The organism is Stenotrophomonas sp. C3(2023), assembly GCF_032911385.1.
Lineage (GTDB): Bacteria > Pseudomonadota > Gammaproteobacteria > Xanthomonadales > Xanthomonadaceae > Stenotrophomonas.
Window position 1 is genome coordinate 3,276,570 of sequence record NZ_JAWJLO010000001.1, and the last position, 55,739, is coordinate 3,332,308.

Sequence of the window (55,739 nt, forward strand, 5' to 3'; positions counted from 1 at the left end):
CTACCATTTGACGGGCATGGCCCGTCACTACCATTTGACGGGCATGGCCCGTCACTACCGTTTGACGGGCATGGCCCGTCACTACCGTTTGACGGGCATGGCCCGTCACTACCATTTGACGGGCATGGCCCGTCACTACCATTTGACGGGCATGGCCCGTCACTACCGTTTGACGGGCATGGCCCGTCACTACTGGCGCTGCTCGCGGTAGGTGACTGCCGGGGCGGCGATGCCATGGCTGGCACGCCACGGGTTGATGTCCAGACCGCCACGCCGGGTGTAGCGCGCTTCGACCTCGAGCCACTGCGGCGCGCAGCGCTCGCTGACCTCGCTGAAGATGCGCTCCACGCATTGCTCATGAAACTCTGCATGCTCGCGGTAGCTGATCAGATACCGCAGCAGGCCGGCGCGGTCGATCCGCGGCCCGCGGTAACGCACACTTACCGTCGCCCAGTCCGGCTGGCCGGTCACCGGGCAGTTGGACTTCAGCAGCGCCGAGACCAGCGTCTCCTCCACAACCGTTGCCGTGTCCGCAGACAGGAATGAAGCCTGCGGAGGCCCGTAGCAGTCGATCTCCACGTCCAGTCCATCGATGCAGTCGCCGACCGGCGTTTCGTGCAAGGGCGGCAGGCCGAACTGCACGCTGACCACTGCACCGGCGCAGGCGGACAGGTCCGCTTCAACGCAAGCACGCAGCGCTTGCGCATCATCAAAACGCGCACTGTTGAGCGAGTTCAGATAGAGCTTGAACGACTTGGACTCGATCAGATGCGGCGACGTGCAGGGTACCTGCACGGTAGCGACCGCTACCTGCGGCTTGCCGCGGCGGTCAAGCCAGCTCAACTCGAACGCATGCCAGCGGTCATGTCCAACAAAAGGCAATGCCGCGTCGTCCACGCCGATTTCGCGACGGGCCCCGACGCGCGGGATGGGAAACAGCAGGCCGGGATCGTACTGCGACGGGTAGCTGACCTCGCGACCGAGGCTGGAATCCTGGGGGGTATTGTTCATGCCCCCATTGTAGCGGCAGACGGGCAGTCACCCTGCGCCGTGCAGATAGTCCAGACTGACCTGCAGCAGCGCCCGCAATCCCACGTCCAGCGCCTTTTCGTCGAGCAGGAACTGCGGCGAGTGGTTGCTGGGCGCCTTCGCCGGGTCGATACCCTCGCTGGTCGAGCCGACAAAGAAGAACATTCCCGGCACTTCCCTGGCGAACATCGAGAAGTCTTCCGCGCCCATCTGCAGGGGCGGCTCATACACGTTGTCCGCGCCCACCACCGCCTGCAGGCTGGGCAGCATCCGCGCGGTCAACGCCGGGTCGTTCACGGTGGCGGGGTAGCCTTCCTGGATCGCGGTCACTGCGCTCGCGCCGTGCGCGGCAGCCGTGTGTTCGGCCACGTTGCTCAGGTCCTTGAATATCTGCTGGCGCATGCCTTCGTCGAACGTGCGGATGGTGCCGACCATGTTCACCTGGTCGGGAATGATGTTGTTGCGGATGCCGCCCTTGATGGCCCCGAAGGTCACCACCGCCGGTTGCTGGGCCAGGTTGGCGCGCCGGCTGACGATGGTCTGTGCGCTGCCGATCAGGTCGGCGCTGGCCACGATGGGGTCCACCCCCAGCCACGGCGTGGACCCGTGCGCCTGGCGGCCCTTGACGGTGATCTCGAACATGTCCGCGGCGGCCATCAGCGGGCCACCGCGCACCGCAATCCTGCCGGCCTGCACGCTGGCAAACACATGCAGGCCGAACACCGCCTCGGGCTTGAAGTCGGCGAACACGCCTTCCTTCAGCATCAGCGCTGCGCCGCCCTCCTCGCCGGGCGGCAGCCCTTCCTCGGCCGGCTGGAACACCAGCATCACCTGCCCCGGCAGGTCCTTCTTCATGGCCACCAGCGCCTCGGCCACGCCAAGCAGGGTGGCGATGTGCGCGTCGTGGCCACAGGCATGCATCACCCCGACCGGCTCGCCGCGGTACTCGGCGCGCACCCTGGAAGCGAACGGCAGGCCGGTCGCCTCGGTGACCGGCAACGCGTCCATGTCGGCACGCAGGGCGATGCGCGGACCCGGCTGCCCGCCTTCGATGACCGCGACCACGCCATGCACGGCCACCCCGGTCTGCGGTTTCAGGCCCAGCGCGCGCAGGCGCTCGGCCACCTTGGCTGCGGTCTGCACCTCCTGGTTGGACAGCTCCGGGTGCTCATGGAACCAGCGCCGCATCTCCACCACCTTGCCCTGCAGACGCTGCGCGGCAGCCTCCACCTCCGGGCGCTGGCCGCCATCGGCATGGGCCAGCGCCGGCAGAGCCAGCAGCAGGGCGAAGGACAGCAGCGCGCGACGGGGCATCGATGACTCCAGCAGAGGGCGGAGGATGCAATGTAGGGCAAGCCATGCCAGCGGGGAACCTTCCGCGCCACGGCCGGTCCGACCCCGGGTACCCCCGCCCCTCCCAAACGTCATGCAGGCGCAAGGCGATGCGGCGAGTATGCTTGGCAGCTTGCCGGCCGGGCACCCCACCGGCCCCGCCCCCAGGAGTGAATGGAATGTCGCGTTTGTGGAAGATCGTGCTGCTGGTGTTGGCGGCCGTGGTACTGGTGATCGTGGGCGCGCGCGTGCTCGGCGGCGGGAAGGGCGGTGCGCCTGCTGCTGCCCAGGCCGGCAAGGACGGCACGGCCGGCAGCGATGCGGCGCCGGTACCGGTGACCGTGGTCGAAGCGGCCCGCCAGGACGTGCCGGTGTACGCCAGCGCGCTGGGTACGGTCAGTGCCATGAACACCGTCACGGTCAGCCCGCAGGTGGGCGGCCAGCTGCTCAGCCTGGACTTCAAGGAAGGGCAGAAGGTCAACCAGGGCGATGTGCTGGCCCGCATCGACCCGCGCAGCGCGCAGGCCAGCTATGACGAAGCGGCCGCCGCCAAGCGCCAGAACCTGGCACTGCTGGCCACGGCGCGTTCCAATTACCAGCGTTCGAACTCGCCCGAGTACCGCCAGTATGTGGCCCAGACCGACCTGGTGACCCAGCGCAACCAGGTCAGCCAGTACGAAAGTGCGGTCGCTGCCAATGAGGCCAGCATGCGTGCGGCGCAGGTGCAGCTGCAGTACACCCGCATCACCGCGCCGATCACCGGCGTGGCCGGTCTGCGCGCGGTGGATGCCGGCAACGTGGTCAGCGCCGGCACCGCGCTGGTCACCCTGACCCAGATGCAGCCCATCCACGTGATCTTCAGCCTGCCCGAACGGCAGCTGGGTGATGTCCGCCAGGCCCAGGCGGCGGGCACCGTGGCGGTGGCCGCCCGCGACAGCGTCGATGCGCATGTGATCAGCGGCGACGGCACGCTTGACGTGGTGGACAACCTGATCAGCAGCGACAGCGGCACGTTCCGCGCCCGCGCGGTGTTTGGCAATGCCGACAATGCGCTGTGGCCGGGCCAGTTCGTCAATGTGCGCATGCAGCTGCGCACCATTGCCGGCGGCGTGGTGGTGCCCAGCCAGGCCGTGCTGCGTGGCCCGGAGGGCGAGTATGTCTATGTGGTACAGGGCGACCAGACGGTGAAGATGCAGACCGTGCGCAGCGGGGTCGAAGTGGGCGACAGCCACGTGCAGATCGCCGAAGGCCTCAAGGGCGGCGAGCAGGTGGTCAGTGAAGGCCAGTTCCGCCTGAAGCCGGGCAGCAAGGTCACCGCGCTCAAGCCGGGCGAGGCACCGGCCGAACCCACCGAGGCCGAACTCAAGGCCGCACAACAGGGCGGCAAGCGCCGCGGCCAGGGCGGTGGTCCGCGCTGAGGCGCGGCCCCGTCGACAGCAGTCACTGACGCCGGCACCTTGCCGGCGTTGCCAACGCAAGCGCCAGCAAGGATCCGCCCGTGGGTTTTTCGACGATCTTCATCCGCCGCCCGATCGCCACCTCGTTGTTGATGGCCGGCCTGCTGCTGCTTGGCATCCTGGGCTACCGCAAACTACCGGTCTCGGCGCTGCCTGAAATCGATGCACCCAGTCTGGTGGTGACCACCCAGTATCCGGGTGCCAATGCGACCACCATGGCCTCGCTGGTCACCACGCCGCTGGAGCGGCAGTTCGGGCAGATCTCCGGCCTGGAACTGATGACCTCCGACTCGTCGGCAGGTCTGTCCACGATCATCCTGCAGTTCTCGATGGAACGGGACATCGACATCGCCGCACAGGATGTGCAGGCGGCGATCCGGCAGGCCACGCTGCCCTCCTCGCTGCCCTACCAGCCGGTCTACAACCGGGTCAATCCGGCCGATGCGGCGATCGTGACGCTCAAGCTGACCTCGGATACGCGGCCGCTGCGCGACGTCAACAACTACGCCGATTCGATCCTGGCCCAACGCCTTTCGCAGGTGCAGGGCGTGGGCCTGGTCTCCATCGCCGGCAACGTGCGCCCGGCCGTGCGCATCCAGGTCAACCCGGCCCAGCTCTCCAACATGGGGCTGACCCTGGAAGATCTGCGCAGTGCGCTGACCCAGGCCAATGTCAGCGCCCCGAAGGGCTCGCTCAACGGCAAGACCCAGTCCTACAGCATCGGCACCAACGACCAGCTGACCAGCGCCGCCGAGTACCGCAACACCATCATCAGCTATCGCAACGGAGCGCCGGTGCGGCTGTCGGACGTGGCGCAGGTGCTGGACGGCGTGGAGAACGACCAGCTCGCCGCGTGGGCCGATGGCAAGCCAGCCGTGCTGCTGGAAGTGCGCCGCCAGCCCGGCGCCAACATCGTGCAGACCGTCGAGCGCGTGCGCTCCCTGCTGCCGCAGCTGCAGGCGGTGCTTCCAGCCGACGTGCATCTGGAGATCTTCTCCGACCGTACCGAGACCATCCGCGCCTCGGTGCATGAAGTGCAGTTCACCCTGATCCTGACCATCGGGCTGGTGGTGGCGGTGATCTTCGTGTTCCTGCGCCGGCTGTGGGCCACCATCATTCCGTCGGTGGCCGTGCCATTGTCACTGGCCGGCACCTTCGCGGTGATGGCCTTCACCGGGATGTCGTTGGACAACCTCTCGCTGATGGCCCTGGTCGTGGCCACCGGCTTCGTGGTCGACGATGCGATCGTGATGATCGAGAACATCGTGCGCTACATCGAGCAGGGCAAGAGCGGCAAGGAAGCGGCCGAGATCGGCGCGCGCCAGATCGGCTTCACCGTGCTCTCGCTGACCGTTTCACTGGTGGCGGTGTTCCTGCCGCTGCTGCTGATGCCGGGTGTGACCGGGCGGCTGTTCCACGAGTTCGCCTGGGTGCTGAGCATCGCGGTGACGCTGTCGATGCTGATCTCGCTGACGCTGACACCGATGATGTGCGCCTATCTGCTCAAGCCCGACCAGCTGCCCGAGGGCGAAGACGCGCACGAACGCGCCGCTGCCGCGGGTCGGCAGAACCTGTGGACGCGCACGGTGGGCCTGTACGAGCGCAGCCTGGACTGGGTGCTGCTGCATCAGCGCGCGACGCTGATGGTCGCCGGCGCTGCGCTGCTGCTGACCGTGCTGCTGTACATCGCCATCCCCAAGGGCCTGCTGCCCGAACAGGACACCGGCCTGATCACCGCCGTGGTCCAGGCCGACCAGAACATCGCCTTCCCGCAGATGGAGCAGCGCACGCAGGCGGTGGCCGAGGCGCTGCGCAAGGACCCGGACGTGACCGGCGTCTCCGCCTTCATCGGCGCGGGCAGCATGAACCCCACGCTCAACCAGGGCCAGCTGTCGATCGTGCTGAAGAAGCGCGGCGACCGCGATGGCCTGGGCGTGCTGCTGCCACGCCTGCAGCAGGCGGTGGCCGGGATTCCCGGCGTGGCGCTGTACCTCAAGCCGGTGCAGGACGTTACCCTGGACACGCGGGTGGCGGCGACCGAATACCAGTTCGTGCTTTCGGACGTGGACCCCGACCAGGTGGCCACCCAGGCCGCACGCATGACCCAGGCGCTGCGCCAGCGTCCGGAACTGGCCGACGTGGACAACAACCTGTCCAACCAGGGCCGGGCGCTGGAACTGAACATCGACCGTGACAAGGCCAGCGTGCTGGGCGTGCCGATGCAGACCATCGACGACACGCTCTACGATGCGTTCGGCCAGCGCCAGATCTCGACCATCTTCACCGAACTCAACCAATACCGGGTGGTGCTGGAAGTCGCACCGGAGTTCCGCAACAGCACCGCGCTGATGGAACAGCTGGCGGTAGCCTCCAACGGCACCGGGGCGTTGACCGGCACCAATGCCACCAGCTTCGGCCAGGTCACCTCGTCCAACTCGTCCACCGCTACCGGCATCGGTGCGCAGAACACCGGCATCACCGTGGGCGGCGGTGGCATCATCCCGCTCTCGGCGCTGGCCGACGCCAAGGTCACCAGCACACCACTGCTGGTCAGCCACCAGCAGCAGCTGCCGGCGGTGACGATTTCCTTCAATCTGGCACCGGGGTACTCGCTTTCGGCCGCGGTGGCGGCGATCCAGCAGGTGCAGGACGAGCTGCGGATGCCCTCGCAGGTGCACGCGCAGTTCATCGGCAAGGCCGCCGAGTTCACCGGCAGCCAGACCGATGTGGTGTGGCTGCTGCTGGCCTCGCTGGTGGTCATCTACATCGTGCTGGGCGTGCTGTATGAAAGCTACATCCATCCCATCACGATCATCTCCACCCTGCCGCCGGCGGGTGTCGGTGCGCTGCTGGCACTGATGGTCTGCGGGCTCAGCCTGTCGGTGGACGGCATCGTCGGCATCGTGCTGCTGATCGGCATCGTCAAGAAGAACGGCATCATGATGGTCGACTTCGCCATCGAGGCGCGCCGCACCGGCGCCAATGCGCATGAGGCGATCCGCCGCGCCTGCCTGCTGCGCTTCCGCCCGATCATGATGACCACTGCGGCGGCCATGCTGGGCGCGCTGCCGCTGGCGCTGGGCACCGGCATCGGCTCGGAGCTGCGCCGCCCGCTGGGCATCGCCATCGTCGGTGGCCTGCTGCTCTCCCAGCTGGTCACGCTGTACACCACCCCGGTGATCTACCTGTACATGGAACGTTTCTCCGAGTGGCTGGCGCGCCGCCGCGAGCAGCGTGCGTTGCGCAACGGCACCCTGCGGGAGCCGCAGGCGTGACTCCGGCACACCGGAAGACGCGGGGGATGCGATGAACATTTCCGGCCCCTTCATCCGCCGTCCCATCGGCACCACGCTGCTGGCCATCGGTCTGTTCATCATCGGCCTGATCTGCTATCTGAAGCTGGGGGTCTCGGCGCTGCCGAACATCCAGATTCCGGTGATCTTCGTGCATGCCAACCAGGCTGGCGCGGATGCGTCGACCATGGCCTCCACGGTCACCGCGCCGCTTGAGCGGCACCTGGGCCAGCTGCCCGGCATCGACCGCATGCGCTCGTCGAGCTCGGAAGGCAGCTCGCTGGTATTCATGATTTTCCAGAGCGACCGGGACATCGACTCGGCCGCGCTGGATGTACAGACCGCGATCAACTCCGCCCAGGCCGACCTGCCGGCCGGCCTCGGCGCGCCGATGTTCCAGAAGGCCAATCCGAACGACGACCCGGTCATCGCCATCGCGCTGACCTCGCAGACGCAGTCCGCCGCCGAGCTGTACAACGTGGCCGACTCGCTGCTTGCCCAGCGGCTGCGGCAGATCGGCGGGGTGGCCTCGGTGGACATTGCCGGTGCATCGACACCGGCAGTGCGCGTGGACGTCAACCTGCGCCGCATGAACGCCCTCGGCCTGACCGCCGACGACCTGCGCAATGCCGTACGCGCCGCCAACGTGACCTCGCCCACCGGCTTTCTCAGCGATGGCAACAGCACCACCGCGATCATCGCCAATGACGCGGTGGCACGCGCCGCGGACTTTGCCAACCTGGTCATCAAGACCGGCAGCGACGGTCGGGTGATCCGCCTGCAGGACGTGGCCAATGTCTACGACGGCCAGCAGGACGCCTACCAGGCCGCATGGTTCAACCATCAGCCAGCGGTGGTGATGTATGTGTTCACCCGCGCCGGCGCCAACATTGTCGAGACCGTGGACCGGGTCAAAGCGCAGATCCCCACGCTGCGCGATTATCTGGAGCCGGGTACCACGCTGACGCCCTACTTCGACCGTACGCCCACCATCCGCTCGTCGCTGCACGAGGTGCAGATCACCCTGCTGATCAGCCTGGCGATGGTGGTGCTGACCATGGCCTTGTTCCTGCGCCGCCTGGCGCCCACGCTGATCGCGGCGATCACCGTGCCGCTGTCGTTGGCCGGGGCAGCGCTGGTGATGTACGCACTGGGCTATACGCTCAACAACCTGAGCCTGCTGGCGCTGGTGATCGCCATCGGCTTTGTGGTCGACGATGCGATCGTGGTCATCGAGAACATCATGCGCCACCTCGACGAGGGCATGCCGCGGCTGCAGGCCGCGCTCACCGGCGCCCGCGAGATCGGCTTCACCATTGTCTCGATCACCGCTTCGCTGATCGCCGTGTTCATCCCGCTGCTGTTTGCCAGCGGCATGGTCGGCGCGTTCTTCCGTGAGTTCACGGTCACTCTGGTGGCGGCGATCGCGGTCTCGATGGTGATCTCGCTGACCTTGACCCCGGCACTGTGCAGCCGCTTCCTCAGTGCACACGACCATACCGCGGCGCCGTCGCGGTTTGGCCGCTGGCTCGACGCCGGACACGAACGCATGCTGCGCGTTTACACGGTGCTGCTGGATTTCTCGCTGCGGCATGCCCTGCTGCTGTCACTTACGCCGTTGGTCCTGATCGGGGTGACGATCTTCCTCTTCGGCGCGGTGAAGAAGGGCGCTTTCCCGCCGCAGGACACCGGCCTGATCTGGGGCCGCGCCAATTCCAGCGCCACGGTGTCCTTTGAGGACATGGTCAGCCGCCAGCGCCGCATCACCGACATGCTGATGGCCGATCCGGCAGTGAAGACGGTCGGCGTGCGCCTGGGCAGTGGTCGTCAGGGTTCCAGCGCGCAGTTCAACGTGGAGCTGAAATCGCGCAAGGACGGCCGCCGCGAAACCACCGCGCAGGCGTTGGCACGGCTCAGCGCGAAGGCCGACCGCTATCCCGACCTGCAGCTGCGCCTGCGTGCGATCCAGGACCTGCCCAGCAATGACGGCGGCGGGTCTAGCCAGGGGGCGCAGTACCGCGCCTCGCTGCGTGGCAACGATCTGGCCCAGCTGCAGGAATGGCTGCCGAAGCTGCAGGCAGCGCTGAAGAAGAATCCGAAACTGGCCGACGTGGGCACCGACGTTGACGACGCCGGCCTGCGCCAGAACATCATCATCGACCGCGCCAAGGCCGCGCGCCTGGGTGTCTCGGTGGGTGCCATCGACGGTGCCTTGTACGGCGCTTTCGGTCAGCGGCAGATTTCCACCATCTATTCGGACATCAACCAATACAGCGTTGTGGTCAACGCTCTGCCCGAGCAGACCGCCACACCGGCGGCGCTGGACCAGGTGTATGTGCGTGCCGGCAACGGCGAGATGGTGCCGATCACTGCGGTGGCCACGCAGGCGCCGGGGCTGGCGCCCTCGCAGATCACCCACGAGAACCAGTACACCACGATGGACCTAAGCTACAACCTGGCGCCGGGCACCAGCATGGGCGAGGCCAAGGCGATCATCGCGCGCACGGTCGATGGCCTGCGCATGCCGGGCGACATCCAGCTGGCCGAGGATGCCGGGTTTGGCTTCAATTCCGATCCCAGCGACATGCTGATCCTGGTGTTTGCCGCCATCCTCACCGTGTACCTGGTGCTGGGCATGCTGTATGAAAGCCTGATCCACCCGGTGACGATCCTCTCCACGCTGCCCGCCGCGGGTGTCGGTGCACTGCTGGCGCTGTACGGCACCGGTACCGAACTGTCGGTGATCTCGATGATCGCGCTGGTGCTGCTGATCGGCATCGTCAAGAAGAACGCGATCATGATGATCGACTTCGCCGTGGTCGCCCAACGCGAGCATGGCCTGGCACCACGCGAGGCGGCCCGTGAGGCCAGCATCGTGCGCTTCCGTCCGATCATGATGACCACGATGGTGGCGATTCTGGCCGCGGTGCCGCTGGCGATCGGCATCGGCGAGGGCTCGGAGCTGCGTCGCCCGCTGGGCATCGCGATGATCGGCGGGCTGCTGTTCTCGCAGAGCCTGACCCTGCTGAGTACGCCGGCGCTGTATGTGATCTTCTCGTGCCTGGCCGAACGGCGGCGCGCCTGGGCGCAGCGGCGGCGTGAGAAGAAGGCGCAGAAACGCCTGCGCCGGTCGCACGCGTAATGCGCATGTGACGGGCATGGCCCGTCACTACCAGCGGGTCGGCGGGCCAGAGGCCCGCTCTACGATGGCACAATGTCAGCCACTTCCCGCGTCGAGTCCGCATGTCCGCCCGAGAGTCCCGTCTGAGCCAGCTTTGGGCCCATGAGAAGGCCAGCTACGGCCTGCGGGTGTTCATCGCCCTGGCTGCGGCGATGGCAACCTGCTGGCACCTGCAGGCACTACCCGCGCTGCCCGGCGTCTTCCTGGGCATCATCGCCAGCGCCATTGCCGAGACCGACGACAACGCATGGGGCCGCGCCAAGGCGGTGGTGTTGTCGTTGCTGTGCTTCTGTCTGGCGGCGGCAGCGGTCATCTGGCTGTTCCCCTGGCCGCTGGCGTTCATCGCAGCACTCGCGCTGGCCACCTTCGGGCTGACCCTGCTCGGCGCTTTGGGCGAACGCTACGCCTCCATCGCGCAGGCCACGGTGACCCTGGCCATCTATACGATGATCGGCCTGGAGCAGCACGGCGCCAGCGACTGGCACACGGCAGTGAATGCCACCAGCCACCTGCTGGCGGGCGCGGCATGGTACGGCCTGTTGTCGATCCTGTGGACGGCGTTGTTCGCCAACCGGCCGGTGCGCGAGCGTGTCGCTCATCTGTATGTGGAACTGGGCCGTTATCTGCAGCTCAAGGCCACCCTGTTCGAGCCGGTGCGCGACGCCGACCTGCAGCGGCGACAACTGGCGCTGGCCGAGCAGAACCGCCGCGTGGTGGAGGCACTGAACGTCGCCAAGGCCGCCATTCTCGCCCGCTTCGGCCGCTCCGGTCGTCCGGGGGTCAATTCCGGCCTGTACCTGCGCCTGTACTACACCGCGCAGGACTACCACGAACGCGCCAGCTCCTCGCACTACCCCTACGCGTCGCTGGTGGAAGCGTTCTTCCATAGTGATCTGCTGTACCGCTGCCAGCGCCTGCTCGACCTGCAGGGGCGCGCCTGCGCGCGGCTGGGCGAGGCGATCCGTACCCGGCGCCCGTTCACCTACGGCGAGGACAGCCAGCAGGCAGGCCGCGACCTGGTCGATGCGCTTTCGTACCTGCGTGCCCAACAGCGCCCCGAGTGGCAGCGCCTGCTCGGCTCGCTGGACCTGCTGGTGGCCAACCTGCAGAGCATCGAGCGCAAGCTGCTGGACGCCGAGCGTTCCGACGCCAGCCTGGACAACGTGGACACGCGGCTGCGCGACAACAACCCACACACCCTGCGCGAGATGGGCGTGCGGCTGCGGCAGCAGCTCACCCCCGGCTCGCTGCTGTTCCGTCACGGCCTGCGCATGGCGCTGGCGCTGGTGGCCGGGTTTGCGGCGATCTCCGCGTTCGACTTCCAGAACGGCTCGTGGGTACTGCTGACCATCGTGTTCGTCTGTCGGCCCAACTTTGGTGCCACCCGCCAGCGTCTGGCGCAGCGCATTGCCGGCACCGTGGTCGGGCTGGTGGTCACCTGGGCCCTGCTGCAGCTGTTCAGCACAGTGGAAGTGCAGCTGCTGATCGCCCTGCTGTCGGCGCTGGTGTTCTTCTTCACCCGCACCGACCGCTATCTGATCGCCTCGGCGGCGATCACGGTGATGGCGCTGACCTGCTTCAACCTGATCGGTGACGGCTTCGTGCTGATCCTGCCGCGCATGGTCGACACCCTGCTGGGCTGCGCCATCGCTGCAGCGGCCGCATTCCTGATCCTGCCGGACTGGCAGGGGCGGCAGCTGCATACCGTGCTGACCCGGGTGCTGGACACGGCAGCGCGTTACCTGGAGTCGGTACTGGGCCAGTACCGCAGCGGCATGCGCGACGACCTCGCCTACCGTATCGCGCGGCGTGACATGCACAACGCCGACGCGGCCCTGTCCAAAGCGCTGTCGAACATGCTGCGCGAGCCGGGCCACGTGCGCCGCAATCTCGATGCGGGCTTCCGCTTTCTGGCGTTGTCCAACACCCTGCTGGGGCATCTCTCCGCGCTCGGCGCCCACCGTGCCCAGGTGGACAGCTACGCGCAGGACCCGCTGGCCCTGGCTGGCGGCGAACGCGTGCAGGAAGCACTGCAGGAGCTGGCCAGCGCATTGGCCCAGCGCAAGCCGTTGCCCGAAGATGACGGGGAACGTGACAAGGCACTGGCCGTCCAGCTGGAGCAGCTCGACGACGCCATGCCGCCCAAGCTGCAGCTGATCCGCACACAGACCGCACTGGTGCTGCGGCTGCTGCCCCGGCTGCGTGCCGCCGCGCAGGCTGCGGTGGGCCCAACGTAGAGCGGGGCTCTGCGCCGCTGCTCCAAGCGCCTTTTGCAACGGTTCCCGCCGTTGCCTGCATCACCCACACCGCGCACTGGATCCGCGCACGCAAACAAAAACCCCCGTGCTAGGCTGCGGCGTCCGCAAGGAGGTCCCATGTCCGGTCACAGTCAGTTCGCCCTGCTACGCCAACGTCGTTTTCTGCCATTTTTCATCGTGCAGTCGCTGGGGGCATTCAACGACAACGTGTACCGCCAGGCGATCATCGGCCTGCTGTTCTTCCTCGGCGTCAACGATGACGAACGCTCGCTGTACACCACGCTGGCACCGGCCATCTTCATCCTGCCCTACTTCCTGTTCTCCGCCCTGGCTGGGCAGATCGCCGAGAAGCTGGAGAAATCCCGCCTCATCGTCATCACCACCACCATGGAAATCGTCATCATGTCGGTGGCGGCCATCGGTTTCCTCGTCCAGAGCCTGCCGCTGCTGCTGGTGGCGCTGTTCTGCACCGGCCTGCAGTCCACACTGTTCGGTCCGGTCAAGTACTCGGTGCTGCCCTCGGTGCTCAAGCCGGAGGAGCTCACCGGTGGCAACGGGCTGGTCGAGATGGGCACCTCGATGTCGATCCTCACCGGCATGATCATCGGCGGTGGCATCTTCCTGCTCGCCGGCAGCCATGGGCCGGTGGTCGCCGCCACGGCGATCATCGCGCTGGCGGTGTGCGGCAACATCGCCGCACGCATGATCCCGCGCGTGGATGCCGGTGCGCCTGCACTGAAGATCAACTGGAACCCGTTCCCCGAATCGCTGGCCGTGCTGCGCATGGCGCGCAGGCAGAAGGCCGTGCGCAATGCCATCCTCGGCGTGTCGTGGTTCTGGTTTGTCGGCACCGTGCTCACCTCGCAGCTGCCCAGCTATGCCGTGGTCAACCTCGGTGGCCAACCCACGCTGTACATCTTTGCGCTGGCGCTGTTCTCGGTGGGCACCGGGGTGGGCTCGCTGCTGTGCGAAAAGCTTTCCGGCCGGACGGTGGAGATCGGTCTGGTGCCGCTGGGTGCCTTCGGCATGACTGCCTTCATGATCGACCTGTACTTCGCCCGCGCCGGGCAGGCCACCGCGCAGGGGTTGTCGCTGCTGCAGTTCGTACAGGCCCCCGGCAGCACGCGCATCATCATCGACCTGCTCGGCATCGGCCTGTTCACCGGCTTCTTCGTCGTGCCACTGTTCGCCCTGATCCAGAGCCGCACGCCGAAGTCGGAGATGTCGCGGGTATTTGCCGCGCTCAACATCCAGAACTCCGGTTTCATCGTCGCCGCTGCCGGCGTCGGCCTGGCCGCGCACGCGCTGGGCGTGACGATTCCGCAGCTGTTCCTGGCACTGGGCATCGCCAATGCACTGGTGGCGATCTACATCTTCAGCATCGTGCCCGAGTTCCTGATGCGCTTCCTCAGCTGGCTGATGGTGCGCGTGCTGTACCGGCTGCGGCCCCATGGCGTGGAGGCCAACGTGCCCGATGAGGGCCCGGCGCTGATCGTATGCAACCACGTCAGTTACATGGACGCGCTGATCCTCTCGGCCACCATCCCGCGGCCGGTGCGCTTTGTCATGTACTACCGCATCTTCAATATCCCGGTGATGCGCTGGATCTTCCGCACGGCCAAGGCGATCCCCATCGCTGGCGCGCGCGAAGACCCGGCGCTGATGCAGCGCGCGTTTGACCAGATCGATGCGGCACTGGCCGAGGGTGAGCTGGTCTGCATCTTCCCGGAAGGCGCGCTGACCCGCGACGGCAGCATCGCGCCGTTCAAATCCGGCGTTGAAAAGATTCTGCAGCGGCGGCCGGTGCCGGTAGTGCCGATGGCGCTGCGCGGCATGTGGAGCAGCATGTGGAGCCGGCGCGACAGCCGCCTCGGCCGGATGCGGGTGCCGCGCCGCGTGCGCGCGCAGGTCGAGGTGGTGGCCGCACCGGCGTTGCCGGCAAACACTGACGCGGCGCGCCTTGAAGCCCAGGTCAGGGCATTGCGCGGCGATCACCCCTGACGGAGGCTCCGGTTCCGGCACCACCGAGCGGGAAGTGTCGGCGACGGTCCATTGGCGTCAGATAGCGACTGAAAACGCATACATCTGGCGCGTGTTGCGGTAGATTACGCTCCCACAGGCGGGCGTCCTTGTCGCGCCCGACCGCCACTGGCCAGCCAAGAATGGAGTCCTGGACGTGAATCAGCCACCGCCGTTGGGGCATTCGACCCTCTTTGTTCCCAACCATCTGGTCTGGGCGATTCTCTCGACGCTGTTCTGCTGCCTGCCGCTGGGCGTGGTGTCCATCGTCTATGCCGCCCAGGTTGACGGCCGCCGCGCCGCCGGTGACATCGCTGGTGCGCAGGCGTCCTCACGCAAGGCCATGGGCTGGGCGATCGCCTCGGCGCTGGCACTGCCCGTGGTGCTGGTGCTGTGGTTCGGCCTGTTTGGCGGCCTGGCCGCTCTGGGCGCCCTGACCCAATGACGCAACGTTTACCACCCACCTGCAAGGAGCTTGCTCGATGAATACCACCGCCACTGAAATCCCGAACAACCTGGTCTGGGCGATCCTGTCCACCATCCTGTGCTGCATGCCGCTGGGCATCGTCTCGATCGTGTTCGCCGCCCAGGTCAACGGCAAGCTGGCTGCAGGCGACATCGCCGGCGCCCGCGATTCCTCGGAGAAGGCGAAGAAGTGGGCGATGTGGTCGGCCATCGCCGGCATCACGGTCATCGTGCTGTACATCCTGTTTGTCGTGGTGCTGGGCGTCGTCGGCGGCGCCGGCAGCTACTGATGCATTCCGCGCAGGACCCGGCTGTCGGCCGGGTCCTGCTGCCTCTACCGTGATCTCCTACGACGCCCTGCCCGCACCGCTCCGCCGCTGGTTGCCGCTGGCAACGGCGGGCACCTTGGCCGCCACCGCTACGGTGCTGCTGCGCCACGTCAATCCCTACGCGTCCGGCAGTCCCCTGCCCGGGTGCCCGATGTACGCCCTGACCGGGCTGTACTGCCCGGGCTGCGGCAGCACGCGCTGCCTGTATTCGCTGGTGCATTTCGACCTGCCCGGCGCAATGGCGATGAATCCGCTGCTGGTGCTGAGCCTGCCGCTGCTGCTGCTGATGCTGCTGCACAATGCGGGTGTCACCGTACCCGGTACGCAGCCGCTGATCCGTCTGCTGGCCAATCCCCTGTTCTGGCTGGTGCTGCTGGTCGGCTACGCCGTGCTGCGGAACCTGCCCTGGTTCCCCTTTACCCTGCTGGCCCCCGGCGGCTGATCGCAACGCGCATGTTCACGTGCCCGGCTGAGGCGCCGGCGATGTGTCCTGCCGGGCAGAGCCCGGCACTACGTTACCCAGCCGGCAATCACCAGCAGGGCCAGCACCGCCAGCCACAGCATCAGCATGCGCCAGGTCAGACTCATCGCATCGCGCAGCTCCGGCAGGCGCTGCCACACCGGCAGCAGACCGGCGTCGGTATAGTCGTGCGCCTCCTCGCGCAGTTCGGCGCCTACGCTGGCGCGCGCCACCTCACCCAGGAACGCGATGCCGGCCATCCAGCGTTCGCCATGGGCCTGCCGCCAGGCGGTCCATGCAGTATCGAAGTTGCCCACCAGGGCCATCGACAAGGCCATCAGCTGGGCCACCGGCCACTCCACCCAGCCCAGCACACGACGGGCGGCGAGCTGGCTCGGCGGCGAGACGCGCGCGCGCATCGGGCTCACCGCGGTCAGCGCAAGCAAGCGGTAGCCAAGTGCCCCGGCCGGTCCCAGCAGCAGAAACCAGAACAACACGGCAAACCAGCGCCGCAGCGCATTGAGCACCGTCGCTTCGACCAGCGAGCTCACATCATGCTCCAGACTGCCGCCCTCGGCCTGCAGCCGCCGCATGGCGGCGTGGCGGGTCGGCGCGTCGTCGGCATCGATGATCGTCTCGATGTCACGGTCAAGATCGCGCGGGCCCCAGCACACGGCCAGCACGCCCACCCCCAGCAGCAAGGACAGCAGGCCGTAGGCCACGCCGTCCAGCCACGCCGTCAGCGCCGCCAGCAGCAGCACCGGAGGAAGAACCAGCACGGCCAGCGCAGCAGCGCCGCGCAGGCCCGGCGCCTGTGCGTCCAGCCAGCCCAGCCACTGCCGGAAAGCATCAAAGCGCCGCAGCCGCGCGGTTGCCGCCGGCGCCACGTGGCCCAGCGCAAGCGCAACCAGCACAGCGACCAGGGTTGTGAACATGCTCGCTTCTCCTGGCCACGGCGCAGGGCCGTGACCGTCAATTCAACGTCGATTCGTTCGCGTGCGATCAGCCGGCCGTACGCTGGTACCAGTCTTCGATCAGGGCACGCGAGATGGAGATCGGCGGCGGCAGGCGCATGCCCTCACCGTCGTCGCGCTGATCGCGGGCGATGGCCGCGGCGACCTCCTCGACGCTGCACCAGCGCGCGTCCTCCAGCTCACCGTCGACCTGCGGCGCATCATCTTCGGCCTGCGCACTGAAGCCGACCATCAGGGCGCCAGGAAACGGCCAGGGCTGCGTACCGAGGTAACGGCACGCGGTCACCCGCACCTTGCTTTCCTCGAACACCTCGCGCACCACGGTCTGTTCCAGTGATTCGCCAGGCTCGACAAAGCCGGCCAGTACCGAGTAACGCCGCGGGGCCCAGTTCGCCTGACGCCCCAGCAGCAGGCGACCCCGGTTCTCCACCGCCACGATCACCGCCGGGTCCACCCGCGGGTAGTGTTCGACGCTGCACTGCTGGCAACGGCCGACAAAGCCGCCGCGCTCGAACTGGACCTGGCCCCCGCAGACCCCGCAGTAGCGGTTGCGCGAATGCCAGTACGACATGCCGCGCGCGAAACTGAAGGCACTCGCATCGGCCACGGACCACAGCAGCGCCGCTTCGCGCAGGTCGATGCGGCCAGGCGCGTCCAGCGCAAGCTGGCTGCCTTCCACCGAGAACCAGGCCTGATCGCCACGCAGTCCAAGGAAGATCGCGGTGCCGGGGCCGCCACCGACCTCGCCGCCGGTGAGCACCAGCGGCTGCCGGTCCTCGCCAGTGAAGGCGGTGCCGTCCTTGTCCAGTACCAGCAGCCGGGCCTGCGGCCACAGGGCGGCCAGCGCAGCGGCATCGGCGCGCAACGGGTCGGCGCGCTCCAGCGGTTCATCAACGAAGGCGTAGCCGGCCAGCGGGCTGATCAACTGCGGCGGGCGCCAGGAGGGCGGGCTTTGAAACGGCATGTTCGTGCTGGCCATGGGCGAAGCCTGACGGGATCGGGTGTCGGTGGCAAGCGCAGGCGCGGTGATCACCGCGCCGGGCATTCACATGCTGAAGCTGCTGCCGCAGCCGCAGGTGGTCTTGGCGTTGGGGTTGCGGATGACGAACTGCGCGCCGGTGAGGCTTTCGGTGTAATCCACCTCGGCGCCCATCAGGTACTGCAGGCTGAGTGGATCGACCAGCAGGGTCACCCCGTTGGTCTGCACGGCCAGGTCGTCCTCGGCGCGGTTCTCGTCGAACTCGAAACCGTACTGGAAGCCCGAGCACCCACCCCCTTCAATGTAGACCCGCAGCGCCAATGCGGCATTGCCTTCCTCATCGATCAGCTGCCTGACCTTGGCCGCGGCGGCCGCAGTGAAGTTCAGCGGACGGTCCAGTGACTGGTAATCGGGTGCCGGCGCCGGGGCGCCGGGCAGGGAAACTAGCGTGCTCATGGCTGCAGCATGGGGGTGGCGAAGAAGGCTTTCAACCCATGGCCTCGGCCAGCTTGCGGCGCGCCGCGCTGGTCTTGCCATTGTTGGCGCTTTCGCTGGCGGCATCGCTGTCTGCCTCCTGGGGTGCCGGCAACGCCGCCACCGGCGCGCTGGCATGCACCAGGCGTCCATTCAGCTGCGAACCCGCGCTCATTTCCACCACCTGGTAGTGGATGTTGCCGTTCACCCGGGCGGTCGGGCTCAGCTCGACCCGCTCGGTGGCATGGACATCGCCGTCCATGCGGCCACTGATCACCACGACCTGGGCGCGTACTTCGCCTTCGATGTGACCATGCTCGGCCAGGGTCAGGGTCGCCGGGGCGTCGCCCTGCACGGCCAGTACCTTGCCATGGATGCGACCTTCGACATACAGGCCGCCACTGAACTCGACATCGCCACGGATGACCACCTGGCTGCCGATCAGTGCATCGACAACCAGCTGGCCGTCGCGGTTGGATTTGCTGCTGCCAAACATCTCATTCCCCTTGAACCGGTGTACCGGCTATTTTCCAGTCAAACACCTGAGTGGCACCCCCCGTACCGCTCCCCAATGTCACCCTTACCCGTTGCGGGGTGAAGTCTGCCGGCAGCATCACACTGCCGTTAAGTTGTTGAAAGTAGCGGAAGGAATAGTCCTGACCGGGCACTTTCTCGCGCTGGTGCAGCTCGTCCCAGCTGACCGTGGCCAGCTTGCCGTTCTTGACGCCCTCCACCACGAATCGCATCTGGCCCTGGCTGATTGCGCCACGGTTGAGGTTCTGGGTCAGTACGGCGGTGTACTGCCAGGTGCCCGCCGCCTCCTGCCGGAACTCGATGGAATGGGTATTCAGGCCCTTGCGCTGGCTGGTGGCGCCCACCAGGCGTTCGTAGAACGCGACATCGGCGCGCAGCCCGGCGATTTCCTCGTCGCGTTCGGCCAGCGTCGCCTGGACGTCGCTGTTGGCAGCACGGCTGATGCGGTCGGAGGCTTCCAGCGTGGCCTGCTTCTGGCGCAGCTCCAGCAGTTCCTGCTGCAGGCCGGAGTCACGTTGTTCGGCGCTGTTGAGCTGCTGGCCATCGCTGCCGCTGCGCGCGCCCAGCCAGGCGCCCAACAGGCCGGCCAGCAGCACGGTGGCAACCCACACAGCTGCCAGCACCAGCAGGCGGCGGCGGTCACCCGGAGCGGGCGCCTGGCCCGGCAGGCGGATCTGTACTCGCGAAGGAGCGCGGTTGTTCATGGCGGATCTCCGTGGCATCGCAGGCGGTGCCGGTACGGCCGTGCAGCAAGCGTCGCTGTTTAGTGTAGTGCAGGTTGGCGCGCCGTCGCTGACCCGCACTGTAAAAGCCAGTGGCGTTCAGGAACGCCATCCTCGATAGTGTGCCTCTCTGTCCCCGCCCCATGTGGTACACGCCATGAGCGAAGCCCACCTGTTCGTGATCGGCATCCTGCTGGCCTGGCTGGCCGGCATCCGCGTCTATCTCACCGTGTTCGGCGTCGGCCTGGCCGGCCTGCTCGGCTGGGTCGACCTGCCGCCTGCGCTGCAGGCCACCGAGTCGTATTGGGTGCTGGGCACCTCGGCCGTACTGGCGGTAGCCGAGTTCTTCGCCGACAAGATTCCCGGCGTGGATTCGGCGTGGGACCTGCTGCAGACCCTGGCGCGCGTGCCGGCCGGCGCGTTCCTTGCGGCGGCTACGCTGTCACCCGACGGTGATCTCGGCACCGGAACGCTGCTGGCCGGTGCGGGCGTGGCCTTGGCCAGCCATGGCCTCAAGGCCGGCACGCGGGCACTGCTGAACACCTCGCCCGAGCCGGCCAGCAACTGGATCGCCTCCACCGCCGAGGATACCGTGGTGGTCGGCGGGCTGGCGCTGGCGCTGGCCCACCCGTGGCTTGCGCTGCTGGTGGTACTGGCCTGCAGCCTGGCCGGTGCGTTGGCCGTGTGGCTGGTCTGGCGTGCGCTGTGGAAGGGCGTGCGCTGGTTGACCGGTACCGGGCGCGGCCGCACTGCCGTGCCGCCCGCGGCGTGACCTCTTCCTTCCTTTGCCCGGTACTGCCTTTCCTGTGAACGACACCCCGCCCCGCCTCCACCGTGCCGAGACCCCGCCTGCCGACCTGTGGCAGCGCTGGGCCCGCAATGACGGCGTTGCCGCTGCCCCGGACCACAGCGCCGTGCAGGCCACCCTCGCCGCTGCCGCCCCGGCCGTCGACCCCGATCCCGGTGCCGACAACGCCGATGCGCTGAGCGCCGCTGACGAGCCGTATCGCATCCTCATCGTCGAAGACGACCGGCCCCAGGCGCTGTTCGCGCAGAGCGTGCTGCACGGGGCCGGCATGCTGGCCGACGTCGCCGCCGATGGCGAAGGCGTGCTGGCCGCTCTGGGCCGGCAGCGGCCCGATCTGGTCCTGATGGATCTGCACCTGCCCGGCATCGATGGCATGCGGCTGACCGCGATGATCCGTCAGCTGCCCGGCCTGCAGCTGCTGCCCATCGTCTTCCTCAGTGGCGACCCGGACCCGGAACGGCAGTTCGAGGTGCTCGACAGCGGCGCCGATGACTATCTGAGCAAGCCGATCCGCCCGCGCCACCTGGTGGCCGCCGTGTCCAACCGCATCCGTCGCGCGCGTGCGCAGGCCGCTGCGGACGGTGCGCAGGCGCCCGGCCCACTGGTGCACAACCCGGAAACCGGCCTGCCCACGCGCCAGCATGTGCTGGCCCAGCTGGGCGCGGCGCTTGCCCACCGGGAGGCCGGGGGTCTGGCCTTCATCGAGATCGCCAGCGCGCTCGGCCTGCGCGAACGCTACGGCTACGCCACCTTCGAGCGGCTGATGGTGCAGGCTGGCCAGCGCCTGGCCGAGACCGCCCAGCCGCATCTGGTTGCCCGGCTCAACGACAACAGCTTCCTGCTGCTGGTGCGTGACCGCGACGAGGAGAATCTGGACGCGCTGGCGCGCAGCCTCCGCGACGCGCTGTCAGAGCGCCCGTTCCTGATCCGTGACGACGCCTCCGTGCACCTGCGCGGGGTGGTGGGCTACGCCCCCTTGTCGCCGGGCTTCGAGGACACCCACGCCGCGCTGGAAGCGGTCGAGAACACCGCGCTGCAGGCGCGCCTGCTCAGCGCCGGGGTGGCCGGCCACGCCGCACGCTCCGACGCAGGCACACAGGCGCACCTGGCCCTGCTCGATGGCCAGCTTGAGGTGGCCTACCAGCCCATCGTCGCCGTCCGCGGGGGCGGGCAGGCGCAGTATCAGCTGCTGCTGCGCCTGCGCCAGGCCGATGGCAGCCTGCTCACCGCCGGCCAGGTCATCCCGGCCGCCGAGGCCGCCGGCCGCATCGCCGACCTGGACCAGCAGGTGGTGGAGCATGCGCTGGGCCTGCTTGATCTCTACCGGCATGCCGACCCCGCACTGCACCTGTTCGTATCGCAGTCGCCCATCACGCTGGGTCGCGAAGCATTTGCCGACTGGCTGCTGGAGTCGCTGCAGCGGCGTGGGCTGCAGGGCCACGCGCTGGTCATCGATGTGCGCCTGCAGGATGCACTGATCCACACCGTGCCGCTGCAGCAGTTCTTCGCGCGCGCAGGCGCGGCCGGCGTGCGCGCCTGTCTGAGCCAGTTCGAGCCGGGAGCCGAGGCCAATGCACTGCTGCAGCATCTGCCGCTGTCGTTCGTGCGCCTGTCGGCGCGCTTCAGCAATGGCCAGATGGATGACGCACGCGATGGGCTGCGCGCGGCCATCGCACTTGCGGCCCAGGCCGGCGCGCAGCTCATCGGCCAGCAGATCGAAGATCCGCAGGCGGCTGCGGTGATGTGGGGCGGCGGTGTGGACTTCATCCAGGGCAACATGGTGCAGTCGGTCGGCAGCGCGTTGGACTTCGATTTCGTCAACACGGTGCTGTGAACCACGCGCCGCACATGGCCGCTGCACTGGCGCCCCATGCCTGGCCCATGCTGCTGGGCACAGCCGCTGCTGCAGCGGTGCTCATCGCGCTCATCGCTGCGTGGGTGCTGCGCGGCGCCCGCCGCCGCCATCATCGCCAGGTGGCCGGACTGAACGACCAGCTGGCGGCGCTGCATACGCGATGCGAACAGCTTCAGCGCGCCAGCGAACAGCACAGCCAGCTGGAGAAGCAGCTGCTGCTGGCCAAACAGGCCGCCGAAGCGGCTGCGTTGGCCAAGGGCGAGTTCCTGGCCACGATGAGCCATGAGATACGCACCCCGCTCAACGGCATCATCCCGATGCTGGATCTGGTGGCGCGGGGGCCGCTGCGCCCGGACCAGCAGCAGCTGCTCGCAACGGCCGCCAGCAGTTCGCAGCAGCTGCTGCGCATCGTCGATGACATCCTGGATTATTCCCGGCTGGAGGCGCAGGCGCTGGAGCTTGAGATCACCACGTTCAATCTGCGCGAACTGCTAGAGGGGGTGGTCCAGCTGATGCGGCGCACCGCTGAAGCCAAAGGCCTGGAGGTGCAGCTGGAGCTGGACCCTGCCGTGCGCCTGTCAGTGCGCGGCGACCCGGTACGGCTGCGCCAGGTGCTGGGCAACCTGCTGGCCAATGCCATCAAGTTCACCGCCACGGGGCGGGTGTGCCTGCGTGTGCAGCGGCTGGGCGAAAGCCCCACCCATCATCAGCTGCGGCTGGAGGTGGTGGACACCGGCATCGGCATCGAGCCGGAACAGCAGGAGCGTCTGTTCCAGTCCTTCAGCCAGGCCGATGCATCAACCACCCGCGTCTACGGCGGTACGGGACTGGGCCTGGCCATCTGCCGCCGGATCATTGAACTGATGCGCGGGCGCATCGGCGTGCAGTCGGCGCCTGGCAGGGGCTCGACGTTCTGGTTCGAGATTCCCCTGCTGAAGATTCCCGGCGACCGGGCCGCAGCACGTGCCACCACTCACGCCACTGTCCTGCTGCTGTCGGCCGACACGACACTGCGCCAGCGGCTCGAGCGCGTCTGCGCGCAGCAGAATCTGGTGCTGCAGGTGACCGGCAACCAGGCCGCGATGCTGGACGAGCTGCGCAGCGGGCAGCGGCCCGGGCAGGCCCCACTGGCCTGGCTGGTGATCGACAGCGAACAGCTGCGCGACGGCACGTCGGCAGTGCAGCGCGCCCTTGCCGCGCGCCGCGCTGATGACGCCCTGCAGGTGCTGTGGCTGGGCCAGCAACCTGCCCCTGCGGACGCGCGGCAGCACTGGCACCCCACCCTGCCCAGCGACAACGTGTTGCACGCACTGCTGACGCCCGCGGCCAGTGAGCCCACGCGGCCCATCCCGCTGCTGTCCGCATCACCTGCGGCGGATGCGTCCCTGCCCACGCCGGCCCCGCTGGGCCTGCGCGTGCTGCTGGTGGAGGACAACACGGTCAACCTGCAGGTCGCCGACTCCCTGCTGCAGGCACTGGGCTGCGAGGTGCTGGCCGTACACGATGGGGAACAGGCACTGCAGGCACTGCGCAGCGGTGGCCACGACGTGGTGCTGATGGATTGCCAGATGCCGGTGCTGGACGGCTACGCCGCCACACGTCGATGGCGCGCCCTGGAACGTGAGCAGCGGTTGCCCCATCTGCCGATCGTGGCGATCACCGCCAACGCCATGGCCGGCGATCGCGAACGTTGTCTGGCCGCCGGCATGGACGACTATCTGTCCAAGCCGATCGACCTGACGCGGCTGCGCGACTGCCTGCAGCGCCTGCGCACGGCGGCGGCGCACCCGCCACCGCCGCTGCCGACGCCAGTCGGAGCCGGGCCTTCCGGGGCTGAGGACGCACCCGCCGTGTTCGCACAGGATGTGCTGGAGGAACTGCAGGCCGTGATCGGCGCCGACAGCCAACGGGTCGTCGACGCCTTCCTGCACGACACACCGCTGCTGCTCAAACGCCTGCAGCAGGCAGCGCACGCGCAGGACCTCGCGCAGCTGCAGGCGCTGGCGCACAGCCTGAAGTCCTCAAGCGCCAATCTCGGCGCCAACGCGTTGTCTGCGGTGGCACGGCGCATTGAAGGACAGGCCCGTGACGGCACCCTGGCGAACCCCGCGGTCGCCGCCGCACGGCTGGTCACCGAGTTCGCCCGCGCGCGTGTGGCCCTGCAGGCCTGGCAGCCGCCGGCGTAGCGGCGGGGGCTGTCAGTCTTCCAGCTTGCTCAGCAGATACTTCGGCTCGCCGATACGGGCGATGAGCTCCAGCTGGGTCTCCAGCCAATCAATGCGCTCTTCCTCGTCATCGAGGATCTTCACGAACAGCTGGCGGCTGACATAGTCGCTGACCGAATCAGCATGGGCCACGGCATCGCGCAGCAGCGCCACCGCGTTACGCTCCATGGCCAGGTCGCATTCCATGATCTCGGTGGGGTTCTCACCGATGCGCAGCTTGCCCAGCGCCTGGAAGTTCGGCAGCCCCTCGAGGAACAGGATGCGGTCGGACAGCGAGTCGGCATTCTTCATCGCGTCGATCGAAGCCTTGTACTTGTGCTCGTACAACTCCTTGATGCCCCAGTTCTTCAGCATCTTTGCATGCAGGAAATACTGGTTGATCGCGGTCAACTCATTGTAGAGCACCTTGTTGAGGAACTCGATGACCTTCGGCTCGCCTTTCATGGGAATACTCCTGCACACGGGAACGCGCGCAACTCTACCTGCTTCATCGCAGGCATGAAGGAACGCGAATCGTGCTCATTGCCCGGCACGGCGGGCCAGGCGTGTGTCGCAGGCGCTCAGGCAGCCTGCAGACCGAGTACCGGCAGCGGCAGGTCGTGGGTGTTCAGCGCCTTGGCCAGCAGATCACCGGCCATGTCCAGGCAGGAACCACAGGTGGCGCCGCAGCCGGTGCGCATGGTCAGCTCGGCCACCGTCGTGCAGCCAGTGCTGGCGGCTTCGCGGATCTGGTGGTCGGTGACTCCGTTGCAGATGCAGACGTACACGGCGGTATCGGCGTTGACGGGCCAGAAGCGGCCTGGGGCTATTTCAAAACAAACGAGAATGGTTGTCAATTAACAACCTGAATCATTCTCGCTATGGTTCATGCGCTCCCGATGGTCGTGTGCCGGTTCAGCTGTTGCCCGGATCTCCCTGGAGCTTCTTCGGCCAATAGCCGCGGCTGCGCAGCCGCTTGCGCGGGCGATCGTGGCCGGCGGTATGGCCCGGCATCCACGCCTCCTGCGCGCTCTTGGGCATGGTGGTCACGCCCTGCCCCGCGATGCCGCGCGCCAGCGGCGCGAGATGGCGCAGGGCGCGCGCGTACACGCCGCGCTTGAACATCACCACGTGCTCGACCGGGTACCAGAAGTCGACCCAGCGCCAGTGATCGAACTCCGGGCTGTCGGTATGGTCCAGTTTCACGTGCGACTCGTCGCCGGTCAGACGCAGCAGGAACCAGACCTGCTTCTGGCCGATGCAGACCTGGCGCTCATTGCGCCGCACGGCTCGCGCCGGCAGCTTGTAACGCAGCCAGCCGGGCGTGGCCCCAAGCACTTCCACATGCTCAGGCAGCAGCCCGGTTTCTTCCTGCAGTTCGCGATACATGGCCTCGACCGGGGTCTCGTCGGTGTTCATGCCACCCTGCGGGAACTGCCAGCCATCCCGGCGCACCCTGCGTGCCCAGAACACCTGCCCGTCCTGCCGCATCAGCACGATGCCGACGTTCGGTCGATAGCCGTCCGGATCGATCACGATGCGGACTCCTAGAAATCTACTGTCGAGGACTATCCCATGCCGCCTGTCGAGCCACAAGCGCGGTAATGAATATGCAGACGGGTGTTGACACGGCATCTGCACATGCGCAGAATAGCGGGCTCACCAAGGCTATGTAGCTCAGCCGGTTAGAGCACAGCACTCATAATGCTGGGGTCGGTGGTTCGAGTCCACCCATAGCCACCACATCACGCTTGGCTTTTGATGTGGAAAGTGAGAGAATAGCAACACGTTTTGCCCCGTCGCCAAGCGGTAAGGCACCTGACTCTGACTCAGGCATTCGGTGGTTCGAATCCATCCGGGGCAGCCAAATTAAAAGCAAAAGGCCAGATCGAAAGATCTGGCCTTTTGCTTTTTGATCCGGGAAAGCCGGGCAGAACCCCGCTCTACGCGAGCGCAACGTGCGCCGAACACCACCGCACCTTTGCACCACGCATCGGCCATGAACGACAAAAGCCCGGCCGAAGCCGGGCTTTTGCTTGTCCAACCAGCGGGATCCCGAAGAATCCCGGCCAGGCGCGATGGATCAGCGCTTGGAGAACTGGGTAGCGCGACGTGCCTTGTGCAGGCCGACCTTCTTACGCTCGACTTCACGGGCGTCACGGGTCATGAAGCCAGCCTTGCGCAGCTCGGACTTCAGGGTTTCGTCGTACTCGACCAGCGCACGGGCGATGCCCAGACGGATCGCACCGGCCTGGCCGGTGGTGCCGCCGCCAGCGGCGGTGACCAGGATGTCGAAGCTTTCGGTGTTCTTGGTCAGCTCGAGCGGCTGGCGCACGATCATGCGCGCGGTCTCACGACCGAAGAACTCGTCCAGCGGACGACCATTGACGGTGATGTTGCCCGAACCCTTGCGCAGGAACACGCGAGCGGTGGAGGACTTGCGGCGGCCAGTGCCGTAGTTTTGAGTGATAGCCATGATTAGATATCCAGAACCTGCGGCTGCTGTGCGGCGTGCGGATGCTCAGTGCCGGCGTAGACCTTGAGCTTGCGGTACATCTGGCGACCCAGCGGACCCTTCGGCAGCATGCCCTTGACCGCGATCTCGATCACGCGCTCCGGGTGGCGCTCCAGCGCCTGGGCCAGCGATTCGGTCTTCAGGTTACCGATGTAGCCGGTGAAACGGTGATACATCTTGTCCTGCAGCTTCTTGCCGGTGACGGCAATCTTTTCTGCATTGATGACGACCAGGTAGTCGCCGGTATCAACGTGCGGGGTGTAGACCGGCTTGTGCTTGCCGCGCAGACGGCGGGCCAGCTCGGTGGCGAGACGGCCCAGGGTCTTGCCCTCGGCGTCGACGAGGTACCAGTCGCGCTGGACGGTCTCGTTCTTTGCAGTGAAAGTGCTCATGAAGAACTCTTGGTAGGTCGGGCTCATTGCGGTGAAAGGACTCACCGGAACTCTGCCACGCGTTGTGAAAGGTAAAGCGCAAGAGGCGGGATTGTAATGAGCTTCGACCGTGGGCGCAAGCGCGGGGGCGGTGCGGGTTGGCAGTGGCGGCGCTGGCGGGCGAGAATCGGGGCTCCCGCCCCACCCGCTCCCACCATGACCGCGCTCCGCCAGACCACGCCGCTGGACCATCTGCTCACCGAGGCCCAACGCGCCCTGGACACGGTGTTCGGCAACCCGCCGGCCATGCGCCCCTACCCGGCCACCGACACCGACGAGCCGGGCATGGACACCGGCCAGCGCCGGCATGCGGCCGGGCTGATGCGCATCAACCATGTCGGCGAGGTCTGCGCGCAGGGCCTGTATTTCGGCCAGGCCGCCGTGGCCCGCGACCCAGCTACGCGCGCACATCTGCTGGAAGCAGCCCAGGAAGAGACCGATCATCTGGCCTGGTGTGCCACCCGGCTGGACGAACTCGACAGCCGCCCGAGCCTGTTCAACCCGGTCTGGTATGCCGGCAGCTATGCCATCGGCACGCTGGCCGGGCTGCGCGGCGACGGCTGGAATCTCGGCTTCGTGGTGGAGACCGAGCGCCAGGTGGAAGCCCACCTGGACGAACACCTGCAGACGTTGCCACCCGGCGACCTGCGCAGCCGTGCGGTGATCGAGGTGATGAAGGAAGACGAGGCACGCCACGCCGAGCATGCCGAGCATGCCGGTGCGCGGCGTCTGCCGTTCCCGATCCCCGGTGCGATGGCGCTGGCCTCCAAGGTGATGAAGACCATCGCCTACCGGCTGTAACACGGGGCACGCGGTGGGCGTGGCACACCGTGCCCGCCGCAGGCCGGACTCAGGTCGGGGAGACCAGCTTGAGGCCGATGACGCCGGCCACGATCAGCGCCACGCAGCTCAGCCGCGCCGGTGAGGCACTGTCATTGAACAGGAAGATGCCCAGCACCGAGACGCCGAGCGCGCCGATACCGGTCCACACCGCATAGGCGGTGCCCACCGGAATGTTCTTCATGGCCTGGCCCATCAGATACAGGCTGATCAAGGCCGAGATCACGGTGGCCAGAGTGGGCAGCGGCTTGCTGAAGCCGTCTGAATACTTCATGCCGATGGCAAAGCCGATTTCGAACAGACCGGCCAACAAGAGGTAGATCCAGGGCATAGAGACTCCTTTACTTTTTTGAACAAAAACGAAACGACCCGGTGTTTTCACACCGGGCCGTTGATCGGTCACTCATCGTGGAACCCTTATTTGCGCAAGGCAGGTTCCACGCGGCGGGACGTCCCGCCTTGTTGAACGCAGCGCGGTGGGCGCTGCGGGTGCATCACTCGGACAGGTTGCGCCCGTGGAACAGCTCTTCGATCTCGCGCTTGAGCAGCGCTTCGATCTTCATGCGTTCCTTGAACGAGATGTTCCGCGCCTTCTCTTCGAACAGGTACTGGTCCAGGTCGAAGTCCTGCAGGTGCATCTTCGTGTGGAAGATGTTTTCCTGATAGACGTTGACGTCGAGCATCTCGTAACGGGACTTGATGTTCTTGGCCAGGAAATTCTGGATCGAGTTGATCTTGTGGTCGATGTAGTGCTTCTTGCCCTTCACGTCGCGGGTGAAGCCGCGCACGCGGTAGTCCATGATCACGATGTCCGATTCCAGACTTTCGATCAGGTAGTTCAGGGCCTTCAGCGGCGAAATAACGCCACAGGTCGCCACATCGATGTCGGCGCGGAAGGTGGCGATGCCTTCCTGCGGGTGCGTTTCCGGATAGGTGTGCACGGTGATGTGCGACTTGTCCATGTGCGCGACCACGGCGTCGGAGATCAGCTCCTTGCCGGCCTGCTTCTTGTCGATCACCGGCTCTTCGGAGATCAGGATCGTCACCGAGGCGCCCTGCGGGTCATAGTCCTGGCGCGCGACGTTCAGAATGTTCGCACCGATGATCTCGGCCACGTCCGTGAGAATCTGAGTCAGCCTGTCGGCGTTGTACTCTTCATCGATGTATTCGATGTAACGCTGGCGCTCCTCTTCGGTGCGGGCGTAACACACGTCATAGATGTTGAAGCTCAGCGCCTTGGTGAGGTTGTTGAAACCTTGCAACCTCAGGCGAGGCAACGGCTTGACCACGGCGGTCGATCCTGTGTGAGAAGGGAAAGGAACAATTATGGGGCAAATGGCCCCCGGGGGGAATGTGAAGGGCTTGCCGCTTCTGGCATGCTGTTTGCTCTTAACATTTATGCTCCGCTAAGCTCGCTTGCACATCTCAGTGAATCCGTTCATGCGCAAAGGGAGCGCCACCATCGTGTCAACCGTGCGCCTTGCTACCAGTCCACTGGCTTTGGACATTGCCACCATCGAACGCTTCCTGGCCCACAGCCACCGGCGTCGATACCCTGCCCGCACTGATGTTTTCCGGCCGGGCGATCCGGCGGGCACCCTCTACTATGTGATCAGCGGCTCGGTTTCGATCATCGCCGAGGAAGATGAAGAGCGCGAACTGGTGCTGGGTTACTTTGGCACCGGCGAGTTCGTCGGCGAGATGGGCCTGTTCGTGGAATCCGAACGTCGTGAAGTGATCCTCCGCACGCGAACCGCCTGCGAACTGGCAGAGATCAGCTACGAACGCCTGCATCAGTTGTTCACCTCCGCGCTGGCCGAGGACGCGCCACGTCTGCTGTATGCGCTGGGCCAGCAGATCTCCAAGCGCCTGCTCGATACCAGCCGCAAGGCCAGCCGCCTCGCCTTCCTGGATGTCACCGACCGCATCATGCGGACCCTGCACGACCTGACCACCGAGCCGGAGGCGATGAGCCACCCGCAGGGCAGCCAGCTGCGTGTTTCGCGCCAGGAACTGGCCCGTCTGGTCGGTTGTTCACGCGAAATGGCCGGACGCGTGTTGAAGAAGCTGCAGACCGACGGGCAGCTGCATGCCCGTGGCAAGACCATCGTGGTCTACGGGACCCGATGACGAAGCATCTGCGCCCCGCCACGCGGGGCGCGAGGCGCCGCGCCAACGCCGCGTCGCGCACTGCTCTCCCCGTCATCACAGTCAACGGCTAGTCTTGGCCGATGGAACTTGGCAGCGACTTCTGGTGGTTCATCCTGATCGGCCTCGGCGCGCAGCTGGTCGACGGCGCGCTGGGCATGGCCTTTGGCCTGGTCTCCTCTTCGGTGATGCTGAGCATGGGCATCCCACCTGCACAGGTGAGTGCCAGCGTGCACACCGCCGAGGTCTTCACCACGGGTGCCTCCGGCATTTCCCATATGGCAGCGGGCAACGTGGACAGGCGACTGTTCATGCGTCTGGCCATTCCCGGTGCGATCGGCGGGGCGGTCGGCGCATATGGCCTGACCCAGCTGCCCGGGGACGTCATCCGGCCATTGATCTATTTGTATCTGCTTGTTCTGGCGATAGTTATTTTGTTGCGTGCAGCCGGTCGCCTGCTTCCCAAAGGTGACATCCAGCGCGTGCCGGTGCTTGGCTTTTTCGCCGGGCTGCTGGACGCCACCGGTGGCGGTGGCTGGGGTCCGGTGGCCACCTCGACCCTGCTTGCGCGCGGCGGTCAGGCACGGATGACGATCGGCACCGTCAATGCTGCAGAGTTCGTGGTGACGGTGACCGTCTCGGCCACGTTCCTGCTGTCAATGGGCCTGCATCACCTGCAGATCGTGGCCGGCCTGCTGGTGGGCGGCATGATGGCCGCCCCGCTGGCCGCCCTGCTGGTGAAGCGGGTCAAGGAGCGCTGGGTGCTGATCGCGGTCGGCGTGCTGGTGCTGGGGATCAGCCTCTACCAGGTCGGCAGTGCTGCCTACGCCTGGTTGACCCCGTAGAGCGCGGCTCCGCCCCGTTGCGTCAGGGCGAGAGCGTGACGACCAACGGTCGTCACCTACCAAAGGCAGTAGTCGTCACGCACCGTCGCCGCCGCGGTCGACACAGCCCCAGTTGAGGATGCGGGTGCCCGCCGGCAGCACGCGGCGGAAGAACTCCACGCGGTTGCGCTTGGGATTGACCACCACCGGGGCTTTTGCTGCCAGCAGCAGCGGCAGGTCGGCGGTGCTGTCCGAATAGGCGATGTCGATGTCACCGTAGCCGCGCTCGCGCAGCATGCGCATCTTTTCTTCGTTGTGGCAGTGCCGCGTGGGGCCTACGCCGCCCAGCCGCGGTCCGACCTCGGTGCCGATCACCGGCACGTCCTGGTGTGCGACGAAGGCCAGAATCGCCCGCGCCAGCTCCGGCGGTGCGCCGGTCGCCACCACCACGCGGTCACCTTTGGCACGGTGCGCAGCGAACACCTCCAGCGCCTGCGGCAGCAGCTTGGCGCGCATCTGCGCCTCGTTGCGGATCACGTAGGCATCGATCACACGATTGAACTCGCGCGCACGGTGCAGACCGAAGCTGCCGATCCACACATAGATCGAGATGCCGGTACGACGCGTGGGAAGCATGGCCACCAGCGGGCCGGCAACCGGCGTGACCAGCAGCGCGGCCAGCATGCGCAGCGGGTTGCGCTTGATCAGCGAGGCGAACAGGTGGGTACCCGAATCACCGTCGTACAGGGTGTGGTCGAAGTCGAAAACCACCAGGGGCGCATCGTCGCGCGGCGTCGGGTACACAGTCGTCATGCAGCAAAGAATAGCTGACGCAGGCCCTCGCCCGGCTCTTCCACGCGCATGAACGCTTCACCGACCAGGAAGGCGTTGACCCCGGCATCGCGCATCAGGCCGACATCCTGCGGCCCGAGGATGCCGCTTTCGGTGACCAGCAGGCGGTCACGCGGCACGGCGCTGCGCATGTCCAGCGTGGTCTGCAGCGAGACCTCGAAGGTGCGCAGGTTGCGGTTGTTGATGCCGATCAGCGGCACCGGCACCTGCAGCGCGCGTTCCAGTTCATCGATGTCGTGCACTTCCACCAGCACATCCATGCCCAGTTCCATCGCCAGGTTGGCCAGCGTCACCAGCTGGTTGTCATCCAGCGCGGCAACGATCAGCAGGATGCAGTCCGCACCCAGCACGCGCGCTTCGTACACCTGGTAGGCGTCGATGACGAAATCCTTGCGCAGCACCGGCAGCGTGCAGGCCTCGCGTGCCTGCTGCAGGTAGGCGTCGGCGCCCTGGAAGAAGTCCACGTCGGTCAGCACCGAAAGGCAGCTGGCACCACCGAACTCATAACTCACCGCGATGTCGGCGGGATGGAAGTCGGCGCGGATCACACCCTTGGACGGGCTGGCCTTCTTCACCTCGGCAATCACGGCCGGGTCGCCGTTGGCGATGGCCGCATGCAGCGCCCGTGCAAAGCCCCGCACCGGCGGCGCGGTTGCCAGTTGCTGCTGCAGCGCGGCCAGCGGTACCACGGCGCTGCGCTGGGCCACTTCTTCGGCCTTGCGGGCCAGGATGGTCTGCAGGATGTCGCTCATCAGGATCGTGCTTCCAGGGGGAAGGCCAGTATCGGCCAACATGGGTGGAGGGACTGCAGCGGGCTTCAGACCAGCGCGGGCTCGGCGCGGGTGGCCTGCACGAACTGCTGCAGGCGGGCGGCCGCACTGCCGTCGGCCAGGGCAGCGCGTGCGCGCGCCAGGCCGTCGGCGATGTCGCTGGCCACGCCGGCCACGTACAGCGCCGCGCCGGCGTTGAGCGCCACGATGTCATGCGCTGGTCCGGGCTGGTTGTCCAGCACCGCGCGCAGCATGGCGATGGACTGCTCGGGCCCCTCGACGCGCAGGTTGCGGCTGGCGGACATGGCGATGCCGAAGTCTTCCGGATGGATCTCGTACTCGCGCACCTTGCCGCCGCGCAGCTCACCGACCAGGGTGCCGGCACCCAGCGAGATCTCGTCCATGTTGTCGCGGCCCCACACCACCAGCGCCCGCTCGGTGCCCAGTTCGCGCAGCACACGGGCCTGGATGCCGACCAGATCGGCATGGAACACGCCCATCAGCACCGAGGGTGCGCTGGCCGGATTGGTCAGCGGGCCGAGAATGTTGAAGATGGTGCGCACGCCCATCTCGCGGCGTACCGGGGCCACCACCTTCATCGAGGGGTGGTGGATCGGCGCGAACATGAAGCCCACGCCGGTGGCGTCGATGATCCGCGCCACCTGCTCGGGCTGCAGCTCGATCGCCGCGCCCAGCGCTTCCACCGCATCGGCACTGCCGCTCTTGGACGACACGCTGCGGTTGCCGTGCTTGGCCACGCGCGCACCGGCGGCGGCGGCAACGAACATCGCGCAGGTGGAGATGTTGAAGGTATGCGAGCCATCACCGCCGGTGCCGACGATATCGACCAGATGACGGCGGTCGGCCACAGGAACCGCACGCGCGAACTCACGCATCACGGTAGCCGCGGCGGCGATCTCATCGACCGTTTCCTTCTTGACCCGCAGGCCGGTGAGGATGGCGGCGGTCATCGCGGTGGAGACCTCGCCGCGCATGATCTGGCGCATCAGGTCGACCATCTCGTCGAAGAAGATCTCGCGATGCTCGATGGTGCGTTGCAGGGCTTCCTGGGGGGAGAAGCTCATCGAAGGACTCCTTGGCTCAGGCAGCGGGGCGCTGCAGGAAATTGCGCAGCAGCGCGTGGCCGTGCTCGGTGAGGATCGACTCGGGATGGAACTGCACGCCTTCCACCGGATGCTCGCGGTGGCGCAGGCCCATGACCTCTTCCACCGAACCGTCGTCATTCTCGGTCCAGGCGGTTACTTCCAGACAGTCCGGCAGGCTGTTCTTGTCCACCACCAGCGAGTGGTAGCGCGTGGCCTGGTAACGGTCCGGCAACCCGGCGAACACGCCCTTGCCCTCGTGCCGGATCGGCGAGGTCTTGCCGTGCATGATGTTGCCGGCGCGGATGACCGTGCCGCCGTACACCTGGCCAATGCCCTGATGGCCCAGGCAGACGCCGAGGATCGGCGTGGTCGGGCCCAGCCGCTCGATCAGCGCCAGCGACACGCCCGCTTCGTTGGGCGTGCACGGGCCGGGCGAGATGACGATGCGTCCGGGCCGCTGCGCGGCAATCTCGTCCACGCTCATCGCATCGTTGCGCACCACCTTGACCTCGGCACCCAGCGTCTGCAGGTACTGCACGAGGTTGTAGGTGAAGCTGTCGTAGTTGTCGATCATCCACAACATGGATCAGGTTCCGTCACTTGAGGGTTGGCCTGCACCAGCACGATGCAGGCGAGCGCGGCGCGCGCGCAGTCACGCCGCGCGCCGGGAGAACTACAGGCCCTTGGCCGCCTGGGCCACGGCGCGGAACAGCGCGCGGCCCTTGTTCATCGTCTCGTCCCATTCTTTCTCCGGGTCCGAGTCGTAGACGATGCCGGCACCGGCCTGCACGTGCAGGCGGCCCTCCTTGATCACGGCGGTACGGATCGCGATCGCGGTATCGGCATCGCCGTGCCAGCCGATGTAGCCGATGCTGCCGGCGTAGACATTGCGCTTGATCGGCTCCAGTTCGCGGATCACTTCCAGCGCGCGGATCTTCGGTGCGCCGCTGACGGTGCCGGCCGGGAACGTGGCCCGCAGCACATCGGCGTAGCTCAGCCCGGGCTGCAGCCGGCCGGTCACCTCACTGACGATGTGCATGACATGGCTGTAACGCTCGATGACGAACTGTTCACCCACCTCCACCGTGCCAGCCTGCGACACCCGGCCTGCATCGTTGCGGCCCAGGTCGATCAGCATCAGGTGCTCGGCGCGCTCCTTGGGGTCGGCCAGCAGCTCGGCTTCCAGCGCCTGGTCCTGCTCGGGCGTGGCACCGCGTGGGCGGGTGCCGGCAATCGGGCGCACGGTGACCTCACCCACGCCGTCATCGGTATGTTGCAGCCGTACCAGGATTTCCGGCGACGAGCCGACCACCTGCATGTCGCCCACATCGAGAAAATACATGTAGGGGGAGGGATTCAACGCCCGCAGCGCGCGGTAGACGTCCACCGGGCGGGCCTTGAACGGCACGCTCAGGCGCTGGCTCAGCACCACCTGGAAGATGTCACCGGAACGGATGTATTCCTTGCTGCGCTGGACCGCATCGATGAAGCCGTCATGGGTGAAGCCGGAGACGAAATCACCCTCGTCCAGCACATCGCTGGACAGCGGCGCCGGGTAGCCCGCGCCCGGCGCGCGCAGCTTGGCCACCAGCGCATCCAGGCGGCCCTGCGCTTCGTCCCAGGCACCGGGCTGACGCGGGTCGACATGCACGATCAGGTACAGCCGGCCCTTGAGGTTGTCGAACACTGCCAGCTCTTCGGACTGCATCAGCAGGATGTCCGGCGTGCCCAGCTCGTCACGCCCGGCCGGCGGCGCCAGCCTCGGCTCGATGTAGCCGATGCACTCAAAGCCGAACCACCCGACCAGTCCGCCGGTGAAACCCGGCAGGCCGTCGAGCCTGGGTACCGAGTGCGCGCTGCGCAGCGCTTCGACCTCGGCGAAGGGGTCGGCAACCTCGCGCTGTTCGATCAGCACGCCCTGCTCGCGCACGCTCAACGTATGGCCATGGAAGGCATACACCCGGCGCGCCGGCAGGCCGATGATGGAGTAGCGCCCGAAGCGCTCGCCACCTTCGACGGATTCAAACAGATAGGTGTGCGGGCCGTCGGCGAGCTTCAGGTAGACCGACAGCGGCGTGTCCAGGTCGGACAGCACTTCGCGGACGACGGGGATGCGGGTGTGGCCTTCAGCGGCCTGCTGCTGGAACTGAGCGAGCGAATTCAAGACGACTTTCCTTCCGGGACACAGCGTTATGGGGGCGGACGACGGCAACGGGCCACCATCGCCACCAACGGTGTGCGGAAGAAAGGGTATGCGGGGTCGTCAGGCTGGACACGCTCGGACTGTAGCGCAGGTTCGAGCGCAGGGAAACCCCGCGCCGGGTCCTCTCAGGCCAGCAGCGGCGAGCCCAACGGCAGATGCATGCGCACCCGGCCGGCGATGCAGTCGACGCGGAAGTGGCGGGCCTTGCGCGGTTCACCGTCGAGGTTGAGGGTCAGTGGCTCCGCGCTGACGATCTCCACCCAGGGCAGGCGCGCCCGGGTGGCGACCCGTTCCAGCACCGCTTCGCGGCCGCCCTTGATCAGCTCGCCCAGCGCCCCGGTCACCTCGCCCTCCAGCTCGGGAATGATCGTCAGCTCGAGCTGACCGTCGTCCACCCTGGCCTGCGGGCACAGCACCTGGCCGCCACCGGCCTGGCAGCCATTGCCCACACCCAGTGCGATGAAGCCGCCTTCCCAGGTGAAGTCGGGGCCCTGCACGCGTGCCGGCAGCGGCTCGATACGGCCGAGGCGGGAGATGCCGGTGATCACGTAGGCCAGGCCACCGAGCATCTTTTTCAGACCTTCGTCGGTTTCGACGGTGACCTCGGTCCCGAAACCGCCACTGGCGAGGTTCGCGCACCAGGCCACATCGCCGTCGGCGTCGATGCGCAGCAGGTCGATGGGACGGGCCTGCACCTGACCGACCAGCGCCAACGCCGCCTCCGGTTCATCGGGGATGCCAGCGGCAGTGGCAAAGTCGTTGGCGGTTCCCAGCGGTACCAGTGCCAGCGCCGGCAGCGCCGCCGCAGGCTGTTCGCGACGCGCCAGCGTGGCGGCCACGGCACTCAGCGTGCCATCGCCGCCACCGGCGACGATCACCTGCACGCCATGCTCGATCGCCTCGGCGACGTAGCGCTCGGCGTCCCCGTCTTCCCAGGTCACTCTGACATCCAGCCGCACCCCGCGCGTGCGGCAGGCGGCCACGGCCTCGCGCACATCGTCACGACCGGCGGATTTGCCGTTGAGAATCAGGCACCAGTGGGGCGTGGTCATGAGCCGCTCGCTGCAGGGAGTGGCACAGGCTAGGCAGCGGCGCGTTTCGGGGCAGTGAATGTGGGAAAAGCGCATGCAGGGGGTGACGCGCCTCGGCCGTCACCGCCTTGCCTGCCGTGCTGCGCGCTCGCCGGACATGGCGTCACGGGCGGGCGGCGAACTCCCGGAGCGCCTGGCCTTCGAGCCGGTACACCGTCCATTCGTCCTGGGGCTTGGCGCCTGCGGCGGTATAGAACGCGATCGCCGGTGTGTTCCAGTCCAGCACCGACCATTCAAAGCGACCGCAACCCTCCGCAACCGCCTGTCGCGCCAGATGCTGCAGCAGCGCCTTGCCGGCGCCCTGCCCACGTTGCTGCGGGCTTACATACAGATCCTCCAGGTAGATGCCCTTGCGGCCCAGCCAGGTGGAATAGTTGTAGAAGTACACCGCATAGCCGACCGCCTCGCCGTCGGCCTCGCAGATCAGCGCGCGGGCGCTTGCCCCTGCCCCGAACAGGCTTTCGGCGATGCCCGCCTCATCGGTCTGCACCGCGCTCTCGGCTTTTTCGTAGATCGCCAGTTCGCGGATCATCCGCAGGATCACGCCGGCGTCGGCCGCGGTAGCCGGACGGATGTCCAGCGCGGCCACCGTGCCCACGGCTCAGCCCCGCGCCGCAGCGACGTTGGCGCGCATCTGCGCGATCACGTCCTGGTAGGAGGTTTTGGCGTTGAAGATGGCCGAACCGGCGACAAACACATCCGCACCTGCCGCAGCGATCTGGCCGATGTTGTCCGCCTTCACCCCGCCATCGATTTCCAGGCGGATGTCCTTGCCACTGGCATCGATCTTCTGCCGCACAAGGCGCAGCTTGTCCAGCGCCGAGGGAATGAAGGCCTGGCCGCCAAAGCCCGGATTGACCGACATCAGCAGCACCAGGTCGAGGTCGTCGAGCACCCAGTCCAGCACGTCCACCGGCGTACCCGGGTTGAGCACCAGACCCGGCCTGCAGCCCAGCGAGCGGATCAGCTGGATGGTGCGGTGCGGATGGCGGCTGGCTTCGGGGTGGAAGCTGATATAGGTCGCGCCGGCCTCGGCGAAGTCCGGGATGATGCGATCCACCGGCTCGACCATCAGGTGCACATCGATCGGGGCGGTCACGCCGTGCTTGCGCAGGGCCTGGCAGACCATCGGGCCGATGGTCAGGTTCGGCACGTAATGGTTGTCCATCACGTCGAAGTGCACCCAGTCGGCACCGGCGGCGAGAACGCTATCGACCTCTTCGCCGAGGCGGGCGAAGTCGGCGGACAGGATGGACGGGGCGATGAGGCAGTGGGACATGGCCAGGGCCTTGGAAACGAAGGGAAAGGGGCGGTCGGGTCAGCGCCTGCGCAGCGTCTTGATCCGGTGGTAGGCGGCGTTGACCCGGCGGCTCCGGGTCTCGGCCTGCTGGCGCAGCTCGGGGGCAGCACCGACCAGCTTGTCCGGGTGGTACTGCGACATCAGGCGACGGTAGGCCAGGTCGACCTCCGCATCGGTGGCCTCGGAGGTCAGCCCCAGCTCCCGGTACGGGTTTTCCTTGTTCAGGCGGAACCAGTCGGCATCGAACGCATGCCCCAGCAGCAGGCCCAATACCGCGCCAAACAGCGGATTGGGCCTGAACAGCAGGGCCCCGGCGATGAAACCCAGCAGTTTTCCGTACCAGCGCATGGCGTTCCGGGCAGGTCGCAACAAAAGGATGTCCATTTTACGTCACAGCCGACCTGTACGGCTTTACACTAGGCCGCCCGCTGACCAGTCGCGGGCCCACCGGGTCCGCTGGGCAGCCGTATCAACGAAGCCCCAGGAGTGCCCGTGCCAACCACGCTGTTGCAATCCGATCTCCCCGGCCTGCCCTTGCGCCACCGCGGCAAGGTGCGTGACGTCTTCGATATTCCGCGCGAGCGCCTGCCCGCCGACACGCCTGCCGGGGATTACCTGCTGATGGTCGCCACCGACCGCCTGTCGGCGTTCGACGTGGTGCTGCCCGACCCGATTCCCGGCAAGGGCGAGATGCTGTGCCAGGTCTCCAATTTCTGGTTCGCCAAGACCGCGCACCTGATGCCCAACCACCTCACCGGCATCGACGTGGCCAGCGTGCTGCCCGAGGGCGTGGATGCGGCGCTGTACGCAAAGCGCGCGGTGGTCACCCGCAAGCTGAAGCCGGTGCCGGTGGAGGCCATCGCCCGCGGCTACCTGATCGGCAGCGGCTGGAAGGACTACCAGCGCACTGGCAAGGTCAGCGGCATCGAGCTGCCCGACGGCCTGCGCCAGGCCGAGCAGCTGCCCGAGCCCATCTTCACCCCCTCGACCAAGGCCGCCGTCGGCGACCACGACGAGAACATCGACTTCGACGCGATGGTCAAGGCGGTCGGCGCGGAACTGGCCGAGCGGGTGCGCGATGCCACCCTGCGCATCTACAAGTTCGCCGCCGATTACGCGCGCGAGCGCGGCATCATCCTGGCCGACACCAAGTTCGAGTTCGGCACCGACGCCGATGGCCGTCTGTACATCATGGACGAGATGCTGACGCCGGACTCCTCGCGCTACTGGCCGGCCGACCAGTACGAGGTGGGCACCAGCCCGCCGAGCTACGACAAGCAGTTCGTGCGCGATTACCTGGAGACGCTGGACTGGGGCAAGACCGCGCCCGGCCCGAGCATCCCCGCCGAGGTGATCGAGCGCACCCGCGCCAAGTACGCCGAGGCGCTGCAGCGCCTGGCCGGCATCAGCGTCGACTGATCCGCAACGCCCCGGGCCACCCGCCCGGGGCGACACCGCATCTGGCACGATGCACGGGATGGCATCCCAGGAGTCTGCATGTCCCGTCCCCTTCCCTCCGCGCGGCCGGTCGACCGCTACTTCGCCAGCTATGCCGACGACCATCAGAACCCGCTCAACCAGCAGATCCACCTGGTCGCGGTGCCGGCCATCCTGTGGTCGGTGGTGGCCCTGCTGTGGTGCCTGCCGCCGCTGATCACCTGGTTCCAGAACGGCATCTGGGCCGGCCTGGCGATGTTCGCCGCCTGGTCCTGGTACAACCGTCTGTCGCGCCCGCTGGGCCTGGGCATGCTGGCCGTGTTCTTCGTCTTCGGCTGCAGCTGCCGCCTGCTGGAAGCACGCATCGGCCTGGGCAACCTGGCCTGGCTGGCCGTGGCCGTGTTCGTCGTGGCGTGGGTGGCGCAGTTCGTCGGGCACCGCGCCGAAGGGCGCAGGCCGAGCTTCCTCACCGACCTGACCTACCTGCTGATCGGCCCGGCATGGGTGCTGGCCAAGCTCTACCGGCGCTTCGACTGGCGCTGGTAAGCGGTTTGCTGAACGAGCGAGCTGACGTTTCCGGCGCGTGGCGCTCTCATCCGGTCCGTACGGGCGGCCCGATCAGGGCGGTCCCGGTCCTCGCTCCATCCCGTTGCAGCCTTTGCCGTACGGGCGATCAGACAGAAAGCGACACCTCTTCTGCCACTTCCGGCAAGCCCCCGGCCGCCGCGCGGCGGCGCATCACGCGCCGCCCGAAAAAGTGAATGAGCGCACGTTCAATGCAATTGAACGTCAGTTCGTGGGTATCGACGGCAAATGTCACCCTGTTATGCTACTTAACCTGCTCGTGAATCGCGTATTCCCTGCATGACATCCAGCCTGATCCTGCTGCTGTCGCTGCCCTTTGTACTGGCAGCGCTGGTCGCCTCCGTTCCCCGCAGCTCCCGCACCACCGCCGCCTGGCTGGCAGCGGCGGCCCCCCTGCTCGGCCTGGCCATCCTGGCGATGCTGACGCCGGCCGTGCTCGGCGGTGAGGTGATACGCAGCCACGGCCAGTGGTTGCCGCAGATCGGGCTGGATTTCACACTGCGGCTGGACGGGCTGGCCTGGATGTTCGCCGGCATGGTGCTGGGCATCGGCGCGCTGGTGGTGCTGTACGCCCGCTACTACCTGAGCGCACAGGACAACGCCCACCGCTTCTTCTGCTACCTGCTGCTGTTCATGGGCGCCATGCTCGGCATGGTGCTGTCAGGCAACCTGTTGCTGCTGATGATCTTCTGGGAACTCACCAGCATCAGCTCGTTCCTGCTGATCGGCTTCTGGTCGCACCGCAAGGACGCACGCGAAGGCGCGCGCATGGCGCTGGTGATCACCGGCGGCGGCGGCCTGGCCCTGCTTGGCGGCGTGCTGCTGATCGGCCGGATCGTCGGCAGCTTCGATCTGGACGTGGTGCTGGCCGCCGGCGATCAGATCCGCGCCAGCGCGCTGTATCCCTACGCCCTGTTCCTGGTGCTGGCCGGCATCTTCACCAAGAGCGCGCAGTTCCCGTTCCACTTCTGGCTGCCGCACGCCATGGCCGCGCCCACCCCGGTGTCGGCTTACCTGCACTCGGCGACCATGGTCAAGGCGGGCGTGTTCCTGCTGGCGCGGCTGCACCCGGCATTGTCCGGTACCGAGCTGTTCTTCTACACGGTCAGCGGCATCGGTGCGCTGACCCTGCTGATCGGCGCCTGGAATGCGATCTTCCAGCATGACCTCAAGGGCCTGCTGGCCTATTCGACGATCTCCCACCTGGGCCTGATCACCATGCTGTTCGGGCTGTCCAAGCCGATGGCGGTGGTCGCCGGTGTGTTCCACATCCTCAACCACGCCACCTTCAAGGCTTCGCTGTTCATGGCCGCCGGCATCATCGACCATGAAACCGGCACGCGCGACATGCGGCGCCTGGGCGGGCTGCGGCGGTTGATGCCATTCACCAGTGCGCTGGCCATCATCGCCTCGCTGGCGATGGCCGGCATCCCGCTGCTCAATGGCTTCCTGTCCAAGGAAATGCTGTTTGCCGAAGCACTGGACACCGCCGGTGGCGAGCAGTGGCGGCTGGTGATGTCGGTGGCCGCCCTGCTGGCCGGCGTGCTCGGTGTGGCCTACAGCCTGCGCTTCGTGCACGACACCTTCTTCGGCAAGGGCCCGCACGACCTCGACGTGGTGCCGCACGAGCCGCCGCGCTGGATGAAGGTGCCGGTGGAAATCCTGGTGGTGATCTGCGTGGCCGTCGGCATTGCGCCGGCGCTGACCATCGCCCCGGTTCTGCACGCGGGCGCCGCTGCCATCCTCGGCGGCGACATGCCTGCGTACAGCCTGTCGGTCTGGCATGGGTTCAACCTGCCGCTGGCGATGAGCGCAGTGGGTGTGGTCGGCGGCGTGGCGCTGTACTTCGGCCTGCGCCGCGTGCTCGACCTGTACGCGGTGGAAAGCCGCCCGACCGGCCGCAACATCTTCCACCGGCAGCTGGACCTGCTTTCCGCGCTGGCGCAGCGGCTCACCGCCGGCATCGCCAATGGCAGCCTGCAGCGCATGCTGCTGGGGCTGGTGGTGGTGGCAGTCGCGGTGGCCGCCGCTCCCTGGCTGGCCGCACCTGCGCTGCCCAACTGGCCCTCCTCGCAGCCGATGCCGCTGCTCGGCTGGGGGCTGTGGGCGGTGATGATGGCCTGCGCCATCGCCACGCTGCGCATGTACAAACAGCGTCTGCTGGCGGTGCTGCTGGTCGGCGGTGTCGGCCTGATGGTGGCGATGACCTTCGTCTTCCTCTCCGCGCCGGACCTGGCATTGACCCAGCTGCTGGTGGAGATGGTGACCCTGGTGCTGATGCTGCTGGGCATGAACTACCTGCCGGCGCAGTCGGTCAGCGAACGCTCGTGGCTGCGCCGCTACCGCGACGCCGCCATCGCGCTGGTGGCCGGCCTGGGCATGGCCGCACTGGCCTACACCGCCATGACCCTGCCGCCCAACACGATGGCCGGCGAGATGCTCGCCCGCGCCCTGCCCGAGGCCTACGGCAGCAACGTGGTCAACGTCATCCTGGTCGACTTCCGCGGCTTTGATACCTTCGGCGAGATCACCGTGTTCGGCATCGCCGCACTGGTGGTGCATGCCATGCTGCGGCGCTCGCGCATGGCGCCCGAGCAGATCATGCCCGGCCCGCCGATCAAGCTGCCCGTGCCGGCCGATCTGGCGCAGATCATGTTCCCGCTGACGCTGACCGTGTCGATCTTCATGTTCCTGCGCGGCCACAACTCGCCCGGCGGTGGTTTCATCGCCGGCCTGATACTGGCCGTGCCGCTGCTGATCCAGTACGTGATCCAGGGCACCGCCTCGGTGGAGTCGCGCTTCGGCTTCGACTACATCCGCTGCATCGGCATCGGCCTGCTGGTGGCCATCGCCGGCGGCGTCGGCTCGATGCTGTTCAACGTGCCCTTCCTGACCAGCGGCCATTACGACCTGGAACTGCCGGTCATCGGCACGGTGCCGCTGGCCAGCGCGCTGGTGTTCGACACCGGCGTCTACCTGGTCGTGTTTGGCGGCGCCATGCTGATGCTGTCGATGATGGGCACGATCAAGCCGTCGCGGACCCGTACGGCGCGCCGCGGTGAGATCGACCCGCACCGGCGTTCGGCCCTGACCGGGGAGATGCACTGATGGAACTGGCCATTGCAAGCGCCATCGGCGTGCTGACCATGCTCGGGGTGTACCTGCTGCTGCGCGCGCGCAGCTTCGATGTGATCCTCGGCATGACCTTCCTGTCCTATGCGACCAACCTGCTGATCTTCGCCGGTGGTCGACTGGTGCCGGGCAAACCGCCGGTGCTGAAGGAAGGGCTGGATGCCAACCTGGGCAACTACACCGACCCGCTGCCGCAGGCGCTGGTGCTGACCGCCATCGTCATCGCCTTCGCCATGACCGCGGTCAGCATCGTGCTGGCCATCCGCAGCCGCAGCGACAACCACAGCGACCACGTCGACGCGCACGAGCCGGACGAGGATGCGCCGCCGCGCCGTGACGAGGACCACGCATGAACCACCTGGCGATCCTGCCGATCCTGATCCCACTGCTCGGCGCTTCGCTGTCGCTGTTCGTCGAGCACCGCCGCTTCGGCCCCAAGGTGCAGCGCACGGTAGCGTGGACCTCGCTGGGAGCGCTGCTGGTAGCCGTGCTGATGGTGTTCGCGCGCACTGCCGATGGGCTGTCGCTGGTCTACCTGCTGGGCGACTGGCCATCGCGGCTGGGAATCGTGCTGGTGGCCGACCGCCTTTCGGCGTGGATGCTGCTGACCACCTCGCTGCTGGCCATCGGCTGCCTGCTGCACGCCTGCTCGGGCTGGGACCGGCGCGCGCCGCACTTCCATGCGCTGTTCCAGTTCCAGCTGGTCGGCCTGAACGGTGCGTTCCTCACCGGCGACATCTTCAACCTGTTCGTGTTCTTCGAGGTGATGCTGATCGCCTCCTATGGGTTGCTGCTCAGCGGTGGCCGCGGCCTGCGCATGCGCATCGGCCTGCACTACGTCGTGTTCAACGTAACCGCCTCGACGCTGTTCCTGATCGCGCTCGGCCTGCTGTACGCCACGCTCGGCTCGCTCAACATGGCCGAAATCGCCGAGCGCGTGGCGGCCCTGCCGCCCTCGCACCTGGTGCTTGCCAAGGCCACCATGGGCCTGCTGCTGCTGGTGTTCTGCGCCAAGGCGGCACTGATGCCGCTGTACCTGTGGCTGCCTGAATCCTACGCCCGCGCACCGGCGGCCGTCGCCGCGCTGTTTGCGGTGATGACCAAGGTCGGCCTGTACGCGGTGCTGCGCATCCAGATGCTGTGGTTCGGCGAGGACGCCGGCGCCATGGCCGGCTACGGCCGCGACTGGCTGCTGTGGGCTGGCGTGGTCACCCTGGTGCTTGGCGGGCTGGGTGTGCTGGCCGCCGTGCGCCTGCGCGTGCTGATCTCCTACCTGGTGGTGGTGTCGGCCGCCACGCTGTTCATCGCCTTCGCCACGGCCACGCCGCAGACGCTGTCGGCGGGCCTGTACTACCTGCCGCACAGCACCTTCGTGGCCGCCGCCCTGTTCCTGGTCGCCGACCTGATCCGCCGCCGCCGCGGCGGCGCCAGCGACCGCAAGGAAGTGATCGCCCCGATGCCCGGCAAGGAGACCCCGGCCGTGCTGTTCCTGATCGGCGCGGTATCGGTGGCGGGGCTGCCGCCGTTGTCCGGCTTCCTGGCAAAGGCCGCGCTGCTGGCCGGCATGCCGCCGCAGTACACCGCGGTGGTCTGGACGGCCGTGCTGGGCAGCAGCCTGCTGGTCATCATGGGTATCGCCCGGGGCGGTATCCGGCTGTTCTGGCGCGTGCCGCAGCCCGACCCGGACCTGCCGCCACCGCGCAAGGCACCCACCCGGCGCGTCGAGCTGCTGGCCGCCTGCCTGCTGCTGCTCTACGGCATCGGCATGACCGTATTTGCCGCCCCCCTGATGCGCCATACCGATGCCATCGCCAGCGACCTGCTGCAGCCTTCGGGTTATGTCGAGCAGGTGCGCGCGACCTCGCCGGAGATCCGCAAGCCATGACCCCCAAGCGCCCCCTGCTGCGCCGCCTGTTCCCGGCGCCCCCGTTGACCGTGCTGGTGATCCTGTTCTGGCTGCTGATGTCGGACAGCTTCAGTTTTGGCCTGATCGTGCTCGGCGTGCTGCTGGGTGTGGTGGTGCCCCTGTTCGCCGCGCGTCTGGACCGCGAGTTTGCCCGCATCGGCACGCTGCGGCCGGTGCCCAAGCTGCTGGTGGTCACCCTGTGGGACATCCTGGTGTCCAACATCGAAGTGGCCCGCCAGGTGCTCGGTCGCGAAGAGCGCATCCACCCCGCTTTCATCTGGATTCCGCTGGATATCGCCAACATCCACGGCATTGCGGCGCTGACCAGCATGATCACCCTGACCCCCGGCACCGTGTCGGCCGCGCTCAGCGACGACCGTAAATACCTGCTGGTGCATGTGTTGAACCTCGAGGATGAGGAGCACCTGATCAGCGAGATCAAACGCCGCTACGAAGCCCCGCTGATGGAGATCTTCCCATGACCGGATTTGCGTTCATCCAGACCACCCTGGTGGTGTGCATGCACATCGTCGGCCTGTCGATGCTGCTGGCTACCTGGCGCCTGCTGCGCGGCCCGACCGTGCCCGACCGCATTCTTGCGCTGGACACCCTGTCGGTGACCGCCATCGCCCAGCTCATGCTGTTCGGCATGTACCTGAACTCGGCTATCTACTTCGAGGCCGCGCTGATCATCGCCATGCTGGGCTTTGGCAGCACGGTGGTGCTGAGCAAGTTCGTGCTGCGTCGGGATATCGTCGAATGATCACCGCCTTCCAGATCGGCCTGTCCCTGCTGCTGCTGTTTGGCTGCTTCTTCATCCTGGTCGGCGCACTGGGGCTGGTGAAGCTGTCCACCTTCTTCAAGCGCCTGCACGCCCCGACCAAGGCCAGTACGCTCGGCGTGGGCTGCGTGCTGGTGGCATCGGTGTGCTACCACATCTTTCTGGGCCAGGACCCGCAGCCACGCGAGCTGCTGATCACCATCTTCCTGTTCATCACCGCACCGATCAGCGCGCACATGATGGCCAAGGCGGCGCTGTCGCTGATGATGGAAACGCGGCCCAGCCTGCCCGGCAATGAACGCGCAGCCGAAGAGCAGCTGCCGCCGCCGGAACCGGCGCGCGAGCAGGAACACGCACCCACCGGCCACGTGTACACGCGCACCGACGCCGATCGTTGAACGCACCGCGCGGCGGACCCTGGGAACAGCCGACCATGGGGTCGGCTTCACCGGGCGGACGCCGGCATTGGTGCGCCCGCTCGCTGTCCTCAGCCGCAGCCTTCTACGTAGTCGACCTGCGGCGGCATGCCCACGCGCCACTGGCTCACCTTGCCGTCGCCAGCCAGGGTGAAGTCGATGATCGCCTCACCCTCCTGGGCCGGCCGCACGCGCAGGTGCTGGGTCTTCTCGTCGTACTTGTCCGGCTGCACGTCGCCACGCTCGGGGTAAAGCACCTGCAGTTCGCCCAGCGTCATGCCGACCCGGCCGCCGCCGGGCGCCACCACCGAAGGGGTGCTGACTTCATAGCGCACCAGCTTGCGGCCTTCGATCATGAAACGCGGCGACTCGGCGCCCTGCGGCTGCAGGTAGTAGCAGCCCTCATTGCTGTCGTCGGCCGCCAGCGGTGCACCCGCCGCGTCCGTGCCCAGGCCCTGCAGCGTGCCCTCGTAGCCGGTACGCACCTCCGATACAACCGCACCCAGCGACGCGCCGCCGTAGCCGTCCAGACGCGCGGGGCTGTCGCTGCGCGGGTCTGCCGGGCTGCGCGAGGCCAGGTCGGGGTCGGTGGACTGCGCTGGGCCGGTGGCGGTGGCGGTTTCACCGCTCGAATCGCTGCCGGCGCCGGCGGCGCCCTGCTTGTCCGGCCCTCCGCAGGCGGTGAGGCTGAGCAGCAGCAGGCCAGTCAGGGGAAGTGCTTTCATCGGCATATCTCCACGGGTGATGGGCAGACGCTAGCCCCTCCCGCGTGCACGTACTGCATTGTCATCGCCGTTTCACCCGGGCCGTGCAGGCTCGGCCCGCACGTTCCCCGCAGCCCTGGCCATGCTCCCGCGCAAGACCGACCAAGCCCGAACCGCCCTGCAGCAGCACCGCGCCCCACTGGACATGCGCCAGCGGCGCCTGCTGATTCTCTGTGACGGTCGGCGTGGAACGGGCGAACTGTCGGCCCTGCTGGGACAGGACGCCGCGCCCATGGTGCAGCACCTGGTGCAGGCGGGTTACCTGAGCATCGGCGCGGAGGACCCTGCCGCGATGCACGCAGGTCCTGCCCCGGCCGATGCGCAGCAACGCCGCCGCTCGCTGGCTGCGGCACGCGTCTACATGCTGGACATTCTGGAGATGCAGCGGCACCCCGACGCGGCCGCGTTGTTCGGTGCGCTGCAGCAGGCCCGCGACACAGCGCGCGTGCTCGACGTACTGCACAGCGCGCTGGAGCGACTGCCCGGCCTGACCTCGGCCGGTTACCGCGACCGCGTCCGCGAGCGGCTGCTGGAAGTGCTGCCGCACGAACATTGTCCCGCGTTTTCGTAGAGCGGGCTTCTGGCCCCTGCCGGCCCACCGCCGCGTGCGCCCCGTGCAGGGAGATCCCAACACTACCTGCGGTGGTTGTTGCGCAGGCCGTCCCAGCACTGCTGGTAGCCGGCCTGACGGTGACCGGCGGCCAGGGCCTGCGCGGTCGGCCGGATCACGGTACGGGTCTCGAACATGAAGGCCATGGTGTCCTTGATCACGTCCGGCTGGCCCAGGTCGGCCTGCGAGGCCTTGTCGAAGGTCGGCGCGTCGGGCCCATGTCCGCTCATGCAGTTGTGCAGCGACGCACCGCCAGGGACGAAGCCGTCGGCCTTCGCATCGTAGGCACCGTGCACCAGTCCCATGAACTCACTGGCGATGTTGCGATGGAACCACGGCGGACGGAAGGTGTGCTGGGCGACCAGCCAACGCGGCGGGAAGATCGCCAGATCCATGTTGCTCGTACCCGGCGTGTCGCTGGGTGAATGCAGCACCAGGAAGATCGACGGGTCCGGATGGTCGAAACTGATGGAACCGATGGTGTTGAAGCGGCGCAGGTCGTAGCGGTACGGCGCGTAATTGCCGTGCCAGGCCACCACGTTCAACGGAGAATGCGTGATCGGTGCCCGCCACAGCTGCCCGTCGAACTTGGCGACCAGCTCGAAGTCACCTTCCAGGTCTTCATAGGCGGCGTGCGGCGTCTCGAAATCGCGCGGGTTGGCCAGACCGTTGGCGCCGATCGGGCCCAGATCGGGCAGCTTCAGCAGTGCGCCGAAGTTCTCGCAGACATAACCGCGCGCCTGTCCATCCGGCAGTTCCACGCGGAAACGCACACCACGCGGCATCACGGCGATCTGCTGCGGCTCGACCTCGACCACGCCGAACTCGCTCAGCAGGCGCAGGCGCCCGAGCTGCGGCACGATCAGCAGTTCGCCGTCGGCGTTGTAGAAGTAGCGTCCCTGCATGTCCCGATTGGCGGCATACAGGTGGATGGCCACGCCCGTGTGGGCATCCGGGCCGCCATTGCCGCCCATGGTGTACAGGCCTTCGATGAAATCAACCGGCGCTTCCGGCATCGGTAGCGGACTCCAGCGCAGCTGATTGGGCGAAGCCCGCAGCGCGCCGAAATCGCCCTGCAACCGGGGCTGCGCCAAGGCCACGAACTCCCCGTGCTGCACCGCCGGCCGGATGCGGTACAGCCAGCTGCGCCGGTTGCTGCCGCGCGGCGCAGTAAAGGCGGTACCGGAGAGCTGCTCGGCGTACAGCCCGTGCGCCACCTGCTGGGGTGAGTTCTGCCCCTGCGGCAGCGTGCCCGCCAGCGCCTCGCTGGCGAACTCGTTGCCGAAGCCGGTCTGGTAACCGCGAGACGTGATGGTCATCTGGAAAGCCTCGAATCTGCCCGCACTGTAACCCATGGTGGCGTGCCGGTCCTGCCGCCATCAAGCGGCAAAGCCGTCGGCCGGACAACGCCGTGACGCGGTCAGAGCACGCCGCGCTTGATCTGGTCGCGTTCGATGCTCTCGAACAGCGCGGTGAAGTTGCCTTCGCCGAAGCCTTCGTTGCCCTTGCGCTGGATGATCTCGAAGAAGATCGGCCCGATGCAGTTCGTGGTGAAGATCTGCAGCAGCTTGCGCTGGTGCGTTTCCGGGTCGGCGTCGATCAGGATCTTGTTCTTTGCCAGGCGTGCAACGTCTTCGCCATGGCCCGGCACGCGCTGGTCGATGACCTCGAAATAGGTCTCCGGCGTGTCCAGGAACTCCACGCCCTGCGCGCGCATGGCTTCCACCGTGTCGTAGATGTTCTCGGTGAAGCAGGCGATGTGCTGGATGCCCTCGCCCTTGTAGGCGTCCAGATACTCGTTGATCTGGCTCTTGGGGTCGGAGGACTCGTTGAGCGGAATGCGCACGATGCCGTCCGGTGCGGTCATCGCCTTGGACACCAGACCGGTCTTCAGGCCCTTGATGTCGAAGTAGCGGATCTCGCGGAAGTTGAACAGACGCTCGTAGTAGTCCGACCACTGCTGCATGTTGCCGAAGTACAGGTTGTGGGTCAGATGGTCGATGAAGGTCAGGCCAAAGCCCTGCGGATGCGGGTCGGCGCCTTCGACCGGTGCGTAGTCCTCGCCGTAGATGCTGCCCTTGCTGCCATACCGGTCGACCAGGTACAGCATGCAGTCGCCGATGCCCTTGATGACCGGCGCGTCGACAGCCTTGCTGTCCGGCTTGAACGCGACCGCCTCGGCGCCGTTGCCCAGCGCGGCACTGTAGACCTCATCACCGGGGCGCTGGAAGCGGATGGCGAAACCACACGCGCAGGGGCCGTGCTTCTCAGCGAAGTCGGCGGCGAACGAATCGGGGTCTTCGTTGACCAGGAAGTTCACATCGCCCTGGCGGTAGACGGTGATCGGGCGTCGGGTGTGTTTGAGTACCGCGCTGAAGCCCATCGCCTTGAAGTACGCATGCAGCTCGCCGGCACGACCGGCGGGTGCGGCGAATTCGACGAATTCAAAGCCGTCGATCCCCATCGGGTTCTCGAAGGTGGTGACCTGCATGCCGGGGTTGGGATGCGAGGTGGCCGGGACGGTGGTATTCATGGCGTGGGCTCCAGATCTTTCCGCACCGGGAAAAACAGGTGCGGGCGGCGGGCAGACCCGCGAGAATGCGGAGTCCGTGACGACCCTTTATAGTTACACCTGAAACCACCAGCAAGGTGCACCGCAGCATGAGCCCAGCCGACCCCGCTTCCACCAGCGTGCGTGCCTCGCACGTCCTGCTCGACCTGGAACAGTTCCTGCCGTATCGGCTGAGCGTTCTGTCCAACCGGGTCAGCGGCAACATTGCCAAGCTTTATGGTGACCGCTATGGGCTGGCCATTCCGGAGTGGCGGGTGATCACGATCCTTGCGCTGTACCCGGGCTCATCGGCAAGCGAGGTGTCCGAGCGCACGGCGATGGACAAGGTGGCGGTGAGCCGAGCGGTGGCGCGGTTGCTGGAGCGGGGCTTCATCAAGCGCGAAACGCATGGTGACGACCGCCGCCGATCGGTGCTGGCGCTGTCGGCGGCGGGGTTTGAGGTGTACGAGACCATCGCGCCAATGGTGATCGAGATCACGCGCAAGCTGATGTCGGTGTTGAGCGAGGAAGAGGAACAGTTGCTGGAGACCTTGATTCTGCGGTTGGCAGGGGAAGGGCTGCAGCGGATGGCGGAAGGAGTGTGATGGGTTTCCTGCCGGGGGCTGCGCCCCCGGGCCCCGCTTCACAGCAACAGCAACAGCAAAGAGCGTAAAGCGTCGGCTGTGCGCTGTGGTGCATTTGGCGAGGCGGTGTGGGTCTGCGGGGGACGGCAAAAACTGCCCCTCCGGGGTCCGGCCCAGCCGCATAGCGGCTGTGCGTTCGGGCGCTTGCGAAGCAATGCTTCGCAAGCAAAGCGCCCTCACCCTGCGGGCCTTGTTTCGCGCCTTGCTCGTATGCGCTGTCCTGCGCATACGGCAAGACCGGGGTTGGGCTCCTGCCCAACCCGCCGGACGCATGCGTCCGGCCCATGGCGCTCGACACCCCCGCAGACCCACCCCGCCCCGCCACCGACACATCCCGACGACGGACGGCAAAGCGCCGTCGCCGCTGGTAGGTGACGACCGTTGGTCGTCACGCTTCCGCCGTTGCTCCTGGCCGATGACGACCGTTGGTCGTCACGCTTCTGACGTTGCTCCTGGCCGATGACGCACCTGGGGCCATCTCCGGCCACCCGCGGTGTTGCCGTTGGCGGTGACCTCAGCTGAGGTCTTTGCGCCTGGCAAACACCCAGGGGGCGGCGAGTGCGCCGATGGCGCCGCCGACAAAGCCCAGCAGCGCGGCTACGGCGGCTGCTTCAATCGCGCCCGGCAGGGCCAGCGCGGCGGTTACCAGCAGGGCGGCCGGCAGGCCGACGAAGGTGGCCAGGAAGAACCGCCAGCGCGGCACCCAGCTGCGCAGCTGGAGCAGACTGACCGGCTGCCAGGTTTCGCCGCTGGCCTGTTCGGCCACGCGCGCGGCCACCTTGGTCAGGTCCACTTCCGGCTGGGCGCGGCCCAGACGGGCGGTGCCCAGCGCGGTCGCCACCGCCTCCACCGGTGGGTAACTGCCCGGCCACTGCACCGGCGCCGCAACGCCGTAGGCCGCCAGCAGCGGCACGCTCAGCCACGCGGCCTGCAGCGGCCGCATCATCCGACGCCCGTGCACGCACCAGGTCTGCGGCTGTCCCTGCACCGTCACCTGGTACAGCGCCAGCTCGCCCGGCGCGGGGTAGTCGAGCATCGTCACGCGCGCGGCCAGGGTGTCGCAGCCCATCGCGCGGAGAAAGCCGGGGCGGCTGCGCCCTTCATGCATCCAGGCCAAGCCCAGGGCGCCCACCAGGAAGGCTTCAGCCGGATCGCGGGTGCCCGGGCTGGCCCGCTCATCGCTGGCCAGGAACCAGGCCAGCGAACGCGGTTCGGCCACATCCTGCAGACCCCAGCGTCCGCTGTCACCCAGCACGTGGCGCAGCGGCAGCCGCGCCGCTGCGGTTTCACCGCGTGCGCTGGGCTGCAGAAACGGCAACACGCCTTGCACGAAGGTGGCCGTGTCCAGCGCGCGCCCGCCCTGGCCCAACCACCCGGTCGGCAACAGCCCGGCGAGCAGCGGGTTGGCAGCCAGCGTGTCGAACTGCGCCTTCTGCTCCACCAGCTTCTGCACCGCTGCCTTCAGCAGCACGTTGTCCGGCAGCGCCACGGTGGGCAGGCGATAGTGCGGCGGTGGCGCAGGCGTGACTTCGCCGGTGCCGGTGTCGTCCAGCAGCGTCTCCACCGCTGGCAGACCGACCGCACCCGCGTCCGCGGGCGTGGTGGCAACGGTGTCCCCGGTATCGGGTGCTGCAGGGGCAACGGCGGCGTGGTCGCTGGGCATCAGGCGCTCCGGTCATGCGCCGGTGGCGCGCGGTGAGGTCCTTGCCGTTAGCGGCCAACCCACGAATTCCTGTAGTGCCGGGCTCTGCCCGGCAGTTCTTTGCCGGGCTCTGCCCGGCAGCGCTTCAACGGGCTCTGCCCGGCTGGGCCATTACGCGATGATCCCGAGCTGCCGGGCAGAGCCCGGCACTACGGGGCCCAGTCCTTCATGAAGGCCAGGAAGCGCGCGCGGTCGTAGCCGCGCCCCTGTTCCTTGGGGAGCTCCAGGTCGCCGGTGAACTGCGAATGCAGCAGGGCACCGTTGGCGTCCAGCACGAACAGGTGCGGATAGCCCTTGATTTCGGGGTACTGCGCGAGGAACGCGGCGTTCTCGTTGTCTTCGCTGAAGTTGACCTTCATCCAGACAAAGCTGGCATCGCGCAGGCGGCGCACTTCGGCGTCGCCTTCGATGAAATCGTCCATCAGGTGGCACCACACGCACCACTCACCGCCCACATCCAGCACGATGCGCTTGTTGCCGCGCTTGGCCTCGACCATCGCGGTGGCCAGGTCGGCAGCCGGGTCGCGGGCCGGGTCGAAGGCCGCGTTGAGCCCGGCGATGGCGGCGATATCAGCCGCCGCCGGGGTGTTGCCCGAGACCACCGGCACGCTGGGGTCAGCGGCCGGTGGGTCGGTGGGTCGGGTATCCACGGGCTGCGCAGGGCCGGCACCGGCATCGGAACCGGAAGGCGAACAGGCGGCCAGCAGCGCCACCATCACACCAGCAGACATCCAGACAGCCGTCCTGCGCATTGGGATTTCCTCTTATTTGACGCCGTGCATCAGCTTGTTGATCAGCGGGGCCACCAGGAACAGCACCACGCCGGCACCGGCCAGCGCCCAGAAGCCGAAGGTGTAACCGGCATGGGCCGACTGTACCGTCATGCCGCCGTCGCCGCTGACCTTGCCCGCAAAGATGCCGGCCATGTTGTTGCCGATGGCGATGGACAGGAACCAGCAGCCCATCGCCATGCCACCCAGACGGGCCGGGGCCAGCTTGGTGGTCATCGACAGGCCGATCGGCGACAGGCACAGCTCACCGACCGACTGGATCACGTACACCATGAACAGCGTCCAGAACGGAATCTTGCCGGCATCGTTGACCATGCTCGACAGCGCCACCATCAGCAGCAGGAACGCCAGGCCGTTGAAGACCAGGCCGAGGCCGAACTTGCGCGGAATGGACGGATTGGCCTTGCCCATCTTCACCCACATCCACGCCATGATCGGCGCCAGGGTGATGATGGCCACCGAGTTCACCGACTGGAACCACTCCAGCGGGAAGGTCCAGTCGCCGAACTGACGGTCGACGATGCGGTCACCCAGGAAGGTGAACGAGCTGCCGGCCTGCTCGAAGAACATCCAGAACAGCACGTTGAAGACGAAGATCACCAGCATCGCGATGACCTTGTCGCGCGCCACGGTACCGGTGCGGATGCCTTCAACCAGCAGCATCAGCGCGGGCACGATGAACAGCGTCATCAGCAGGATCTGCAGCGCGTTGGCGTCGATGGTCAGCAGGAAGTAGAACAGCGGCACGCCGATCAGCGCGCCAACCACGGCGACCATGCCCACGCGGCCGACGTTCTGCTGGCCCGGCGCCGGGGCGCCGATGCCCTTGAGCTGGGCGCGGCCCAGCCAGAACCAGACCAGGCTGGCCAGCATGCCCACACCGGAGCAGATGAACACCACCTGGTAGTGCGGCATGGCATCGGTGCCGAAGACCTGGCGTGCCAGCCAGCCGGTGATCACCGGGGCGATCATCGCGCCGAGGTTGATGCCCATGTAGAAGATGGTGAAGCCCGAATCGCGGCGCTCGTCACCCTGCAGGTACAGCTTGCCCACCAGGGTGGAGATGATCGGCTTGAACAGGCCGTTGCCCACGATGATGGTCGCCAGGCCCAGCTTGAACAGCAGCTCGGTCGGCGAGGCCAGCATGAACAGGCCGATGGCCATGAACAGCGCGCCCAGCAGGATCGAGCGCTGGAAGCCGATCAGCTTGTCGGCCACATAGCCGCCGAAGATGGCACCGGCATAGACCAGCGCCAGGTAGGCACCGTACAGCTCGCTGGCCGGCCGTTCACCGGTGGCATCGCCACCGTGGAACTGGGCCACGATGTACAGCACCATCGCCCAGCGGATCCCGTAGAACGCAAAGCGTTCCCAGAACTCGGCCATGAACAGCATCCACAGCGGACGCGGGTGACCCAGCAGGGTCTTGAATTCCGGCACGGCCGGTTCGGGGGTATTCGCAGTGGCGTTCAGGCTCATGCGGTTTCCTGGTTCGGTGGATGACAGGCACGTCCGCTGTGCCGGAAGAACGCGCGAGCATCACGCACTTCCGGCGTTCACGTCAAATAAACGATGTTCGGGACGTGGCGCGGGAGGCTCGCAGCACTTGCAGACGCAACCATCGCGCCGCGGGCGTCCTGCCGGGCTGAACAGGCACCGACGGCAGGTCAATGCGCACCCTGCCGCGCATTCAGCCTTTGAGGCTGGTACGCACCTGGAACAGCTCGGGGAAGAAGGTCAGCTCCAGCGCCTTGGCCAGGAAGCCCACGCCGGAAGACCCGCCGGTGCCACGCTTGAAGCCGATCACCCGCATCACCGTGCGCATGTGACGGAACCGCCACAGCTGGAAGGCCGTCTCCAGGTCGACCAGATCCTCGCACAATGCGTACTCGCGCCAGTAGCGGTCGGTGTCCTGGTAGATGGTTTCAAACACCGGGTGCAGCCCGTCGTCGGCCACGTGCGGCAGG

The 55,739-nt window shown here is 67.1% G+C and carries 56 protein-coding genes and 2 tRNA genes (1 of these 58 only partly in view); 27 read left to right on the forward strand and 31 right to left on the reverse strand.

Annotation, left to right across the window (positions count from 1 at the left end):
• Positions 1-211: hypothetical protein (locus tag RZA67_RS14485; RefSeq protein ID WP_317213430.1), on the forward strand; the 211-nt coding region annotated here is incomplete at its 5' end.
• On the opposite strand, the gene queF is transcribed toward RZA67_RS14485, so the two are convergent.
• A complete protein-coding gene (gene queF, locus RZA67_RS14490; protein ID WP_317213431.1) occupies positions 190-1,011 on the reverse strand; it encodes an NADPH-dependent 7-cyano-7-deazaguanine reductase QueF in 822 nt (273 codons plus the stop codon). The genes RZA67_RS14485 and queF overlap by 22 nt on opposite strands.
• Before the next feature lie 27 nt (positions 1,012-1,038).
• The gene (locus RZA67_RS14495) at positions 1,039-2,343 is read right to left on the reverse strand and encodes an amidohydrolase (RefSeq protein ID WP_317213432.1); all 1,305 of its coding nucleotides are present in this window, start codon (positions 2,341-2,343) and stop codon (positions 1,039-1,041) included.
• A gap of 197 nt (positions 2,344-2,540) precedes the next feature.
• Here RZA67_RS14495 and RZA67_RS14500 point away from each other — a divergent pair, with 197 nt between their 5' ends.
• The 8 genes from RZA67_RS14500 to RZA67_RS14535 all read left to right on the forward strand — a co-directional run bounded on the left by RZA67_RS14500 (position 2,541) and on the right by RZA67_RS14535 (position 15,805).
• Positions 2,541-3,779, forward strand: coding sequence for an efflux RND transporter periplasmic adaptor subunit (locus tag RZA67_RS14500; RefSeq protein ID WP_317213433.1), 1,239 nt, complete (start codon positions 2,541-2,543; stop codon positions 3,777-3,779).
• An 80-nt stretch (positions 3,780-3,859) separates the two neighbouring features.
• Positions 3,860-7,093, forward strand: a complete 3,234-nt coding sequence (locus RZA67_RS14505; protein WP_317213434.1) for an efflux RND transporter permease subunit — start codon at positions 3,860-3,862, stop codon at positions 7,091-7,093.
• Positions 7,094-7,124: 31 nt separating this feature from the next.
• Positions 7,125-10,253 (forward strand): efflux RND transporter permease subunit, encoded by a 3,129-nt coding sequence (locus RZA67_RS14510; RefSeq protein WP_317213435.1) that lies wholly within the window; start codon positions 7,125-7,127, stop codon positions 10,251-10,253.
• Between the two features lie 101 nt (positions 10,254-10,354).
• Complete coding sequence (gene yccS, locus RZA67_RS14515; RefSeq protein WP_317213436.1) at positions 10,355-12,529, forward strand: YccS family putative transporter; 2,175 nt, start codon at positions 10,355-10,357, stop codon at positions 12,527-12,529.
• 138 nt (positions 12,530-12,667) lie between these two features.
• The gene (locus RZA67_RS14520; protein WP_317213437.1) at positions 12,668-14,551 is read left to right on the forward strand and encodes an MFS transporter; all 1,884 of its coding nucleotides are present in this window, start codon (positions 12,668-12,670) and stop codon (positions 14,549-14,551) included.
• Positions 14,552-14,726: 175 nt separating this feature from the next.
• Positions 14,727-15,014: a CD225/dispanin family protein gene (locus tag RZA67_RS14525; RefSeq protein ID WP_317213438.1), complete on the forward strand. Its 288-nt coding sequence runs from the start codon at positions 14,727-14,729 to the stop codon at positions 15,012-15,014.
• A 37-nt stretch (positions 15,015-15,051) separates the two neighbouring features.
• Positions 15,052-15,324: a CD225/dispanin family protein gene (locus RZA67_RS14530; protein ID WP_317213439.1), complete on the forward strand. Its 273-nt coding sequence runs from the start codon at positions 15,052-15,054 to the stop codon at positions 15,322-15,324.
• 52 nt (positions 15,325-15,376) lie between these two features.
• Positions 15,377-15,805 (forward strand): DUF2752 domain-containing protein, encoded by a 429-nt coding sequence (locus RZA67_RS14535; protein ID WP_317214028.1) that lies wholly within the window; start codon positions 15,377-15,379, stop codon positions 15,803-15,805.
• Positions 15,806-15,873: 68 nt separating this feature from the next.
• Here the strand turns inward: RZA67_RS14535 and ampE are convergent, their stop codons facing one another.
• The 5 genes from ampE to RZA67_RS14560 all read right to left on the reverse strand — a co-directional run bounded on the left by ampE (position 15,874) and on the right by RZA67_RS14560 (position 19,488).
• Entirely contained in the window at positions 15,874-16,758 is an 885-nt protein-coding gene (ampE, locus tag RZA67_RS14540) for a regulatory signaling modulator protein AmpE (protein WP_317213440.1), read from the reverse strand.
• 67 nt (positions 16,759-16,825) lie between these two features.
• On the reverse strand, positions 16,826-17,776 hold the full coding sequence (nudC, locus tag RZA67_RS14545) for an NAD(+) diphosphatase (RefSeq protein ID WP_317213441.1): 951 nt from the start codon (positions 17,774-17,776) through the stop codon (positions 16,826-16,828).
• A 66-nt stretch (positions 17,777-17,842) separates the two neighbouring features.
• Positions 17,843-18,232, reverse strand: a complete 390-nt coding sequence (gene erpA, locus RZA67_RS14550; RefSeq protein ID WP_317213442.1) for an iron-sulfur cluster insertion protein ErpA — start codon at positions 18,230-18,232, stop codon at positions 17,843-17,845.
• A 31-nt stretch (positions 18,233-18,263) separates the two neighbouring features.
• Positions 18,264-18,746: a polymer-forming cytoskeletal protein gene (locus RZA67_RS14555; protein WP_317213443.1), complete on the reverse strand. Its 483-nt coding sequence runs from the start codon at positions 18,744-18,746 to the stop codon at positions 18,264-18,266.
• A 1-nt stretch (position 18,747) separates the two neighbouring features.
• The gene (locus tag RZA67_RS14560) at positions 18,748-19,488 is read right to left on the reverse strand and encodes a DUF6776 family protein (RefSeq protein WP_317213444.1); all 741 of its coding nucleotides are present in this window, start codon (positions 19,486-19,488) and stop codon (positions 18,748-18,750) included.
• Positions 19,489-19,663: 175 nt separating this feature from the next.
• Here RZA67_RS14560 and RZA67_RS14565 point away from each other — a divergent pair, with 175 nt between their 5' ends.
• The 3 genes from RZA67_RS14565 to RZA67_RS14575 are packed head-to-tail and all read left to right on the forward strand — an operon-like array spanning position 19,664 to position 24,355.
• The gene (locus tag RZA67_RS14565) at positions 19,664-20,278 is read left to right on the forward strand and encodes a DUF4126 domain-containing protein (protein WP_317213445.1); all 615 of its coding nucleotides are present in this window, start codon (positions 19,664-19,666) and stop codon (positions 20,276-20,278) included.
• Between the two features lie 34 nt (positions 20,279-20,312).
• Positions 20,313-22,148, forward strand: coding sequence for an EAL domain-containing protein (locus tag RZA67_RS14570; protein ID WP_317213446.1), 1,836 nt, complete (start codon positions 20,313-20,315; stop codon positions 22,146-22,148).
• Positions 22,149-22,162: 14 nt separating this feature from the next.
• Positions 22,163-24,355 (forward strand): ATP-binding protein, encoded by a 2,193-nt coding sequence (locus RZA67_RS14575; protein WP_317213447.1) that lies wholly within the window; start codon positions 22,163-22,165, stop codon positions 24,353-24,355.
• 12 nt (positions 24,356-24,367) lie between these two features.
• Here the strand turns inward: RZA67_RS14575 and bfr are convergent, their stop codons facing one another.
• From bfr to RZA67_RS14590, 3 genes are all read right to left on the reverse strand, one after another.
• Entirely contained in the window at positions 24,368-24,838 is a 471-nt protein-coding gene (gene bfr, locus RZA67_RS14580) for a bacterioferritin (protein ID WP_317213448.1), read from the reverse strand.
• A gap of 116 nt (positions 24,839-24,954) precedes the next feature.
• Positions 24,955-25,161 (reverse strand): (2Fe-2S)-binding protein, encoded by a 207-nt coding sequence (locus tag RZA67_RS14585; protein ID WP_317213449.1) that lies wholly within the window; start codon positions 25,159-25,161, stop codon positions 24,955-24,957.
• A gap of 127 nt (positions 25,162-25,288) precedes the next feature.
• Positions 25,289-25,909, reverse strand: coding sequence for an RNA pyrophosphohydrolase (locus RZA67_RS14590; protein WP_317213450.1), 621 nt, complete (start codon positions 25,907-25,909; stop codon positions 25,289-25,291).
• 130 nt (positions 25,910-26,039) lie between these two features.
• Between RZA67_RS14590 and RZA67_RS14595 the strand changes: the two genes are divergently transcribed.
• A tRNA-Met gene (locus tag RZA67_RS14595) sits at positions 26,040-26,116 on the forward strand.
• 49 nt (positions 26,117-26,165) lie between these two features.
• Positions 26,166-26,240 (forward strand) — tRNA-Gln (locus RZA67_RS14600).
• A 216-nt stretch (positions 26,241-26,456) separates the two neighbouring features.
• Here RZA67_RS14600 and rpsI read toward each other — a convergent pair.
• Together rpsI and rplM are read right to left on the reverse strand one after the other, a co-directional pair.
• Positions 26,457-26,849 carry a 30S ribosomal protein S9 gene (gene rpsI, locus RZA67_RS14605; RefSeq protein WP_005411311.1) on the reverse strand — a complete coding sequence of 131 codons (393 nt, stop codon included), beginning with the start codon at positions 26,847-26,849 and terminating at the stop codon, positions 26,457-26,459.
• A 2-nt stretch (positions 26,850-26,851) separates the two neighbouring features.
• A complete protein-coding gene (gene rplM / locus RZA67_RS14610; protein WP_005414692.1) occupies positions 26,852-27,280 on the reverse strand; it encodes a 50S ribosomal protein L13 in 429 nt (142 codons plus the stop codon).
• A 195-nt stretch (positions 27,281-27,475) separates the two neighbouring features.
• On the opposite strand from rplM, the gene coq7 reads away from it, so the two are divergent.
• Positions 27,476-28,120, forward strand: coding sequence for a 2-polyprenyl-3-methyl-6-methoxy-1,4-benzoquinone monooxygenase (gene coq7, locus RZA67_RS14615; protein WP_317213451.1), 645 nt, complete (start codon positions 27,476-27,478; stop codon positions 28,118-28,120).
• 49 nt (positions 28,121-28,169) lie between these two features.
• Here coq7 and RZA67_RS14620 read toward each other — a convergent pair whose 3' ends face one another.
• A complete protein-coding gene (locus RZA67_RS14620; protein ID WP_317213452.1) occupies positions 28,170-28,490 on the reverse strand; it encodes a multidrug efflux SMR transporter in 321 nt (106 codons plus the stop codon).
• Between the two features lie 163 nt (positions 28,491-28,653).
• Positions 28,654-29,448: an adenosylmethionine decarboxylase gene (gene speD / locus RZA67_RS14625; protein ID WP_317213453.1), complete on the reverse strand. Its 795-nt coding sequence runs from the start codon at positions 29,446-29,448 to the stop codon at positions 28,654-28,656.
• Positions 29,449-29,599: 151 nt separating this feature from the next.
• On the opposite strand from speD, the gene crp reads away from it, so the two are divergent.
• Both crp and RZA67_RS14635 read left to right on the forward strand, forming a co-directional pair.
• Positions 29,600-30,289, forward strand: coding sequence for a cAMP-activated global transcriptional regulator CRP (crp, locus tag RZA67_RS14630; RefSeq protein WP_317213454.1), 690 nt, complete (start codon positions 29,600-29,602; stop codon positions 30,287-30,289).
• Positions 30,290-30,390: 101 nt separating this feature from the next.
• Positions 30,391-31,152, forward strand: a complete 762-nt coding sequence (locus RZA67_RS14635) for a sulfite exporter TauE/SafE family protein (RefSeq protein ID WP_317213455.1) — start codon at positions 30,391-30,393, stop codon at positions 31,150-31,152.
• A 75-nt stretch (positions 31,153-31,227) separates the two neighbouring features.
• Here the strand turns inward: RZA67_RS14635 and RZA67_RS14640 are convergent, their stop codons facing one another.
• From RZA67_RS14640 to RZA67_RS14680, 9 genes are all read right to left on the reverse strand, one after another.
• Complete coding sequence (locus RZA67_RS14640; RefSeq protein WP_317213456.1) at positions 31,228-31,944, reverse strand: haloacid dehalogenase-like hydrolase; 717 nt, start codon at positions 31,942-31,944, stop codon at positions 31,228-31,230.
• Positions 31,941-32,735, reverse strand: a complete 795-nt coding sequence (trpC, locus tag RZA67_RS14645; RefSeq protein WP_317213457.1) for an indole-3-glycerol phosphate synthase TrpC — start codon at positions 32,733-32,735, stop codon at positions 31,941-31,943. The genes RZA67_RS14640 and trpC overlap by 4 nt, the downstream gene beginning before the upstream one ends.
• A gap of 65 nt (positions 32,736-32,800) precedes the next feature.
• Entirely contained in the window at positions 32,801-33,838 is a 1,038-nt protein-coding gene (trpD, locus tag RZA67_RS14650) for an anthranilate phosphoribosyltransferase (protein WP_317213458.1), read from the reverse strand.
• Positions 33,839-33,854: 16 nt separating this feature from the next.
• Positions 33,855-34,442 carry an aminodeoxychorismate/anthranilate synthase component II gene (locus tag RZA67_RS14655; protein WP_317213459.1) on the reverse strand — a complete coding sequence of 196 codons (588 nt, stop codon included), beginning with the start codon at positions 34,440-34,442 and terminating at the stop codon, positions 33,855-33,857.
• Between the two features lie 90 nt (positions 34,443-34,532).
• Entirely contained in the window at positions 34,533-36,023 is a 1,491-nt protein-coding gene (trpE, locus tag RZA67_RS14660) for an anthranilate synthase component I (protein ID WP_317213460.1), read from the reverse strand.
• A gap of 164 nt (positions 36,024-36,187) precedes the next feature.
• Positions 36,188-37,114, reverse strand: coding sequence for a lipid kinase YegS (gene yegS / locus RZA67_RS14665; protein WP_317213461.1), 927 nt, complete (start codon positions 37,112-37,114; stop codon positions 36,188-36,190).
• A gap of 142 nt (positions 37,115-37,256) precedes the next feature.
• Entirely contained in the window at positions 37,257-37,742 is a 486-nt protein-coding gene (locus RZA67_RS14670) for a GNAT family N-acetyltransferase (protein WP_317214029.1), read from the reverse strand.
• Positions 37,743-37,754: 12 nt separating this feature from the next.
• Positions 37,755-38,432, reverse strand: coding sequence for a ribulose-phosphate 3-epimerase (gene rpe / locus RZA67_RS14675; RefSeq protein WP_317213462.1), 678 nt, complete (start codon positions 38,430-38,432; stop codon positions 37,755-37,757).
• 39 nt (positions 38,433-38,471) lie between these two features.
• Positions 38,472-38,801: a DnaJ domain-containing protein gene (locus RZA67_RS14680; protein ID WP_317213463.1), complete on the reverse strand. Its 330-nt coding sequence runs from the start codon at positions 38,799-38,801 to the stop codon at positions 38,472-38,474.
• Between the two features lie 144 nt (positions 38,802-38,945).
• Between RZA67_RS14680 and RZA67_RS14685 the strand changes: the two genes are divergently transcribed.
• Together RZA67_RS14685 and RZA67_RS14690 are read left to right on the forward strand one after the other, a co-directional pair.
• Positions 38,946-39,872 (forward strand): phosphoribosylaminoimidazolesuccinocarboxamide synthase, encoded by a 927-nt coding sequence (locus tag RZA67_RS14685; RefSeq protein ID WP_317213464.1) that lies wholly within the window; start codon positions 38,946-38,948, stop codon positions 39,870-39,872.
• 78 nt (positions 39,873-39,950) lie between these two features.
• Entirely contained in the window at positions 39,951-40,436 is a 486-nt protein-coding gene (locus RZA67_RS14690) for an Mpo1-like protein (protein ID WP_317213465.1), read from the forward strand.
• A 127-nt stretch (positions 40,437-40,563) separates the two neighbouring features.
• Here RZA67_RS14690 and RZA67_RS14695 read toward each other — a convergent pair whose 3' ends face one another.
• Complete coding sequence (locus tag RZA67_RS14695) at positions 40,564-40,710, reverse strand: hypothetical protein (RefSeq protein WP_317213467.1); 147 nt, start codon at positions 40,708-40,710, stop codon at positions 40,564-40,566.
• 44 nt (positions 40,711-40,754) lie between these two features.
• Here RZA67_RS14695 and RZA67_RS14700 point away from each other — a divergent pair, with 44 nt between their 5' ends.
• Genes RZA67_RS14700 through RZA67_RS14725 form a run of 6 tightly spaced genes read left to right on the forward strand, consistent with a single transcriptional unit; the run spans position 40,755 to position 46,692 of the window.
• A complete protein-coding gene (locus RZA67_RS14700; RefSeq protein ID WP_317213468.1) occupies positions 40,755-43,583 on the forward strand; it encodes a monovalent cation/H+ antiporter subunit A in 2,829 nt (942 codons plus the stop codon).
• Entirely contained in the window at positions 43,583-43,960 is a 378-nt protein-coding gene (locus RZA67_RS14705; RefSeq protein ID WP_317213469.1) for a Na+/H+ antiporter subunit C, read from the forward strand. The genes RZA67_RS14700 and RZA67_RS14705 overlap by 1 nt, the downstream gene beginning before the upstream one ends.
• Complete coding sequence (locus RZA67_RS14710; RefSeq protein ID WP_317213470.1) at positions 43,957-45,492, forward strand: monovalent cation/H+ antiporter subunit D; 1,536 nt, start codon at positions 43,957-43,959, stop codon at positions 45,490-45,492. The genes RZA67_RS14705 and RZA67_RS14710 overlap by 4 nt, the downstream gene beginning before the upstream one ends.
• Positions 45,489-45,995, forward strand: coding sequence for a Na+/H+ antiporter subunit E (locus RZA67_RS14715; RefSeq protein WP_317213471.1), 507 nt, complete (start codon positions 45,489-45,491; stop codon positions 45,993-45,995). Before RZA67_RS14710 ends, RZA67_RS14715 begins: the two co-directional genes overlap by 4 nt.
• Positions 45,992-46,276 (forward strand): K+/H+ antiporter subunit F, encoded by a 285-nt coding sequence (locus RZA67_RS14720; protein ID WP_317213472.1) that lies wholly within the window; start codon positions 45,992-45,994, stop codon positions 46,274-46,276. Before RZA67_RS14715 ends, RZA67_RS14720 begins: the two co-directional genes overlap by 4 nt.
• Positions 46,273-46,692 carry a Na+/H+ antiporter subunit G gene (locus RZA67_RS14725; RefSeq protein ID WP_317213473.1) on the forward strand — a complete coding sequence of 140 codons (420 nt, stop codon included), beginning with the start codon at positions 46,273-46,275 and terminating at the stop codon, positions 46,690-46,692. The genes RZA67_RS14720 and RZA67_RS14725 overlap by 4 nt, the downstream gene beginning before the upstream one ends.
• A gap of 89 nt (positions 46,693-46,781) precedes the next feature.
• Here the strand turns inward: RZA67_RS14725 and RZA67_RS14730 are convergent, their stop codons facing one another.
• Positions 46,782-47,435: a hypothetical protein gene (locus RZA67_RS14730; protein ID WP_317213474.1), complete on the reverse strand. Its 654-nt coding sequence runs from the start codon at positions 47,433-47,435 to the stop codon at positions 46,782-46,784.
• Between the two features lie 121 nt (positions 47,436-47,556).
• Here RZA67_RS14730 and RZA67_RS14735 point away from each other — a divergent pair, with 121 nt between their 5' ends.
• Positions 47,557-48,045: a hypothetical protein gene (locus RZA67_RS14735; protein ID WP_317213475.1), complete on the forward strand. Its 489-nt coding sequence runs from the start codon at positions 47,557-47,559 to the stop codon at positions 48,043-48,045.
• A gap of 62 nt (positions 48,046-48,107) precedes the next feature.
• On the opposite strand, the gene hmgA is transcribed toward RZA67_RS14735, so the two are convergent.
• A complete protein-coding gene (gene hmgA, locus RZA67_RS14740) occupies positions 48,108-49,403 on the reverse strand; it encodes a homogentisate 1,2-dioxygenase (RefSeq protein ID WP_317213476.1) in 1,296 nt (431 codons plus the stop codon).
• Positions 49,404-49,504: 101 nt separating this feature from the next.
• The gene (hppD, locus tag RZA67_RS14745; RefSeq protein ID WP_317213477.1) at positions 49,505-50,617 is read right to left on the reverse strand and encodes a 4-hydroxyphenylpyruvate dioxygenase; all 1,113 of its coding nucleotides are present in this window, start codon (positions 50,615-50,617) and stop codon (positions 49,505-49,507) included.
• Positions 50,618-50,745: 128 nt separating this feature from the next.
• Between hppD and RZA67_RS14750 the strand changes: the two genes are divergently transcribed.
• Complete coding sequence (locus RZA67_RS14750) at positions 50,746-51,240, forward strand: MarR family winged helix-turn-helix transcriptional regulator (protein WP_317213478.1); 495 nt, start codon at positions 50,746-50,748, stop codon at positions 51,238-51,240.
• Positions 51,241-51,793: 553 nt separating this feature from the next.
• On the opposite strand, the gene RZA67_RS14755 is transcribed toward RZA67_RS14750, so the two are convergent.
• From RZA67_RS14755 to RZA67_RS14770, 4 genes are all read right to left on the reverse strand, one after another.
• Positions 51,794-52,942 carry a hypothetical protein gene (locus RZA67_RS14755; protein WP_317213479.1) on the reverse strand — a complete coding sequence of 383 codons (1,149 nt, stop codon included), beginning with the start codon at positions 52,940-52,942 and terminating at the stop codon, positions 51,794-51,796.
• Between the two features lie 188 nt (positions 52,943-53,130).
• Positions 53,131-53,697 (reverse strand): thioredoxin family protein, encoded by a 567-nt coding sequence (locus RZA67_RS14760; protein ID WP_317214030.1) that lies wholly within the window; start codon positions 53,695-53,697, stop codon positions 53,131-53,133.
• 48 nt (positions 53,698-53,745) lie between these two features.
• On the reverse strand, positions 53,746-55,251 hold the full coding sequence (locus tag RZA67_RS14765; RefSeq protein ID WP_317213480.1) for a peptide MFS transporter: 1,506 nt from the start codon (positions 55,249-55,251) through the stop codon (positions 53,746-53,748).
• Positions 55,252-55,462: 211 nt separating this feature from the next.
• Positions 55,463-55,739: the end of a tryptophan 2,3-dioxygenase family protein gene (locus RZA67_RS14770; protein ID WP_317213481.1), read on the reverse strand. 578 nt of this gene lie beyond the right edge of the window; only the last 277 of its 855 coding nucleotides appear in the window; its start codon lies off the right edge, out of view; it ends in the stop codon at positions 55,463-55,465.

Excerpts from the sequence above, each read along its gene's own strand:
- crp (WP_317213454.1), top strand. The coding sequence starts at position 29,600 with ATGCGCAAAGGGAGCGCCACCATCGTGTCAACCGTGCGCCTTGCTACC.
- RZA67_RS14730 (WP_317213474.1), bottom strand. The coding sequence starts at position 47,435 with ATGAAAGCACTTCCCCTGACTGGCCTGCTGCTGCTCAGCCTCACCGCC.
- RZA67_RS14575 (WP_317213447.1), top strand. The coding sequence starts at position 22,163 with ATGGCCGCTGCACTGGCGCCCCATGCCTGGCCCATGCTGCTGGGCACA.
- yegS (WP_317213461.1), bottom strand. The coding sequence starts at position 37,114 with ATGACCACGCCCCACTGGTGCCTGATTCTCAACGGCAAATCCGCCGGT.
- hppD (WP_317213477.1), bottom strand. The coding sequence starts at position 50,617 with ATGAATACCACCGTCCCGGCCACCTCGCATCCCAACCCCGGCATGCAG.
- RZA67_RS14495 (WP_317213432.1), bottom strand. The coding sequence starts at position 2,343 with ATGCCCCGTCGCGCGCTGCTGTCCTTCGCCCTGCTGCTGGCTCTGCCG.
- ampE (WP_317213440.1), bottom strand. The coding sequence starts at position 16,758 with ATGTTCACAACCCTGGTCGCTGTGCTGGTTGCGCTTGCGCTGGGCCAC.
- nudC (WP_317213441.1), bottom strand. The coding sequence starts at position 17,776 with ATGGCCAGCACGAACATGCCGTTTCAAAGCCCGCCCTCCTGGCGCCCG.
- RZA67_RS14565 (WP_317213445.1), top strand. The coding sequence starts at position 19,664 with ATGAGCGAAGCCCACCTGTTCGTGATCGGCATCCTGCTGGCCTGGCTG.
- RZA67_RS14620 (WP_317213452.1), bottom strand. The coding sequence starts at position 28,490 with ATGCCCTGGATCTACCTCTTGTTGGCCGGTCTGTTCGAAATCGGCTTT.
- trpC (WP_317213457.1), bottom strand. The coding sequence starts at position 32,735 with ATGAGCGACATCCTGCAGACCATCCTGGCCCGCAAGGCCGAAGAAGTG.
- queF (WP_317213431.1), bottom strand. The coding sequence starts at position 1,011 with ATGAACAATACCCCCCAGGATTCCAGCCTCGGTCGCGAGGTCAGCTAC.
- RZA67_RS14530 (WP_317213439.1), top strand. The coding sequence starts at position 15,052 with ATGAATACCACCGCCACTGAAATCCCGAACAACCTGGTCTGGGCGATC.
- RZA67_RS14715 (WP_317213471.1), top strand. The coding sequence starts at position 45,489 with ATGACCCCCAAGCGCCCCCTGCTGCGCCGCCTGTTCCCGGCGCCCCCG.
- trpD (WP_317213458.1), bottom strand. The coding sequence starts at position 33,838 with ATGAGCTTCTCCCCCCAGGAAGCCCTGCAACGCACCATCGAGCATCGC.
- erpA (WP_317213442.1), bottom strand. The coding sequence starts at position 18,232 with ATGAGCACGCTAGTTTCCCTGCCCGGCGCCCCGGCGCCGGCACCCGAT.
- RZA67_RS14680 (WP_317213463.1), bottom strand. The coding sequence starts at position 38,801 with ATGCGCTGGTACGGAAAACTGCTGGGTTTCATCGCCGGGGCCCTGCTG.
- rpe (WP_317213462.1), bottom strand. The coding sequence starts at position 38,432 with ATGTCCCACTGCCTCATCGCCCCGTCCATCCTGTCCGCCGACTTCGCC.
- RZA67_RS14725 (WP_317213473.1), top strand. The coding sequence starts at position 46,273 with ATGATCACCGCCTTCCAGATCGGCCTGTCCCTGCTGCTGCTGTTTGGC.
- RZA67_RS14720 (WP_317213472.1), top strand. The coding sequence starts at position 45,992 with ATGACCGGATTTGCGTTCATCCAGACCACCCTGGTGGTGTGCATGCAC.
- RZA67_RS14510 (WP_317213435.1), top strand. The coding sequence starts at position 7,125 with ATGAACATTTCCGGCCCCTTCATCCGCCGTCCCATCGGCACCACGCTG.
- RZA67_RS14700 (WP_317213468.1), top strand. The coding sequence starts at position 40,755 with ATGACATCCAGCCTGATCCTGCTGCTGTCGCTGCCCTTTGTACTGGCA.
- yccS (WP_317213436.1), top strand. The coding sequence starts at position 10,355 with ATGTCCGCCCGAGAGTCCCGTCTGAGCCAGCTTTGGGCCCATGAGAAG.
- RZA67_RS14560 (WP_317213444.1), bottom strand. The coding sequence starts at position 19,488 with ATGAACAACCGCGCTCCTTCGCGAGTACAGATCCGCCTGCCGGGCCAG.
- RZA67_RS14635 (WP_317213455.1), top strand. The coding sequence starts at position 30,391 with ATGGAACTTGGCAGCGACTTCTGGTGGTTCATCCTGATCGGCCTCGGC.
- hmgA (WP_317213476.1), bottom strand. The coding sequence starts at position 49,403 with ATGACCATCACGTCTCGCGGTTACCAGACCGGCTTCGGCAACGAGTTC.
- rplM (WP_005414692.1), bottom strand. The coding sequence starts at position 27,280 with ATGAGCACTTTCACTGCAAAGAACGAGACCGTCCAGCGCGACTGGTAC.
- RZA67_RS14520 (WP_317213437.1), top strand. The coding sequence starts at position 12,668 with ATGTCCGGTCACAGTCAGTTCGCCCTGCTACGCCAACGTCGTTTTCTG.
- RZA67_RS14735 (WP_317213475.1), top strand. The coding sequence starts at position 47,557 with ATGCTCCCGCGCAAGACCGACCAAGCCCGAACCGCCCTGCAGCAGCAC.
- RZA67_RS14710 (WP_317213470.1), top strand. The coding sequence starts at position 43,957 with ATGAACCACCTGGCGATCCTGCCGATCCTGATCCCACTGCTCGGCGCT.
- RZA67_RS14750 (WP_317213478.1), top strand. The coding sequence starts at position 50,746 with ATGAGCCCAGCCGACCCCGCTTCCACCAGCGTGCGTGCCTCGCACGTC.
- coq7 (WP_317213451.1), top strand. The coding sequence starts at position 27,476 with ATGACCGCGCTCCGCCAGACCACGCCGCTGGACCATCTGCTCACCGAG.
- RZA67_RS14765 (WP_317213480.1), bottom strand. The coding sequence starts at position 55,251 with ATGAGCCTGAACGCCACTGCGAATACCCCCGAACCGGCCGTGCCGGAA.
- bfr (WP_317213448.1), bottom strand. The coding sequence starts at position 24,838 with ATGAAAGGCGAGCCGAAGGTCATCGAGTTCCTCAACAAGGTGCTCTAC.
- RZA67_RS14500 (WP_317213433.1), top strand. The coding sequence starts at position 2,541 with ATGTCGCGTTTGTGGAAGATCGTGCTGCTGGTGTTGGCGGCCGTGGTA.
- RZA67_RS14555 (WP_317213443.1), bottom strand. The coding sequence starts at position 18,746 with ATGTTTGGCAGCAGCAAATCCAACCGCGACGGCCAGCTGGTTGTCGAT.
- RZA67_RS14755 (WP_317213479.1), bottom strand. The coding sequence starts at position 52,942 with ATGCCCAGCGACCACGCCGCCGTTGCCCCTGCAGCACCCGATACCGGG.
- RZA67_RS14640 (WP_317213456.1), bottom strand. The coding sequence starts at position 31,944 with ATGACGACTGTGTACCCGACGCCGCGCGACGATGCGCCCCTGGTGGTT.
- RZA67_RS14690 (WP_317213465.1), top strand. The coding sequence starts at position 39,951 with ATGTCCCGTCCCCTTCCCTCCGCGCGGCCGGTCGACCGCTACTTCGCC.
- rpsI (WP_005411311.1), bottom strand. The coding sequence starts at position 26,849 with ATGGCTATCACTCAAAACTACGGCACTGGCCGCCGCAAGTCCTCCACC.
- RZA67_RS14760 (WP_317214030.1), bottom strand. The coding sequence starts at position 53,697 with ATGGTGGCGCTGCTGGCCGCCTGTTCGCCTTCCGGTTCCGATGCCGGT.
- RZA67_RS14705 (WP_317213469.1), top strand. The coding sequence starts at position 43,583 with ATGGAACTGGCCATTGCAAGCGCCATCGGCGTGCTGACCATGCTCGGG.
- RZA67_RS14655 (WP_317213459.1), bottom strand. The coding sequence starts at position 34,442 with ATGTTGTGGATGATCGACAACTACGACAGCTTCACCTACAACCTCGTG.